Source organism: Zestomonas carbonaria (assembly GCF_904061905.1).
GTDB lineage: Bacteria > Pseudomonadota > Gammaproteobacteria > Pseudomonadales > Pseudomonadaceae > Aquipseudomonas > Aquipseudomonas carbonaria.
Map to the genome: position 1 here is coordinate 1 of NZ_CAJFCI010000079.1, position 55,878 is coordinate 55,878.

Annotated in this window: 52 protein-coding genes (1 of these 52 only partly in view); 41 read left to right on the top strand and 11 right to left on the bottom strand. The window is 66.6% G+C overall.

All coding sequences use genetic code 11. The annotated features are described in order from the left end of the window. Positions 1-149 precede the first annotated feature (149 nt). The 9 genes from flgG to lpdA all read left to right on the top strand — a co-directional run bounded on the left by flgG (position 150) and on the right by lpdA (position 9,126). Positions 150-935 carry a flagellar basal-body rod protein FlgG gene (gene flgG / locus PSEWESI4_RS20670; RefSeq protein ID WP_187673112.1) on the top strand — a complete coding sequence of 262 codons (786 nt, stop codon included), beginning with the start codon at positions 150-152 and terminating at the stop codon, positions 933-935. Between the two features lie 5 nt (positions 936-940). After that, positions 941-1,603 carry a flagellar basal body L-ring protein FlgH gene (gene flgH, locus PSEWESI4_RS20675; RefSeq protein WP_187673113.1) on the top strand — a complete coding sequence of 221 codons (663 nt, stop codon included), beginning with the start codon at positions 941-943 and terminating at the stop codon, positions 1,601-1,603. A gap of 11 nt (positions 1,604-1,614) precedes the next feature. Then, positions 1,615-2,718, top strand: coding sequence for a flagellar basal body P-ring protein FlgI (locus PSEWESI4_RS20680; RefSeq protein WP_187673114.1), 1,104 nt, complete (start codon positions 1,615-1,617; stop codon positions 2,716-2,718). Positions 2,719-2,720: 2 nt separating this feature from the next. Further along, complete coding sequence (locus PSEWESI4_RS20685; RefSeq protein WP_187673115.1) at positions 2,721-3,716, top strand: transglycosylase SLT domain-containing protein; 996 nt, start codon at positions 2,721-2,723, stop codon at positions 3,714-3,716. Continuing rightward, positions 3,713-5,080: a flagellar hook-associated protein FlgK gene (gene flgK, locus PSEWESI4_RS20690; protein ID WP_187673116.1), complete on the top strand. Its 1,368-nt coding sequence runs from the start codon at positions 3,713-3,715 to the stop codon at positions 5,078-5,080. Before PSEWESI4_RS20685 ends, flgK begins: the two co-directional genes overlap by 4 nt. A 40-nt stretch (positions 5,081-5,120) precedes the next feature. Then, the gene (gene flgL / locus PSEWESI4_RS20695; protein ID WP_187673117.1) at positions 5,121-6,035 is read left to right on the top strand and encodes a flagellar hook-associated protein FlgL; all 915 of its coding nucleotides are present in this window, start codon (positions 5,121-5,123) and stop codon (positions 6,033-6,035) included. A 12-nt stretch (positions 6,036-6,047) separates the two neighbouring features. Further along, a complete protein-coding gene (locus PSEWESI4_RS20700) occupies positions 6,048-7,085 on the top strand; it encodes a hypothetical protein (RefSeq protein ID WP_187673118.1) in 1,038 nt (345 codons plus the stop codon). A 91-nt stretch (positions 7,086-7,176) separates the two neighbouring features. Further along, the gene (locus PSEWESI4_RS20705) at positions 7,177-7,521 is read left to right on the top strand and encodes a tryptophan synthase subunit beta (RefSeq protein ID WP_187673119.1); all 345 of its coding nucleotides are present in this window, start codon (positions 7,177-7,179) and stop codon (positions 7,519-7,521) included. A 204-nt stretch (positions 7,522-7,725) separates the two neighbouring features. Then, positions 7,726-9,126: a dihydrolipoyl dehydrogenase gene (gene lpdA, locus PSEWESI4_RS20710; RefSeq protein ID WP_187673120.1), complete on the top strand. Its 1,401-nt coding sequence runs from the start codon at positions 7,726-7,728 to the stop codon at positions 9,124-9,126. 57 nt (positions 9,127-9,183) lie between these two features. Here the strand turns inward: lpdA and PSEWESI4_RS20715 are convergent, their stop codons facing one another. After that, complete coding sequence (locus tag PSEWESI4_RS20715; protein WP_187673121.1) at positions 9,184-9,378, bottom strand: hypothetical protein; 195 nt, start codon at positions 9,376-9,378, stop codon at positions 9,184-9,186. A 48-nt stretch (positions 9,379-9,426) separates the two neighbouring features. Then, positions 9,427-10,329 carry a LysR family transcriptional regulator gene (locus PSEWESI4_RS20720; protein WP_187673122.1) on the bottom strand — a complete coding sequence of 301 codons (903 nt, stop codon included), beginning with the start codon at positions 10,327-10,329 and terminating at the stop codon, positions 9,427-9,429. Between the two features lie 102 nt (positions 10,330-10,431). Between PSEWESI4_RS20720 and PSEWESI4_RS20725 the strand changes: the two genes are divergently transcribed. The 4 genes from PSEWESI4_RS20725 to PSEWESI4_RS20740 are packed head-to-tail and all read left to right on the top strand — an operon-like array spanning position 10,432 to position 13,258. Next, the gene (locus PSEWESI4_RS20725; protein WP_187673123.1) at positions 10,432-11,130 is read left to right on the top strand and encodes an MOSC domain-containing protein; all 699 of its coding nucleotides are present in this window, start codon (positions 10,432-10,434) and stop codon (positions 11,128-11,130) included. Then, positions 11,127-11,366, top strand: coding sequence for a hypothetical protein (locus PSEWESI4_RS20730; protein ID WP_187673124.1), 240 nt, complete (start codon positions 11,127-11,129; stop codon positions 11,364-11,366). Before PSEWESI4_RS20725 ends, PSEWESI4_RS20730 begins: the two co-directional genes overlap by 4 nt. Then, positions 11,359-12,552, top strand: coding sequence for an aminotransferase class III-fold pyridoxal phosphate-dependent enzyme (locus tag PSEWESI4_RS20735; RefSeq protein ID WP_187673125.1), 1,194 nt, complete (start codon positions 11,359-11,361; stop codon positions 12,550-12,552). Before PSEWESI4_RS20730 ends, PSEWESI4_RS20735 begins: the two co-directional genes overlap by 8 nt. A gap of 1 nt (position 12,553) precedes the next feature. Further along, positions 12,554-13,258, top strand: coding sequence for a type 1 glutamine amidotransferase (locus tag PSEWESI4_RS20740; RefSeq protein ID WP_187673126.1), 705 nt, complete (start codon positions 12,554-12,556; stop codon positions 13,256-13,258). An 80-nt stretch (positions 13,259-13,338) separates the two neighbouring features. Here PSEWESI4_RS20740 and PSEWESI4_RS20745 read toward each other — a convergent pair whose 3' ends face one another. Next, a complete protein-coding gene (locus PSEWESI4_RS20745; protein WP_187673127.1) occupies positions 13,339-13,899 on the bottom strand; it encodes a hypothetical protein in 561 nt (186 codons plus the stop codon). Further along, entirely contained in the window at positions 13,896-15,878 is a 1,983-nt protein-coding gene (locus PSEWESI4_RS20750; RefSeq protein WP_187673128.1) for an alkyl/aryl-sulfatase, read from the bottom strand. The genes PSEWESI4_RS20745 and PSEWESI4_RS20750 overlap by 4 nt, the downstream gene beginning before the upstream one ends. Positions 15,879-16,293: 415 nt before the next feature. Between PSEWESI4_RS20750 and pcaQ the strand changes: the two genes are divergently transcribed. From pcaQ to PSEWESI4_RS20820, 14 genes are all read left to right on the top strand, one after another. Continuing rightward, positions 16,294-17,220 (top strand): pca operon transcription factor PcaQ, encoded by a 927-nt coding sequence (gene pcaQ / locus PSEWESI4_RS20755; RefSeq protein ID WP_187673129.1) that lies wholly within the window; start codon positions 16,294-16,296, stop codon positions 17,218-17,220. A gap of 422 nt (positions 17,221-17,642) precedes the next feature. Beyond that, the gene (gene pcaH / locus PSEWESI4_RS20760) at positions 17,643-18,362 is read left to right on the top strand and encodes a protocatechuate 3,4-dioxygenase subunit beta (protein ID WP_187673130.1); all 720 of its coding nucleotides are present in this window, start codon (positions 17,643-17,645) and stop codon (positions 18,360-18,362) included. Positions 18,363-18,373: 11 nt separating this feature from the next. After that, positions 18,374-18,979, top strand: coding sequence for a protocatechuate 3,4-dioxygenase subunit alpha (gene pcaG, locus PSEWESI4_RS20765; protein ID WP_187673131.1), 606 nt, complete (start codon positions 18,374-18,376; stop codon positions 18,977-18,979). Beyond that, the gene (zapE, locus tag PSEWESI4_RS20770) at positions 18,969-20,060 is read left to right on the top strand and encodes a cell division protein ZapE (RefSeq protein ID WP_187673132.1); all 1,092 of its coding nucleotides are present in this window, start codon (positions 18,969-18,971) and stop codon (positions 20,058-20,060) included. Before pcaG ends, zapE begins: the two co-directional genes overlap by 11 nt. A gap of 14 nt (positions 20,061-20,074) precedes the next feature. Continuing rightward, positions 20,075-21,004 (top strand): AEC family transporter, encoded by a 930-nt coding sequence (locus PSEWESI4_RS20775; RefSeq protein ID WP_187673133.1) that lies wholly within the window; start codon positions 20,075-20,077, stop codon positions 21,002-21,004. Positions 21,005-21,499: 495 nt separating this feature from the next. Continuing rightward, a complete protein-coding gene (locus PSEWESI4_RS20780; RefSeq protein ID WP_187673134.1) occupies positions 21,500-22,342 on the top strand; it encodes an IclR family transcriptional regulator in 843 nt (280 codons plus the stop codon). Positions 22,343-22,603: 261 nt separating this feature from the next. After that, positions 22,604-23,563: an AraC family transcriptional regulator gene (locus tag PSEWESI4_RS20785; protein WP_187673135.1), complete on the top strand. Its 960-nt coding sequence runs from the start codon at positions 22,604-22,606 to the stop codon at positions 23,561-23,563. Between the two features lie 538 nt (positions 23,564-24,101). Continuing rightward, positions 24,102-25,460: a benzoate 1,2-dioxygenase large subunit gene (gene benA / locus PSEWESI4_RS20790; protein WP_187673136.1), complete on the top strand. Its 1,359-nt coding sequence runs from the start codon at positions 24,102-24,104 to the stop codon at positions 25,458-25,460. After that, a complete protein-coding gene (gene benB / locus PSEWESI4_RS20795; protein ID WP_187673137.1) occupies positions 25,457-25,945 on the top strand; it encodes a benzoate 1,2-dioxygenase small subunit in 489 nt (162 codons plus the stop codon). Before benA ends, benB begins: the two co-directional genes overlap by 4 nt. Positions 25,946-26,020: 75 nt before the next feature. Next, positions 26,021-27,034 carry a benzoate 1,2-dioxygenase electron transfer component BenC gene (benC, locus tag PSEWESI4_RS20800; RefSeq protein ID WP_187673138.1) on the top strand — a complete coding sequence of 338 codons (1,014 nt, stop codon included), beginning with the start codon at positions 26,021-26,023 and terminating at the stop codon, positions 27,032-27,034. Between the two features lie 214 nt (positions 27,035-27,248). Next, entirely contained in the window at positions 27,249-28,025 is a 777-nt protein-coding gene (locus tag PSEWESI4_RS20805) for a 1,6-dihydroxycyclohexa-2,4-diene-1-carboxylate dehydrogenase (RefSeq protein ID WP_187673139.1), read from the top strand. 71 nt (positions 28,026-28,096) lie between these two features. Next, entirely contained in the window at positions 28,097-29,434 is a 1,338-nt protein-coding gene (locus PSEWESI4_RS20810) for an MFS transporter (RefSeq protein ID WP_187673140.1), read from the top strand. A gap of 106 nt (positions 29,435-29,540) precedes the next feature. Beyond that, on the top strand, positions 29,541-30,758 hold the full coding sequence (locus tag PSEWESI4_RS20815; protein WP_187673141.1) for a benzoate/H(+) symporter BenE family transporter: 1,218 nt from the start codon (positions 29,541-29,543) through the stop codon (positions 30,756-30,758). Positions 30,759-30,975: 217 nt separating this feature from the next. Then, on the top strand, positions 30,976-32,214 hold the full coding sequence (locus PSEWESI4_RS20820) for an OprD family porin (RefSeq protein ID WP_187673179.1): 1,239 nt from the start codon (positions 30,976-30,978) through the stop codon (positions 32,212-32,214). A gap of 245 nt (positions 32,215-32,459) precedes the next feature. Here the strand turns inward: PSEWESI4_RS20820 and PSEWESI4_RS20825 are convergent, their stop codons facing one another. Then, the gene (locus tag PSEWESI4_RS20825; RefSeq protein ID WP_187673142.1) at positions 32,460-33,332 is read right to left on the bottom strand and encodes a LysR family transcriptional regulator; all 873 of its coding nucleotides are present in this window, start codon (positions 33,330-33,332) and stop codon (positions 32,460-32,462) included. Between the two features lie 156 nt (positions 33,333-33,488). On the opposite strand from PSEWESI4_RS20825, the gene PSEWESI4_RS20830 reads away from it, so the two are divergent. The 6 genes from PSEWESI4_RS20830 (at position 33,489) to PSEWESI4_RS20855 (ending at position 40,103) form a co-directional block, all read left to right on the top strand. After that, positions 33,489-34,610 carry a muconate cycloisomerase family protein gene (locus tag PSEWESI4_RS20830; RefSeq protein WP_187673143.1) on the top strand — a complete coding sequence of 374 codons (1,122 nt, stop codon included), beginning with the start codon at positions 33,489-33,491 and terminating at the stop codon, positions 34,608-34,610. 16 nt (positions 34,611-34,626) lie between these two features. Continuing rightward, positions 34,627-34,917, top strand: coding sequence for a muconolactone Delta-isomerase (gene catC / locus PSEWESI4_RS20835; protein WP_187673144.1), 291 nt, complete (start codon positions 34,627-34,629; stop codon positions 34,915-34,917). A 35-nt stretch (positions 34,918-34,952) separates the two neighbouring features. Then, positions 34,953-35,897: a catechol 1,2-dioxygenase gene (gene catA, locus PSEWESI4_RS20840; RefSeq protein ID WP_187673145.1), complete on the top strand. Its 945-nt coding sequence runs from the start codon at positions 34,953-34,955 to the stop codon at positions 35,895-35,897. A 341-nt stretch (positions 35,898-36,238) separates the two neighbouring features. Further along, positions 36,239-37,240, top strand: a complete 1,002-nt coding sequence (locus PSEWESI4_RS20845; protein WP_187673146.1) for an MBL fold metallo-hydrolase — start codon at positions 36,239-36,241, stop codon at positions 37,238-37,240. Between the two features lie 122 nt (positions 37,241-37,362). Next, entirely contained in the window at positions 37,363-38,628 is a 1,266-nt protein-coding gene (locus PSEWESI4_RS20850) for an OprD family porin (RefSeq protein WP_187673147.1), read from the top strand. A 134-nt stretch (positions 38,629-38,762) separates the two neighbouring features. Continuing rightward, complete coding sequence (locus tag PSEWESI4_RS20855; protein WP_187673148.1) at positions 38,763-40,103, top strand: MFS transporter; 1,341 nt, start codon at positions 38,763-38,765, stop codon at positions 40,101-40,103. 585 nt (positions 40,104-40,688) lie between these two features. On the opposite strand, the gene antC is transcribed toward PSEWESI4_RS20855, so the two are convergent. From antC to antA, 3 genes are read right to left on the bottom strand one after another with little or no spacing between them, the layout of a single operon-like run. Further along, entirely contained in the window at positions 40,689-41,714 is a 1,026-nt protein-coding gene (antC, locus tag PSEWESI4_RS20860) for an anthranilate 1,2-dioxygenase electron transfer component AntC (protein ID WP_187673149.1), read from the bottom strand. A 19-nt stretch (positions 41,715-41,733) separates the two neighbouring features. Then, a complete protein-coding gene (gene antB / locus PSEWESI4_RS20865; protein ID WP_187673150.1) occupies positions 41,734-42,225 on the bottom strand; it encodes an anthranilate 1,2-dioxygenase small subunit in 492 nt (163 codons plus the stop codon). Beyond that, entirely contained in the window at positions 42,222-43,616 is a 1,395-nt protein-coding gene (antA, locus tag PSEWESI4_RS20870) for an anthranilate 1,2-dioxygenase large subunit (protein ID WP_187673151.1), read from the bottom strand. Before antA ends, antB begins: the two co-directional genes overlap by 4 nt. 368 nt (positions 43,617-43,984) lie before the next feature. Here antA and PSEWESI4_RS20875 point away from each other — a divergent pair, with 368 nt between their 5' ends. Beyond that, a complete protein-coding gene (locus PSEWESI4_RS20875; protein WP_187673152.1) occupies positions 43,985-44,995 on the top strand; it encodes an AraC family transcriptional regulator in 1,011 nt (336 codons plus the stop codon). A gap of 149 nt (positions 44,996-45,144) precedes the next feature. On the opposite strand, the gene PSEWESI4_RS20880 is transcribed toward PSEWESI4_RS20875, so the two are convergent. After that, positions 45,145-45,411 carry a DUF2790 domain-containing protein gene (locus PSEWESI4_RS20880; protein WP_187673153.1) on the bottom strand — a complete coding sequence of 89 codons (267 nt, stop codon included), beginning with the start codon at positions 45,409-45,411 and terminating at the stop codon, positions 45,145-45,147. A 349-nt stretch (positions 45,412-45,760) separates the two neighbouring features. Between PSEWESI4_RS20880 and PSEWESI4_RS20885 the strand changes: the two genes are divergently transcribed. The 6 genes from PSEWESI4_RS20885 to pcaC all read left to right on the top strand — a co-directional run bounded on the left by PSEWESI4_RS20885 (position 45,761) and on the right by pcaC (position 51,493). Continuing rightward, positions 45,761-46,609 (top strand): CoA transferase subunit A, encoded by an 849-nt coding sequence (locus PSEWESI4_RS20885; RefSeq protein ID WP_187673154.1) that lies wholly within the window; start codon positions 45,761-45,763, stop codon positions 46,607-46,609. Next, positions 46,609-47,391, top strand: a complete 783-nt coding sequence (locus PSEWESI4_RS20890; RefSeq protein WP_187673155.1) for a CoA-transferase subunit beta — start codon at positions 46,609-46,611, stop codon at positions 47,389-47,391. Before PSEWESI4_RS20885 ends, PSEWESI4_RS20890 begins: the two co-directional genes overlap by 1 nt. Next, positions 47,388-48,593 (top strand): 3-oxoadipyl-CoA thiolase, encoded by a 1,206-nt coding sequence (pcaF, locus tag PSEWESI4_RS20895; RefSeq protein WP_187673156.1) that lies wholly within the window; start codon positions 47,388-47,390, stop codon positions 48,591-48,593. Before PSEWESI4_RS20890 ends, pcaF begins: the two co-directional genes overlap by 4 nt. A gap of 253 nt (positions 48,594-48,846) precedes the next feature. After that, positions 48,847-50,208, top strand: coding sequence for a 3-carboxy-cis,cis-muconate cycloisomerase (locus tag PSEWESI4_RS20900; RefSeq protein WP_187673157.1), 1,362 nt, complete (start codon positions 48,847-48,849; stop codon positions 50,206-50,208). Positions 50,209-50,217: 9 nt separating this feature from the next. Then, the gene (gene pcaD, locus PSEWESI4_RS20905) at positions 50,218-51,006 is read left to right on the top strand and encodes a 3-oxoadipate enol-lactonase (RefSeq protein ID WP_187673158.1); all 789 of its coding nucleotides are present in this window, start codon (positions 50,218-50,220) and stop codon (positions 51,004-51,006) included. Positions 51,007-51,091: 85 nt separating this feature from the next. Then, positions 51,092-51,493 (top strand): 4-carboxymuconolactone decarboxylase, encoded by a 402-nt coding sequence (pcaC, locus tag PSEWESI4_RS20910; protein WP_187673159.1) that lies wholly within the window; start codon positions 51,092-51,094, stop codon positions 51,491-51,493. A gap of 88 nt (positions 51,494-51,581) precedes the next feature. Here the strand turns inward: pcaC and PSEWESI4_RS20915 are convergent, their stop codons facing one another. Further along, positions 51,582-53,294 (bottom strand): FAD-dependent oxidoreductase, encoded by a 1,713-nt coding sequence (locus PSEWESI4_RS20915; RefSeq protein WP_187673160.1) that lies wholly within the window; start codon positions 53,292-53,294, stop codon positions 51,582-51,584. A 531-nt stretch (positions 53,295-53,825) separates the two neighbouring features. Then, a complete protein-coding gene (locus PSEWESI4_RS20920; RefSeq protein ID WP_187673161.1) occupies positions 53,826-55,097 on the bottom strand; it encodes an OprD family porin in 1,272 nt (423 codons plus the stop codon). 272 nt (positions 55,098-55,369) lie between these two features. Between PSEWESI4_RS20920 and PSEWESI4_RS20925 the strand changes: the two genes are divergently transcribed. After that, positions 55,370-55,878, top strand: partial view of an IclR family transcriptional regulator gene (locus tag PSEWESI4_RS20925; protein ID WP_187673162.1) — the 5' portion only. It continues 268 nt past the right edge of the window; only the first 509 of its 777 coding nucleotides appear in the window; it begins with the start codon at positions 55,370-55,372; its stop codon lies off the right edge, out of view.

Consider the following 55,878-nt stretch of genomic DNA (forward strand, 5'->3'; position numbering starts at 1 on the left):
CACCCCGTCCCTCTCCCCCCGGGAGAGGGGCAGGGGTGAGGGAGCAGGGTTTCGACTATCGCCGAAGCCTGGCAGAGCGCCGCTCTCCCACCAGCACATGACAGACAACAACCCGGCCCGAAGGGGCCGGCAGAAAAAGGGGAATCTCCATGAGTTCCGCACTCTGGGTCAGCAAGACCGGGCTGGCCGCGCAGGACGCCGCGATGACCGCGGTGGCCAACAACCTGGCCAACGTCAACACCACCGGCTTCAAGAGCGACCGGGTGGTGTTCGAGGACCTGTTCTATTCCATCGAGCTGCAACCTGGCGCCCAGGCCGACCAGGTCAACACCGTGCCGTCCGGCATCCAGCTCGGCAGCGGCGTGCGCGTGGCCGGCACGCAGAAGGTGTTCACCGAAGGCAGCATGCAGACCACCGGCCAGCCGATGGACCTGGCGATCATCGGGCGCGGCTTCTTCCAGGTCGAATCGCCGGACGGCCAGACCTTCTACACCGAGAGCGGCCAGTTGCAGCTCAACGCCGAGGGCATGGTGGTCAACGCCCAGGGCCTGCCGCTGCTGCCCAACATCCAGGTACCGGAAGGCAGCAGCCGTTTCACCGTGGGCAGCGACGGCACCGTCACCGTGGTCCAGGCTGGGGATACCGCGCCCACCGAGTTGGGCCAGATCACCCTGGTCAACTTCGCCAACCCCGCCGGTCTCGAGGCGCTGGGCGGCAACCTGTACCGGGAAACCGTGGCCAGCGGCGAGCCGGTCGAGGGCGCGCCGGGCGAGGACGGCCTGGGCACCCTCAAGCAGGGCGTGCTGGAAGGCTCCAACGTGCAGGTGGTGGAGGCGATGGTCAACATGATCGCCATCCAGCGCGCCTACGAGGCCAACGCCAAGGTGCTGGACGCCGCTTCGGGCATGCAGCAGTTCCTCAACCAGACCGTCTGACCGCCATGAAAGCCCTTGCCACTCTCTGCGGCCTGCTCCTGCTCGGCGGCTGCGCCAGCTTCAACGAGATGCTGCCGGACGAGGACTCCAGCGCCTACCAGCCGCTGGAGCTGGACTACAGCCTGCCGCCGACCACCTCCGGCGGCCTGTTCCGCAGCGGCTACGGCGGTTCGCTGGTGCAGGACAAGCGCGCGGTGCGGGTCGGCGACATCCTCACCATCGTCCTGCAGGAGTCGACCCAGTCGAGCAAGAGCGCCGGCACCAGCTTCGGCAAGTCGTCGTCGATCGGCGTCGGCATCCCACGGGTGCTCGGCAAGGACTACGACGACCTGGAAACCTCCGCCTCCGCCGAGCGCGACTTCAGCGGCTCGGCGAAGAGCTCGCAGCAGAACACCCTGCGCGGCTCCATCGCGGTGACCGTGCACAAGGTGCTGCCCAACGGCACCCTGCTGGTCAAGGGCGAGAAGTCCCTGCGCCTGAACCAGGGCGACGAGTTCATCCGCTTGACCGGCCTGGTGCGCGTGGACGACATCAACCGCAACAACCAGGTGTCCTCGCAGAACGTCGCCAACGCGCGGATTTCCTACGCCGGGCGCGGCGCGCTCAACGACAGCAACTCGGCCGGCTGGCTGACGCGCTTCTTCACCCATCCGATCTTCCCGCTGTGAGACAGGCTGCCATGCGCCCGACGCTGAAGTTCGTTGTCCTGCTGGCCGGCCTGTGCTGGCCGTTGATTTCCCGCGCGGTCCCGCTGATGGACCTGGTCGACGTCGAGGGCGTGCGCGGCAACCAGTTGATCGGCTATGGCCTGGTGGTCGGCCTGGACGGCACCGGCGACAAGAACCAGGTGAAGTTCACCAGCCAGTCGGTGACCAACATGATCAAGCAGTTCGGCGTCAACCTGCCGCCGAACGTCGATCCCAAGCTGAAGAACGTCGCCGCGGTGACCGTCACCGCCAGCGTGCCGCCAAACTACGGGCCGGGGCAGACGGTGGACGTCACCGTGTCCTCGCTGGGCGACGCCAAGAGCCTGCGCGGCGGCCTGCTGCTGATGACGCCGTTGCAGGGCGTGGACGGCGAGATCTACGCCATCGCCCAGGGCAACCTGGTGGTCGGCGGCGTCAACGCGCAAGGGCAGAGCGGATCCAGCGTCGCCATCAACAGCGCCAATAGCGGGCTGATCGCCAATGGCGCGACCATCGAGCGGGAAATCCCCAGCGATTTCAGCGAGCGCGAGGAAGTGATCCTCAACGTCCGCCAGCCGAGCTTCCAGACCGTCAGCCGGGTGGTCGACGCGGTCAACGCGCGCTTCGGCTCCGGCACCGCCACGGCGCTCAACGCCACCAAGGTGTCGCTGCGCGCGCCGCGGACCAGCACCCAGCGCATGAGCTTCATGGCGATGCTCGAAGCGGTCGAGGTGGAGGAGGGGCGCACCCGGCCGAAGGTGGTGTTCAACAGCCGCACCGGCACCGTGGTCATTGGCCAGGGCGTGCGGGTCAGGGCCGCCGCGGTGGCCCACGGCAGCCTCACCGTGACCATCAGCGAGAACCCCCAGGTCAGCCAGCCGAACGCCTTCGGCCGTGGCCAGACGGTGGTCACCCCGCAGTCCGACGTGGACATCAGCCAGGAGAAGCGGCCGATGTTCAAGTGGCCGGAAGGCACCAGCCTGGACAGCATCATCAGCACCGTGAACAGCCTCGGCGCCACCCCGGACGATGTGATGAGCATCCTCCAGGCCCTGGAGCAGGCCGGCGCCCTGAATGCCGAACTGATCGTGATCTGAGCATGAGCATCGTATCCCTGACCCAACACCTGAACGCCCGCCGCGAGGCGGACGCCGGCGTCGTCCAGCGCCCGCAACTGGAAGTGGCCGCCGAGCAGTTCGAGGCGCTGTTCCTGCAACAGATCCTCAAGCAGATGCGCAAGGCCAGCGACGCGCTCGGCGCCGGCAACTCGCTGCGCGGCCGCGACTCGGAGACCATGCGCGACTTCTACGACGAAGTGCTGGCCGAAAGCCTGGCCAGCCGCAAGCAGACCGGCATCGCCGACCTGCTGGTCAAGCAGCTCGGCGGCGGCGGGGCGCAACCCGAGGACCTGGAGCGGGCCGGCGCCCTGGCGCGCCAGGCGGAGCTGCCCCGGCGCCCTTCGATGAGCGTGCTGGGCCCGCTGGCCGGCGCCTGGCAACGTGGCGTGGATAGCCTCGGCGAGGTCTGGCAGGCCGGCACCGCGCAGTTCCAGGCGCTGGTCGACCGGGTCATCCAGCAGGAGTCCAGCGGCCGCGCCGACGCCGTGTCGTCCAAGGGCGCGCGCGGCCTGATGCAGTTGATGCCGGACACCGCGCGGGAGATGGCCGCCGAGCTCGGCCTGGCCTACGACGAGGCGCGCCTGACCAGCGACGCCGCCTACAACAAGCGCCTCGGCAGCGCCTACCTGGGCAAGATGCTGGAGCGCTACGACCAGCACCCGGCCCTCGCCCTGGCCGCCTACAACGCCGGCCCGGCGCGGGTCGACGAGTGGCTGCAACGCAACGGCGACCCGCGTTCCGGTGAGATCGGCGTGGGCGACTGGATCGAGCGGATTCCCTTCCGGGAGACCCGCGACTACACCCGGCGCATCCTGGGCGGCCTGTCGCAGGCGGACACATCGCGATTTAAGTCGGCGGACGATCCGGTCGCCTTGCAGGAAAGAACACCCATGGCCGCGCTTGGCGGCATCCATCAATCCCGTTCGGCGGCCTTCGCCCAGCCGATCCGGATTGAGCGCAAGGAGTCTGACTCGTGAGCATCCTCGGCCAGATCGGCTACAGCGGCGTGCGGGCCGCCCAGGTGGCGCTGTCCACCACCGGGCAGAACATCGCCAACGTCAACACCCCGGGCTTCAGCCGGCTGAGCACGCAGACCGTCTCGCTGGCCGGCACCGGCGCGCTGAGCGCCGGCGGCGGGGTGCAGGTGACCAGCATCCGCCGGCTGTCCAACGAGTTCCAGAACCAGCAGTTGTGGCGCGCCACCACCGAGCAGAACTATTACTCCAGCGCCCAGCAGTACCTCACCGCGCTGGAGGGGCTGATGTCCGGCGACGGGTCGAGCATCAGCGTCGGCCTCGACCGTTTCTTCGCCGCGCTCAGCGAAGCCAGCGCCACGCCGGGCTCGGCCGCGCTGCGCCAGCAGATCGTCAGCGAGGCGCGCAACCTCAGCCAGCGCTTCAACGGCCTGAACAGCAACATCAAGGCGCAGATCGACGCCCTGCACGAGCAACGCAGCGCCATGGTCGCGGAGATCAACGGCCTGTCCGCCAACATCGCCGAACTGAACCGCAAGATCACCGAGACCGAATCGGTGGCCGGCGACAGCACCGCGCTGCGCGACCATCGCGAGAGCCTGGTGCAGCAGCTCAGCCAGTACGCCTCGCTACGTATCAACGAAGTGCCGGACGGCTCGCTCAGCGTCGCCCTGGCCAACGGCCAGCCGCTGGTGGCCGGCCCGTCCGCCGGTCAGTTGAAGGTCGGCGTCGACGGCAACGGCGAGCAGATTCTCTCGCTGACCTTCGCCGGCACCAGCTTCCCGCTCCGCCAGGACGGCTTCGGCGGCGCGCTCGGCGGGCTCTACGTCAGCGAGCACGGTTCCCTGCGCCCGGCCCAGGAAGCCCTGCACGAGATGGCCGGGCAACTGGCGCAGATGATCAACGACACCCTGGCCACCGGCTTCGACCTCGAAGGCAACCCCGGCCAGGCACTGTTCAGCTACGACCCGACCAGCACCACGGGGATGCTCGAGGTCAACGACCTGCGTCCCGAGGAGCTGGCGTTTTCCTCGGTGGCCGGCGAGACGGGCAACAACGAAGTGCTGCTGGTGCTGCTCGGCCTGAAGAGCCAGACGGTCACCATCGGCGGCAGCGCGGTGACCCTGAACGACGCCTACGCCGGCCTGCTCGGCCAGGTGGCCAGCAGCAGCCGTCAGAACCAGGCCGACCTGAAGACCGCCATCGCTGTCACCGAGCAGGCCCAGGCCCAGCGCGACAGCGTCAGCGCGGTGAGCCTGGACGAGGAGGCGGTCAACCTGATGACCTACCAGCAGGCCTACCAGGCCAACATGAAGGTCATCAGCACCGCCAACCAGATGTTCGACGAGATGCTTGCCGCTTTCTGAGCGGGGCAGGGCCTTCCAGCGGAATAACGGGACTATCGCCATGCGGATCACCAACGCGCAGATCACCGCCACCATGCACAACTCGATGAACCGCAACTCGGCGGAGCTGGGCAAGCTGATGCAGCAGATGGCGACCGGGCAGCGCATGATGCTGCCCTCCGACGATCCCATCGCCAGCGTGCGCGTGCTGCGGGTGCAGCGCGAAGAAGCCAGCCTGGCGCAGTATCGCAGCAACATCGCCAACGTCTCCGGCAGCCTGTCCACCCAGGAGGCCAACCTGCAATCGATGTCCGACTCGATGCTCAGCGTGCGCGACCTGCTGCTGTGGGCGGCCAACGGCTCCAACACCAGCGAAGACCTGGCGGCCATGGCCGGCGAGCTGGAGAACATCGAGAAGACCATCGTCAGCTTCGCCAACGTGCGCGACGAGGAAGGCCGCTACCTGTTCTCCGGCACCCTCAGCGACACCCCGGCGCTGACCTTCGACGCCGGCACCGGCAGCTACCAGGTCACCGGCAACGCCAAGCACCGCCAGGCGGCGGTGGCCAACGGCGTGCTGATCGACGAGAACGTCACCGCGCTGGAAGTCTTCGGCGCCGGCGCGGACATGCTCAACGAACTGCACGCCCTGGTGGCGACCCTCAAGGACCCGGCGCTGGACGCCAGCGACCCGGCGGTGCGCCAGCGGATCGTCGATACCCTGGACAGCCTGGACGCCACCCACGGTGGCCTGCTCGGCGCGATCACCGAACTCGGCGGGCGGCAGAACACCCTGACCCTGCTGACCGACAGCAACGACGAGGTGTCGCTGGTCAACCAGAAGATCGAGGGCGAGCTGTCGCAGCTCGACTACGCCGGCGCGAGCATCGACCTGAACAACTACAAGTTGTCCCTCCAGGCGACCCAGAAGACCTACCTGACGATCAACGACCTGTCGCTGTTCAGCCTGTTGTAAGGAGTCGCGGCGATGAAGATCGACACGCAGTTTCCGGCCGTCACCGCCATCGAGCCCCAGGAGCGCCGGCAGACCCGCAACGACACCCAGGTGGCGCGGGCGCGTCGGCCCCAGCCTCCGGCCGGCGAGGCAGCGCAGCCGGCGCGGGGCTCCGGCAAGGGCGCCAGCTTCAACATCCAGCTCAACCAGCAGCTCAGCTCCATGCAGTCGGCGGACAGCTACCTGGGTGAGCTGGCCAGCCGGCTCGGCCAGCTCAAGCTCAGCCTCGGCCGCGAACTGGGCAATCTCCAGGGCGTCGATCGCAAGGGCCTGACGCAGCAGATCAGGCAGGTCAACGAATGGCTCGCCCAGCGTGCCGAGCGTTCCGGCAACTCGCTGGACGCCACCCTCAAGCTGCGCCTGCACGAACCGGTGCGCGCGCGTTTCAGCCTGGAAGGCCTGGATTCGATCGCCGACATCCAACGCGCCGGCAAGGAAACCCTGCTGTTCAGCGGCGGCCGCAAGCTGGCCGAACCGCTCGCGGTGGTGCTCGACGAGGGGCTCAGCGAACAGCAGATCCTCCGCCGCTTCAACGCCAGCCTGGGCCAGGCTGGCATTCGCGTCGAACTGGAGCAGGGCGGCGCGCTGAAGTTCTCCGCGCGGGAAAGCGACTGGCGGCAGCTCAAGGGCCAACTGGCGGTGCAGGGCGAGGGCAGGCTGTTCGTCCAGGACCAGGCGACCCGCCTCAAGAGCCGGGAGGACGAGTTGCTCGACCTCTCCGGCGAACTGGCGCTGGACAGCCAGCGCGAACTGCGCCGCCTGCTCGACAACGTGCTCAACGCCCTCGACAAGATCGCCGCGCTGCGCGAACAGCTCGGCCATCGCCAGGAGGAAATCCGCGAGTTCCTGGCACGCCAGGCCGGCCAGGACGAGCAGCAGTGGGCGATGGAGTACGCCAGCTCGGTGTTCGATCTGATCCGCCAGAGCGGCTCCAGTTATGCGGCGGTCACCCAGGCGGTGGTCGCCCAGGCCAACATCAATCGCTTTACCGTGGTGAGCCTGCTTTCTTGACGAAACCTCGCCGCATGCCTTAAAGCTGCGCGGCAACGAGGTCATGCGGCCGTTCCGGAGGGGAGCGGGCCGTCGATTGAAGGCGAAGTGAATGGTTTATGTACAGCGCGATGGGCAAGGTAGGTTGTTGAGGGTGGAAAACGAACCTTTCGACGGCATGAACGACACGCTCGCTTTCCAGAGCGAAGAGCTCAAGGCGTGGCTCGATGCCAAGCTGGAGGTCAGGAGCCGGCTCGACCAGCTCCGCCAGTCCGACCTGGAAATGGTCCGCGTGCTGGAAGACGTGGTGCACATCCTGGTCGAGCGCGGTGTCATCAGCTTCACCGACCTGCCGGAGGCCGCGCGGATCAAGCTGGACGAGCGTGCGGTGGCGCGTGCCGAGCTGGAAGGCCTGGCGGACAGCCTGACCGATACCCTGCTCGAACCGCAGGGCTGATTCCCTCCGACGACGGCGCGCGCCGCCTGGCGGGCGCCGCGCGGAGGCGATACGGCGCATCAGCGGGCCGGTGATCATCCGGTCTTTTGCAGGCTGGATTGTATTTTGATCGTCATGTAACGTGGTTCCCGACTCGCGCATGGAGCGGCGCCATCCGTCTTCTATGCTGAATCCTTCCCTTTCCCCCGCAGACAGGAATCGAGCATGAGCACTTACGACGTAGTGGTGATCGGCGGTGGCCCCGGCGGCTACAACGCGGCGATCAAGGCCGGGCAACTGGGGCTCAAGGTGGCCTGCGTGGAGGGGCGCGAGACGCTGGGCGGCACCTGCCTGAACGTCGGCTGCATGCCGTCCAAGGCGTTGCTGCACGCTTCCGAACTGTACGAGGCGGCTACTGGCGGCGAGTTCGCCACGCTGGGCATCGAGGTCAAGCCGAGGCTCGACCTGGCGCAGATGATGAAGCAGAAGGCCGACAGCGTGGCGGGCCTGACCAAGGGCATCGAGTTCCTGTTCCGCAAGCACAAGGCCGAATGGATCAAGGGCTGGGGCCGTATCGACGGGCCGGGCAGGGTGGTGGTCACCGCCGCCGACGGCAGCCAGCAGGTGCTGGAGGCCAAGGACATCGTCATCGCCACCGGCTCGGAGCCGACGCCGTTGCCGGGCGTGGAGATCGACAACAGGCGCATCCTCGACTCCACCGGCGCGCTGTCGCTGGAGGAAGTGCCGAAGCACCTGGTGGTGATCGGCGCCGGCGTGATCGGCCTGGAACTGGGCTCGGTGTGGCGCCGGCTGGGCGCCGAGGTGACGGTGGTGGAGTTCCTCGACCGCATCTGTCCCGGCCTCGACGGCGAAACCGCCAAGACCCTGCAACGCTCGCTGGGCAAGCAGGGCATGAAATTCAAGCTGGGCGCCAAGGTGACCGGCGCCGTGGCGTCCGCCAAGGGCGTGACGCTGAGCCTCGAACCGGTGGCCGGCGGCGCGGCCGAAACGCTGGAGGCCGACTACGTGCTGGTCGCCATCGGCCGGCGCCCCTATACCCAGGGCCTGGGGCTGGAGACGGTCGGCCTGCGGACCGACAAGCGCGGCATGCTCGACAACCAGAAACACCAGAGCGGGGTGCCGGGCGTGTGGGTGATCGGCGACGTGACCTCCGGGCCGATGCTCGCCCACAAGGCCGAGGACGAAGCCATCGCCTGCATCGAGCGGATCGCCGGCAAGGCGGCCGAGGTCAACTACGGGCTGATCCCCAGCGTGATCTACACCAGGCCCGAGGTGGCCAGCGTCGGCAAGAGCGAGGAACAGCTCAAGGAGGAGGGGCGTGCCTACAAGGTCGGCAAGTTCCCGTTCACCGCCAACAGCCGGGCGAAGATCAACCACGAGACCGAAGGCTTCGTGAAGGTGATCGCCGACGAACGCACGGACGAAGTGCTGGGCGTGCACCTGATCGGCCCCAGCGTCAGCGAGATGATCGGTGAATACTGCGTGGCCATGGAATTCTCCGCCTCGGCCGAAGACATCGCCCTGACCTGCCACCCCCACCCGACCCGCTCCGAGGCATTGCGCCAGGCGGCGATGGATGTGCATGGCGAGGCGATGCAGATGTGAAAGCATCGCGGCCATGGGCCGCTCCTACGGTTTTACCGATATGCCGGACGTAAAGCCCTACGAGCTCAAGCGCTCCAGTTCGCGGCGGACCATGTTGGCGAAGGCCGGTGGGGTCATGGCGTAGAGTTCGGCGGCCACCCAGTCCAGCCAGCGGCCTTGCAGGCGCTCGCGTTCGGCGAGCAGGCGCTGGGCCTCGGCGGTGGCGCGGGCCTGGTGCTGACGGTGGAATTCGGCGCGGCTGCTGTCGTTCATGATGGCTTCCTCGAGGCTTCAGGGGATAGGCGCGGCGTATCGATGCTCCTACGAAGACGCACCGGGCGGGCCCGAAACCGCTCCTTCGAGCATGGACTGCAACAACTCCAGCGTCGGCTGCTGGCGCTGCGCATCGCGGAACACCAGGCCGACACGCAGCGGCACGCGCGGCTCGCTCAGCGGCTTCCACAACAGCCCCTGGTTGGCATGCAACTGCCGCGCGCGACCGGGCAGCACGGTGGCCAGGCGGGTGTGCGGCAGGCTGTCGAGAATGCCGGCCATGTGGTTCAGCTCGGCCTGGACCTGCGGGCGGCGGCCGAGCAGGCTGAGCTGTTCCTGCCAGATCTGGCGGATGCGGAATTCCTCGCCGAGCAGCAGCATCGGCAACTCGGCGGCTTGGGCCAGCGAGACCTTCCGGAAATCCTTGAGCGGGTGGTCCTCGGGGATCACCAACTGCAACTCGTCCTCGTACAACTGCAGGCTGTGCAGCCCCGGCTGGCGCGGCGGCAGAAAACCGATGCCGATGTCCAGGTTGCCGGTCAGCAGGCGCCGCTCGATATCCAGGCCGGACAGCTCGTAGATCTGCACCACCAGGTGCGGCTGGGCCTCGCGCAGGCGTTCCAGCAGCAGCGGAACCAGGCTGGCGTTGACCGTCTGCAACACGCCGATGGCCAGGCTGCGCGGCGACTGGCCACGGAAGTTGCGCAGCGCCTCGCGGGCGCGCTCCAGGCCGTCCAGCAGCGGCAGCGCGTGGTTGTACAGGGTATGCGCGGCGAGGGTCGGCAGCAGGCGCTTGCCGGTGCGCTGGAACAGGCTGACATCCAGGCTCTGCTCCAACTGGCGGATCTGCTGGGAGAGCGCCGGCTGCGACAGGCTCAGGCGTTCGGCGGCGCGGCCGACGTGACCCTCCTCGTAGAGCGCGACGAAATAGCGGAGCTGACGAAAATCCATAAGCCTGTCTTATCAATGAACCTGAAAAATCGAAATGGCCCCACGGCCGGTATGTCCCTAGTCTAGCCGCCATTGAACCTTATTTCAGCGCTGGAGCGGCGTATGTCACGGGTGGATGTGCAAGGGGTATTCATAGGTAAAGCCGAAGATATCGGCGGAGGGCTGAGCAGCGCCATCGACAAGCGACGGGTCGAGCGGCGCATGTGGCTGTGGGAGCAGGGGCTGGGCGGCGACGAGCACGGCGACCCGCGTTTCCACGGCGGCCCCGAGCGCGCCCTGCACCATTACCCGGCCGAGCATTACCGCTACTGGCGCAAGCACTACCGGCAATGGGCCTGGAAGGCGCCGGCGTTCGGCGAGAACATTTCCACCTACGGCCTGACCGAGGACCAGGTGTGCATCGGCGACATCTTCCGCTGGGGCCAGGCCTTCCTGCAGGTCAGCCAGCCGCGCTCGCCGTGTTACCGGCTGAACCGGCGCTGGGGGATTCCCGAGCTCTCGCAGTACGTGCAGGACAGCGGCCGCTGCGGCTGGTTCTACCGCGTGCTGCGTCCCGGCTATGTCAGCGCCGACGACCCGCTGGAACTGATCCAGCGCAGCTATCCGGCGCTGAGCGTCGCCCAGACGATCCAGCATTTCTTCCACTTCCCGCTGGAGCGCCCGGGTCTGCAGGCGCTGAAGGACTGCGAAGCCTTGTCCGCCCGCTGGCGGGACGCCGCCGCGCAACGCCTGGCCAGCAACCAGGTGGAGGACTGGAGCAAGCGCCTGCTCGGCCTGCCGCTGGAGGGGATGCGCGCATGAGCGACTATCAGATAACCCTGCATCGCGACGAGATACTGCTCGCCAACCTGACCGTCAGCCCGGCGCGCTACGTCGAGATGGTCGCCCTGTTGCGCGAGCGCTTCCCGCAGTCCGAGGGGTTCAGCCTGCACATCCAGCGCCGCCGCGAGCTGCGCCGGGTCCTCGAACAGAGCCCGGAAGGCCTTCGCCTGCTCGGCATCGTCTACAGCCACGAGGAAGTGCCTGGACATGCGTGATCCGCTTGCCAGCCTGCGCCTGATGCGCACCGTCGAACGCCCGCCGCAGGTGTTCGTGCGCGGCCAGGGCTCCTGGCTGTGGGACGCCGAAGGCCGCGCCTACCTCGATTTCAGCCAGGGCTGGGCGGTCAACAGCCTCGGCCACAGCCCCAGCGTGCTGGTCGAGGCGCTCAAGCGCCAGGCCGACTACCTGATCAACCCCGGCCCGGCCTTCTACAATCGCGGCATGCTCAAGCTCGCCTCGCGGCTGTGCCAGGTGACCGGCAGCGACCAGGTGTACTTCCTCAACAGCGGCGCCGAGGCCAACGAAGGCGCTATCAAGCTGGCGCGCAAGTGGGGCCGGCTGCATCGCGGCGGCGCCTTCCACATCGTCACCGCGACCAACAGTTTCCACGGCCGCACCCTGGCGGCCATGTCGGCTTCCGGCAAGCCGGCTTTCGAGGACATGTTCGAACCCAAGGTGCCGGGTTTCAGCAAGGTGCCCTACAACGACCTCGAAGCGCTGGAGGCTGCGGTCGACGAGCGGACCGTGGCGGTGATGCTGGAGCCGGTGCAGGGCGAGGCCGGGGTGATTCCGGCGACCCTCGACTACCTGCAGGGCGTCGGGCGGCTGTGTCGGGAACGCGGCGTGCTGCTGATCCTCGACGAAGTGCAGACCGGTGTCGGCCGCTGCGGCGCGCTGCTCGCCGAGGAGCTGTACGGCGTGCGCGCCGATATCGTCACCCTGGGCAAGGGCCTCGGCGGTGGCGTGCCGCTGTCGGCGCTGCTGGCGCGCGGCAACGCCTGTTGCTTCGAAGCGGGCGAGCAGGGCGGCACCTATCACGGCAACGCGCTGATGACCGCCGCCGGCCTCGCGGTGCTGAATACCGTGCTGGAGCCGGGCTTCCTGGAGGCGGTGCGCGATGCCGCCAACTATCTGCGCGACGGGCTGGCGCGGGTTTCCCGCCGGCATGGACATGGTCCGCTGCGCGGCCACGGCCTGTTGATCGGCCTGCCGCTGATCGGCCAGTCGGCGCCGAAGGTGGCCGAGGCGGCGCTCGGCGAGGGGCTGCTGATCAACGCGCCGCAGGCCCATTGCCTGCGATTCTCGCCGGCGCTGACGGTCAGCCGCTCGAACATCGATGAAATGCTCAAGCGCCTGAACCGCGCGTTCTCTCTCAGCAAGACCAGGGGCGTGGAGGCCTGACATGCGCGTATCGATCCTTCAGCACGTGCCATTCGAAGGCTTCGGCCGCATCGGCGAATGGCTCGACCATCACGCCGCGTCGGTGCGCCTGCATTATCTGTACGCCGGCGCCCAGCCGCCGGCGGTGGACGACTTCGACCTGCTGATCGTCCTCGGCGGGCCGATGAGCGTGCACGATGAGGCCGAGCATCCCTGGCTCGTCGCCGAGAAGGCGCTGATCCGTGCGGCGCTGGACGCCGGCCGGCGGGTGCTGGGTATCTGCCTGGGCGCCCAGTTGCTGGCCCAGGCGCTGGGCGCCGAGGTACGCCAGGGTGTCGCCGAGATCGGCTGGTGGCCGCTGGAAAAGCACCTGCGCGCGGCCGAATCGCCGCTCGGACGGATGCTGCCGCAGCGGCTGATGGCCATGCACTGGCACGGCGAGACCTTCGACCTGCCGGCCGGCGCGATTCCGCTCTACGGCTCGGCGGCCTGCGCCAACCAGGGCTTTGTCTGGCAGGAGCGCGCCATCGGCCTGCAATGCCACTTGGAAAGCACCCCGGAAAGTATCCAGGCGCTGCTCGACGCCTGCCCGCAGGACCTCGAACGCAAGGGCGCGGTGGAGGACGCCGCCGCCATCCGCGCCGGCTTTCCGCATTGCAGCGCCATGGCGCCGACCCTGCTACGCCTGCTCAACTACCTGACCGGCCCGCATGCCGCGCTGACCTGATCCTGCTGCGTCTTTGAGGTTTTTCTCAGCCCGCCCGGTGACCACCGTCTTCCACCGGGCGGTTTTCTTTTGTCGAGAAGCTACAAGAGCGTTCGGCCGTGCCCGCTGACCGCGGCGAAGGCGTCGCGCCAATGCTGGACTACCGGTTCGCGAAGCGCCTCGCTCCCTTCGATCCGCAGCACGCCGGCGTCCATGGCCCGGTCGACGTCCAGGTTGCCGGCCTCCAGCGCCAGCAGGACGCCTTCGCCGATGATCACGACGCTTGCGTCCGCCTCCGGTCTGGGCACGTGCACCGTGATCTGCCATTCGGCGTCCTTGTCGGTCTCGAAGCGTGCCCACAGTCCCGGCTCGACCAGCAGCAGGGTGAAGCCGGAGGCGTTCTCCGCGGGCGGGAGCCGGTTGCGCAGCTTGTCGAGCATGCCCAGGGCCCGGCGCATGCCGAAGCCGCCGGGCAAGGGGAGGGGACGGCGTATCAGCCTGGCCTCGTAGGCATCCTGGATGGCGAACGAAACCGACAGGGATGCCGGGTGCGCCGCCACCAGGTCGACGGCCAGACCGTCGTAGCCGCAGGCCAGGGCGTTCTGGCTGGCACTGCCGAGCAGCAGTGCCAGCGTTCCCGCCAGGAGGGGAGAAGCCCTCATGGCGTGACGACGTTGAACCAGAACTCGTAGGTGTCGAGCAGGCCCATGAACTCGCTGAAGGCTTCCTTGTTGCCCTCGATCTTCAGCTTGCCATCGGCGATCTGCTGTTCGAGGGTGGCGTTGCCCATCTGCACGTCGTCCATCGCCACCTTGGTCAGGGTCAGGCTGGCATCCGCCTTGTCCGCCGGTTTGCTGGAGTAGTTGAGCACGCCGTTCTCCACGTACAGCGCGTACCGCTTGCCGAGGTCGGTGAAGTCCATGTTGAGGGTCAGCTTCTTGCCCGCCGCCTTCGGTCCGTTGAGGCGCACGGCGAGGTAGTCGAAGAGCATTTCCGGGGTCATGGCGCGGATGGTGTCCGGGCTGGCGGACTTGATGCCGCCCGCTGTCGGCACGCCGTTGCGCAGCTCGTAGGCGCCTTGCAGGTACACCGAACGCCACGGGCCGGATTCGGCCTGGTAGCCGAGCTGCTCGTAGGTGTCGGCCAGCAGCTCCTTGGCCGCGGCATTGTCCGGGTTGGCGAACACCACGTGCTTGAGCGCCTCGGCCACCCAGCGGTACTCGCCCTTGCCGAAGTCGGCCTTGGCGCGATCCAGCACGGCGCCTTCACCGCCCATGTACTCGACGTATTTCTTCGCGGCGGGTTCCGGCGGCAGGTTGTCCAGGCTGGACGGGTTGCCGTCGTACCAGCCCATGTAGCGCTGGTAGATGGCCCGCGAGTTGTGGCGCAGGGTGCCGTAGTAGCCACGGTTGGGCCAGAACCGGTCGAGCTCCGGCGGCAACTCGATCATCTCGGAGATTTCCTCGCCGGTGTAGCCCTGGTTCATCAGGCGCACCGACTGGTCGTGCATGTACTTGTACATGTCACGGTGTTTCTTCCAGTAGTCGATGACCCTGTCGTGTCCCCACAGCGGCCAGTGGTGGCTCTGGAACTTCACCTCGACGTTGTCGCCGTACTGCTCGATGGTTTCGTTGAGGAAGTGCGCCCACTTCAGCGCGTCGCGCACCTGGGCGCCGCGCAGGGTGAGGATGTTGTGCATGGTGTTGGTGCTGTTCTCGGCCATCCACATGGCCTTGAACTGCGGGAACCAGGTGTTCATTTCCGCTGGCGCCTCGGTGCCAGGAGTCATCTGGAACACCATCTTCACCCCGTCGACGGTGACTTCCTCGCCGGTCTTGCTGATGAAGTCGCTGGGTTCGATCAGGGTCGCGGTACCCACCGAGTTGGTCTGGCCGAGGCCGGCGTTGACGCCGCCCTGCGGGCTGCGCGGCAGCAGGGCGCCGTACATGTAGATGGCGCGGCGGCTCATGGCGTTGCCGGCGATCACGTTCTCGCTCACCGCGTGTTCGGTGAACTCCTTGGGCGCGATGACCTTGACCTTGCCGGCCTTGACGTCGGCCTCGTCGACGATGCCGCGTATGCCGCCGTAGTGGTCGATGTGCGAGTGGCTGTAGACCACCGCGACGATGGGTTTCTTGCCCAGGTGTTCGCTCACCAGCTCGTAGGCGGCCTTGGCCGGTTCGGTGGAGACCAGCGGGTCGAAGACGATCCAGCCGCTGTCGCCTTCGATGAAGCTGATGTTGGACAGGTCGTAGCCACGCACCTGGTAGATGCGGTCGGTGACCTTGAACAGGCCGTACTGCATGTTCAGTTGCGCGTTGCGCCACAGGCTGGGGTTGACCGTGTCCGGTGCCGGCTGGTCCGCGGCGATGTATTGCTTGTAGCTCTCCATGTCCCAAACCACATTGCCGTTGGCGCCTTTGATGGTCAGGGTCTCGGGCTTGGCGATGAAGCCGCGCTGGGCATCCTCGAAGTCCGCCTTGTCGCTGAACGGCAAGCTCTTGAGTACCGCCGCGTTGGCGGCCCTGGTCGCCTCGGTGGCTGGCTTGGGGGCGGTGGCCGAGGCGGCCTGGACGATGCCAGCCGACAGCAGCGCGCCGGCTAGGCCAAACGAAGCGAGTAGTTGCAGGTGGTTACGCATGATCTTTCCTTCCGTTGCACGTCGGGCCCGTTGCGCCTGGAGGCTCGGTCGCCGTTTTCGTACTGCGCGCGGAAGAAGACGAAACCGCGACTCGCCTCGGGGACGGTGGCCGACAAGCGACGGGCGAACTCAGTATGGATGGAGAGGTCTTCCCAGTTGCTGCCATTTGATGCCAGGTATCCGGTATGAAATGACAGTGGTTCGTTACCCGTCGCGCCATCTCGGGCTTGGGCGATCCATTCCGGCTGTTTCACCGATCCGGAGGAAACACGAAACGCTGCGCATATCCCCGGGCAAACGGTGCGCACGGTGCCCCCTACGGTTCATGGATGGTGATATCGCGGCGTTAACTGATGCTTTTGGTTATGGATGATGCTGTGCGACAGTGTCGCATCGTCCACCCAGGCGCCCAGCCATGAACATCGACAACCGCATCAAATTCCGCCATCTGGTGTGTTTCCTGGAGGTCGCGCGCCAGCGCAGTTTCGCCAAGGCCGCCGACCAGGTGGCGGTCAGCCAGCCGGCGATTTCCAAGACCATCGGCGAACTGGAGGAACTGCTCGGCGCGCGGCTGTTCGAGCGCAGCAAGGCGGGTGTCAGCCTGACCCCGGCCGGCGACACTTTCCTGCGCTACGCCGGACCCTGCGTGAAGGCGCTGCGCGACGGGGTCAACACCCTCCGCGACCACGACCCGCAGGGCGGGCTGCTGCGGATCGGCGCGCTGTCCACGGTGGAAAGCCTGCTGCTGCCGGAAGCGGTGCTGCGCCTGCAACGGGAGCACGCGGCGATGACCGTCAGCGTGGTCACCGGCTCCAGCGCGCACCTGCTGGCGCAGCTCAAGGTCGGCGAGCTGGACCTGGTGGTCGGGCGCATGACCGACAGCCCGGAAATCCACGGCCTGGCCTTCGAACACCTGTACAGCGAGGCGATGACCCTGGTGGTGCGCCCCGGCCATCCGCTGCTGCAAGGCGAGCTTTCCGACCTGAGCCGGCTGGCCGACTACCCGCTGGTGCTGCCGCTGGCCGGCACCACCATCCGCAAGTACGCGGACAGCTTCTTCGTGCAATGGGGCATCCCGCTCACCGCACAACGCCTGGAGACCCTGTCGCCGGCGCTGAGCCGCCGCTACGTGGCGAGCAGCGAGGCGATCTGGGTGGCGCCACGCGACGCGGTGCGCCTGGACATCCGCGCCAGCGAGCTGGTGGAGTTGAAGCTGGGCATCCAGGAGCCCGGCGGTTCGGTGGGCATCTGCACCAACGTCGCGCTGCCGTTGCCGCTGGCCGGGCAGTGGTTCTGCTCGGTGCTGCGCGAGGTAGCGGAGGAGTTTGCGGGAGGGGATTAGCGGGGACGTCTTGTGGCCCGGGTGGAATCCGGGACTGCGGGTTTCCCCGGATTGCATCCGGGCTACGGTTTGGGCCTTGAAGTTGGGTTCAGGTTCCGCCCCTCACCCCAGCCCTCTCCCGGAGGGAGAGGGGGTAGGCGAGGTCAGCCTCAGGCTCCGTACATGACCGCCACTCCGGCCAGTCCCCTCTCCATCCGGGAGAGGGTGAGGGGCGGACTCAACCATTCACCCTCATCCCAACACCACCCACCAGCCACGCTCCTAGGTAACATCCCGAGCCCCACCCAACCTCTAAACATAACCAAACAGTTAACCAAACAACCCGCCTTTTCAATTCCCCCAAGCCGGTTCCTGGCCGAGACTGCACGTCATCGACACCCTGCCGGGTCGAGACCTATAAATCCAAGAAACAGGAGCCTGACATGCACGACGCCGAGAACCGTCGCTTCGTCATCCGTGACCGAAACTGGCACCCCAAGGCCTTCACCCCCGACTACAAGACTTCCGTCGCCCGTTCGCCGCGCCAGGCCCTGGTGAGCATTCCGCAGTCCGTCTCGGAAACCAGTGGCCCGGATTTCTCGCACCTGAAGTTCGGCGAGCACGACAACGACCTGCTGCTCAACTTCAACAACGGCGGCCTGCCGATCGGCGAGCGGATCATCGTCTCCGGGCGGATCATGGACCAGTACGGCAAGCCGATCCCGCACACCCTGGTGGAGATGTGGCAGGCCAACGCCGGCGGCCGCTACCGCCACAAGAACGACCGCTACCTGGCACCGCTCGACCCCAATTTCGGCGGCGTCGGCCGGGCGCTGACCGATAGCGAAGGGCGCTACGTCTTCCGCACCATCAAGCCCGGCCCGTACCCGTGGCGCAACGGTCCCAACGACTGGCGTCCGGCGCACATCCACTTCTCCATCAGCGGTCCGTCGATCTCGACCCGGCTGATCACCCAACTGTACTTCGAGGGCGACCCGCTGATCCCGATGTGCCCGATCGTCAAGTCGATCGCCAACCCGGATGCCGTGCAGACGCTGATCGCCAGGCTCGACATGAACCTGGGCAACCCGATGGATTGCCTGGCGTACCGCTTCGACATCGTCCTGCGCGGCCAGCGCCAGACCCATTTCGAGAACAAGTGAGGAGCCCCGACATGCCTATCGAACTGCTGCCGGAAACCCCTTCGCAGACCGCCGGCCCCTACGTGCACATCGGCCTGGCCCTGGCCGCCGCCGGCAACCCGACCCGCCCGCAGGAAATCTGGAACGAGATGGCCAGGCCCGAGGCGCCCGGCGAGCACATCGTGCTGATCGGCAACGTCTACGATGGCAACGGCCACCTGGTGCGCGACTCCTTCCTGGAGTTCTGGCAGGCCAACCACGAGGGTGTCTACGACGAAGCCTTCGACCTGGAGAAGCCGTTCAACGGCTTCGGCCGCACCGCGACCACCTTCGATGCCGGCGAGTGGACCCTGCATACGGTCAAGCCGGGCGTGGTGAGCAACGCCGCCGGGGCGTCGATGGCGCCGCACATCAACGTGTCGCTGTTCGCCCGGGGGATCAACATCCACCTGCAGACGCGCATCTACTTCGAGGACGAGGCCGAAGCCAACGCCAAGGACCCGGTGCTCAACCTGATCGAGCAGCCGCAGCGCCGCGAGACGCTGGTGGCCAGGCGCTGCGAGGTGGACGGCAAGACCGCCTACCGCTTCGACATCCGTATCCAGGGCGAAGGAGAAACGGTGTTCTTTGACTTCTAGGGAACCCGACTGGGACTCGCTAGCCGAACCACCCGGCGCGCGGGTCCGCCGACATTTCGCCAGCGCGCTCGAAGTCCGGGGCTACCGGGCCGACGATGCGCAGCAGGCAGCCATCGACACCCTGGCCGGCTGGCTCGATACCTGGCTGGCCGGGCGTCGTGGCTGGCTGCGCCGGCCCGTGGCCGGGATCTACCTGTGGGGTGGCGTCGGGCGCGGCAAGAGCTTCGTGATGGACGCCTTCTTCGCCGCCGCACCGGTGCAGGCCAAGCGCCGCGTGCATTTCCATGCCTTCCTGCAAGAACTCCAGGCGCGCATGAACGCGCACGCCGGCCAGGCCGACCCGCTGGCGCTGGTCGCCCGCGAGGTCGCGCGGGAGACGCGGCTGCTGTGCTTCGACGAATTCCATGTCCACGACATCGGCGACGCCATGCTCCTCGGCCGCCTGCTCAAGGTGCTGGTGGAGGAGGGCGTGGGCCTGGTCTGCACCTCCAACTATCCGCCGGAAGGGTTGTGCCCGAACCCGCTGTACCGCGAGCGCTTCCGGCCGGCCATCGCGCTGATCGAAAAGCGTTTCCGCGTCATCGAGCTGGATGGCGGCGAGGATTACCGGCAGCACGCCGGCGAACTCGAAACCTGGGGCGGCTACGCCTGGCCACTGGGCGAGGGGGCGGAACGCTGGCTCGCCGGCGAGCTGGAACTGGAGCTGGACGGGGCGGCAATCCGCGCGCGGGTCCGCGAGGTCAATCACCATCCGCTGGCGATACTGGCCGAGGAGGGCGAGCGCATCGTCCTCGACTTCGCCGAGCTGTGCCGCAAGCCGCATTCCAGCGCCGACTTCCTGTGGCTATGCCGCCATTACCGCCGCATCGCACTGAGCGGCGTGCCCTGCCTGGACGGCGAGGGCATCGAGGTGCAACAACGCTTCCTCAATTTCGTCGATATCGCCTACGACAGCGGCGTGCGGCTCCACCTGGCCTGCGAGGCGGCGCTCGACGCGCTGTGCCGGGCCGATTCGCACGTCGACTTCGCCCGGACCCGCAGCCGCCTGCGCCAGTTGCGGCCGGTGCCACTGACGGCCTGAACGGATTCCCTCGCATGTTGCAGATCCTCGGTATCACCTCGCCGATCTTCGTATTGATCGCCATCGGTTTCCTTTGCGTGCGCTTCGCCGTGGTCAGCCGCGAGCAGATCGCCGGCATGGGCAAGTTCGTCATCACCCTGGCGCTGCCGGCGCTGGTGATCAAGGCGCTGACCGAACGCCCGCTGCACGAGGTGTTCGACCGCAACTACCTGCTGGCCTATGGCATCGGCTCGCTGGCGGTGTTCTGGCTGGGCTTCGCCTTTTCCCGCTGGGTGCGCCGGGATGGCCTCAGCGGCAGCGCGTTGAGCGGGCTGGGCATGTCGATGTCGAACAGCGGCTTCATCGGCTACCCCATCGTCGCCATGGTCCTCGGCCCGACCGCGGCGGTCGGCCTGGCGCTGGGCATGATGGTGGAGAACCTGCTGGTGCTGCCGATGGCGCTGGCCCTGGCGGAGGCCGGAGACCAGCGCGGAGTGGGCATCGGCCGGGCTCTGGCGGAGACCTTCAGGCGCCTGCTGCGCAACCCGATCATCATTTCCATCAGTATCGGCCTGGTGCTGTCGCTGCTGGAAATCCCCCTGCCGTCGGTGCCGCGCAAGGCCATCGAGATGCTGGCGATGGCCTCCGCGCCGGTGGCGCTGTTCGTCATCGGCGGCAACCTCTACGGCCTGAAGATCGGCGGAATGTTCGCCGATGTGGCGCAACTCGGCGTCGGCAAGTTGCTGCTGCACCCACTGGCGGTGCTGCTGTGCCTGCTGGTGTTCCCGGTGCAGGACCCGGCCCTGCGCGTCGCCGCCGTACTGTTCGCCTGTGCGCCGATGATGAGCATCTACCCGATCATCGGCCAGCGCTACGGCCTGGAAGGCCGCTGCGCCGCCGCCCTGGTGGCGAGCACGGTGCTGTCGTTCCTGACCATCAGCGCCTTCATCGCCGTGTTGCATTAGTGGGGGCATCAATTCCGCTCCCTCACCCCAGCCCTCTCCCAAGGGGAGAGGGGGCAGACTGGTGTGGCGGGAGAGCACGAAGCGTCGCGGCAAGACATGGCCTGGTTGGGCACCGTACCTATCGGCAACCCGGATTGACCCCCTCTCCCTCCGGGAGAGGGCTGGGGTGAGGGGTGGAGTAGGGAACGGGTACGCGCTACGAGATGATCATCACGCGGTGCGCACGGCGCACCCTACGGGTATGTGGCCGTGGGATGGGCATGTCGATCAGGGAGGCGCCATGCCCACCGGCAACCCGGATCGACTCCCTCTCCCTCCGGGAGAGGGCTGGGGTGAGGGGTGGAGTAGGGAACGGGTACGCGCTTCGAGATGATCATCATGCGACGCCCCCAATGAGCCAGGCTCCTGCCGCGTGGATGACTTCAGGTGAATTGCGATTATCGAACTTCGGTTCGATAATCGGTCGTGATCAGTCTCCACAGGAACACAACAACAATGAGCGAAGAACAGCGCCCCAATCCCGTGCCCCTGGCCCCGCCGATCATCGCATCGCCGGCCAAGCGCATCGAAGCCTTCACCGGCGACCCCAATTTCATGACCTCTCTGGCTCGCGGCCTGGCGGTGATCCATGCCTTCCAGGAGCGCAAGCGCCACCTGACCATCGCGCAGATCAGCCATCGCACCGAGATTCCCCGCGCCGCCGTGCGCCGTTGCCTGCATACCCTGATGAAGCTGGGCTACGTGACCACCGACGGGCGCACCTACTCGCTGCTGCCCAAGGTGCTGACCCTCGGCCACGCCTACCTGTCGTCGACGCCGCTGGCCGTCACCGCGCAGCCGATCCTCGACCGCCTCAGCGAGCAGCTTCACGAAGCCTGTTCGATCGCCACCCTGGAAGGCGACGAGATCCTCTATCTCGCCCGCTCGGCCACGCCGCAGCGGCTGATCTCGGTGGACCTCAGCGTCGGCAGCCGACTGCCGGCCTACTGCACTTCCATGGGCCGCATCCTCCTTGCCGGGCTCGACGACTCGGCGTTCGAGGACTACCTCGCCCACGCCGACCTGCAGGTGAAGACCAGCCGCACCCTGCACACTCCGGAGGCGTTGCGCGCCAGCATCGAGGAAATCCGCCGCCAGGGCTGGGTGATCATCGACCAGGAACTGGAGATCGGCCTGCGCTCGCTGGCCGTGCCGGTGCGCGACTCCGCCGGCCAGGTGCTCGCCGCGCTGAACGTCGGCACCCATGTCGGGCGGGTCAGCCGCCAAGAGCTGGAAAGCCGCTTCCTGCCGGCATTGCTGGAGGCCAGCCGGGACCTGAGCAGCCGCCTGTTCGCCTGACATGTAGCCCGGATAAAATCCGGGCTACATGGCAAACCGTTCGATTAGCGAACGCTGAATCGAACGCCGAATTGATCTTTCCCCGTTCCTCTCCGTAGTGTGCCGGCATCCGCCCGTTCGGGACTGTGTAACCGTTTATCTCCCTTGCACATATCCGGGCAGTAAGTCACATAACATTACCGTCAGCCATGATGAGCCGCGCCGCATGCCTTCCGGCAGGACGAGCGCCGCAGAAAATAACGACAAGAGTGTGCCTTGCTTATGGAAAGTCGCCTGCTGAGCGAACGCAGTAGCGTCTTCGAACGTGCCGACCCCTATGCGGTGTCCGACTATGTGAACCAGCATGTCGGTTCCCATTGCATCCGCTTGCCCACTTCCGGCCATCCCCAGGCCAGCCTCAACCATCGCCAGTTCGCCAGCCTCGACCTATGCCGCATCAGCTACGGCGGCAGCGTCCGGGTCACCTCGCCGGCGCTGGAAACCATCTACCACCTGCAGATCCTCCTCGGCGGCCATTGCCTGTGGCGCGGCCACAAGCAGGAGCATTACTTCGCCCCGGGCGAGCTGCTGCTGATCAACCCCGACGACCCGGTCGACCTGACCTACTCGGACGATTGCGAGAAGTTCATCCTCAAGCTGCCAGCCACGCTTCTGGAGTCCATCTGCGACGAGCAGCGCTGGCTGCGCCCGAGCCAGGGCGTGCGCTTCCTGGAGAACCGCTACCGGCTGGAGGATCTGGAGGGCTTCGTCAACCTGCTGGCGATGGTCTGCCAGGAGGCCGAGGCCAGCGAACTGCAGTTGCCGCGCGTGCAGGAGCACTTCGCGCAGATCGTCGGCAGCAAGCTGCTGACCCTGATGAAGACCAACGTCAGCCGCGAAAGCCTGAGCTCGCAGACGGCCAGCTTCGAGCGCATCCTCGACTACATCGACAACAACCTGAAGCAGGACATCTGCACCGAGGTCCTGGCCCAGCAGGCGCGCATGAGCCTGCGTTCGTTCTACGCGCTGTTCGAGCGCCACGTCGGCACCACGCCGAAGAACTACATCCGCCAGAAGAAGCTGGAGCGCATCCGCGCCTGCCTGAGCGACCCGAGCTGCAACGTGCGCAGCGTCACCGAACTGGCCCTGGACTACGGCTTCCTGCACCTCGGCCGCTTCTCGGAAAGCTACCGCCTGCAATTCGGCGAGCTGCCTTCCGATACCCTCAAGCGGCGTGGGTGAGGCATTCCCGCGAACGCATCGCGGCCATGGGCCGCTCCTACGGTTATGCCGAACGTAAAGCCCTCGTAGGGTGGATGTCGCTTTTTACATCCACCGGCCGGAGTACCGTCCACCCCGTCGTTTCCGTTCATTGGGCCCCCGCGTTCGCGAGGACGACGGCGCGGTGGTGCCCCCGTCATTCCCGCGAATGCGGGACGGTGCTTGCACCGAACGTCCTCTATCCCTGAACGCACGTAGGAATGACGGGGATGTCTGGCCCATGCCCGCGAACGCATCGCGGCCATGGGCCGCTCCTACGGTTATGCCGGACGTAAAGCCCTCGTAGGGTGGATGTCGCTTTTTACATCCACCGGCCGGAGTACCGTCCACCCCGTCATTTCCGTTCATTGGGCCCCCGCGTTCGCGAGGGCGACAGCACGGCACCCCCACCATCCCCCTTTGCAAAAAACGGATAGCGATCTGCACAAAGCGGATATTGCCCCTTGCCCCGCGACCCTAACCTGAGCCGGCCTGAACAATAACAACGGAGGCCCCGGCCATGTCCCTGGGAATCGACTACCTGAATGCCTTGCTCGAGGAAGATAAGGAAAAGGGCGTCTACCGCTGCAAACGGGAGATGTTCACCGATCCTCGCCTGTTCGAACTGGAGATGGAGCACATCTTCGAGGGCAACTGGATCTACCTTGCCCACGAAAGCCAGATCCCCAACAAGAACGACTTCCTGACCACCGTCATGGGGCGCCAGCCGATCTTCATCGCGCGCAACAAGGACGGTGAGCTGAACGCCTTCCTGAACGCCTGCAGCCATCGCGGCGCCATGCTCTGCCGGCACAAGACCGGCAACCGCTCGTCCTATACCTGCCCGTTCCACGGCTGGACCTTCAACAACAGCGGCAAGCTGCTCAAGGTCAAGGACCCGGCGGACGCCGGCTATCCGGCGAGCTTCAACTGCGAGGGCTCCCACGACCTGACCAAGGTAGCCCGTTTCGAGTCCTACCGTGGCTTCCTGTTCGGCAGCCTGAATCCCGACGTCAAGCCGCTGGTCGAGCACCTTGGCGAGTCGGCGAAGATCATCGACATGATCGTCGACCAGTCGCCGGAAGGCCTGGAGGTGCTGCGCGGCTCGTCCTCCTACATCTACGAGGGCAACTGGAAGCTGACCGCCGAGAACGGCGCCGACGGCTACCACGTCAGTTCCGTGCACTGGAACTACGCCGCCACCCAGAACCAGCGCAAGCAGCGCGAGGCCGGCGAAGAGATCAAGACCATGAGCGCCGGTAGCTGGGCCAAGAACGGCGGCGGCTTCTACTCCTTCGAGCATGGCCACCTGCTGCTCTGGACCCGCTGGGCCAACCCCGAGGACCGCCCGGCCTACGAGCGTCGCGACGAACTGGTCCGCGAGTTCGGCCAGGCCCGCGCCGACTGGATGATCCAGAACTCGCGCAACCTCTGCCTGTACCCGAACGTCTACCTGATGGACCAGTTCAGCTCGCAGATCCGCATCGCCCGGCCGATCTCCGTCGACAAGACCGAGATCACCATCTACTGCATCGCGCCCAAGGGCGAGAGCGCCGAGGCCCGCGCCAAGCGCATCCGCCAGTACGAGGACTTCTTCAACGTCAGCGGCATGGCCACCCCGGACGACCTGGAGGAGTTCCGCTCCTGCCAGACCGGCTATGGCGCCGGCCGTGGCTGGAACGACATGTCGCGCGGTGCCGCCCACTGGGTGGAAGGCGCCGACGAGGCGGCCAGGGAAATCGACCTGCACCCGAATCTTTCCGGCGTGCGCACCGAAGATGAGGGGCTGTTCGTCCTGCAACACAAGTACTGGCAGGAAACCATGCTCAAGGCCGCATCCGCCGAACAGCGACTGATCCCCGTGGAGGCCGTGCAATGAGCATCACCTACGACGCCGTGCGCGACTTCCTCTACCGCGAAGCGCGCTACCTGGACGATTGCCAGTGGGACGAGTGGCTGGAGCTGTACGCCGCTGACGCCAGCTTCTGGATGCCGTCCTGGGACGACAACGATGAGCTGACCGAAGACCCGCAGACCGAAATCTCGCTGATCTGGTACGGCAACCGTGGCGGCCTGGAAGACCGGGTGTTCCGCATCAAGACCGAGCGCTCCAGCGCGACGATCCCGGACACCCGCACCTCGCACAACATCAGCAACATCGAAATCCTCGAAGTCGCCGATGGCCAGTGCAAGGTGCGCTTCAACTGGCACACGCTGAGCTTCCGCTACAAGACCGTCGACAGCTACTTCGGCACCAGCTTCTACACCCTCGATGTGCGCGGCGAGCAGCCGCTGATCAAGGCCAAGAAGGTCGTGCTGAAGAACGACTACGTCCGCCAGGTCATCGATATCTACCACATCTGAAGAACACGGCATGAAGCCGCCGCGCCTGGCCATGCCGCGTCCGCGAGGCTTCAGCCGTGTTTCGAGGTGCACACCATGACTCACAAGATCGCACTCAATTTCGAAGACGGCGTCACCCGCTTCATCGACGCCGCCGCCGGCGAAACCGTGGCCGACGCGGCCTATCGCCAGGGCATCAACATCCCGCTGGACTGCCGCGACGGCGCCTGCGGCACCTGCAAGTGCTTCGCCGAGGCCGGCCGCTACGACCTCGGCCAGGACTACATCGAGGACGCGCTGAGCGAAGAGGAGGCGGCCCAGGGCTATGTGCTGACCTGCCAGATGCGCGCCGAGAGCGACTGCGTGGTGCGCGTGCCGGCCTCGTCGGACGTCTGCAAGACCCAGCAGGCCAGCTTCGAGGCGGCCATCAGCGACGTGCGCAAGCTGTCCGAGAGCACCATCGCGCTGTCGATCAAGGGCGAATCGCTGTCGAAACTGGCGTTCCTGCCGGGGCAGTACGTCAACCTCAAGGTGCCGGGCAGCGAGCAGACCCGTGCCTATTCGTTCAGCTCGCTGCAGAAGGATGGCGAGGTCAGCTTCCTGATCCGCAATGTGCCGGGCGGCCTGATGAGCAACTTCCTCACCGGCTTGGCCAAGGCCGGCGACAGCATGAGTTTGGCCGGCCCGCTGGGCAGCTTCTACCTGCGCGAGATCAAGCGTCCGTTGCTGCTGCTCGCCGGCGGCACCGGCCTGGCGCCATTCACCGCGATGCTGGAGAAGATCGCCGGGGAGAGCAGCGAGTATCCGCTGCACCTGATCTACGGCGTGACCAACGATTTCGACCTGGTCGAGCTGGACCGCCTGGAAGACTTCGCCGCGCGCATCCCCAACTTCACCTACAGCGCCTGCGTGGCCAACCCGGAAAGCAGCTACCCGCAGAAGGGCTACGTCACCCAGCACATCGAGCCGAAACACCTCAACGACGGCGACGTCGATGTCTACCTGTGCGGCCCGCCGCCGATGGTCGAGGCGGTCAGCCAGTACATCCGCGAGCAGGGTATCCAGCCGGCGAACTTCTACTACGAGAAGTTCGCGGCGAGCGCGGCGTGATTTCTCCACTCCGCCCCTCACCCTAACCCTCCCAGGGGGAGAGGGGACTGGACGGCGCTGCCGGCGAGCAAGGTGTTGCGGGCGCGCGCTGCAACTCCCTCTCCCTCCGGAGCGGGGCGCATAGCCAGGGCTGGGGTGAGGGGCGGAATCATGCGCCACTCGAAACTTCCCTTGGGGCCGTGTGCATGGCCGGCCCATTTTTTTCGAGGCTGAGATGAGCAAGAGATTCGACAACAAGGTCGCCCTGGTCACCGGTGCCGCACAAGGCATCGGTCGCCGCGTCGCCGAGCGCCTGCTCGCCGAGGGCGCGCAGGTGGTGGCGGTGGATCGCTCCGAGCTGGTCCACGAGTTGCTCGATGCGCCGGAGCAGGTCGGCAAGGTCCTGACCGTCACCGCCGACCTGGAACGATACGCCGAATGCGAGCGTGTCATGGCCGCTGCCGTGCGGGGCTTCGGTCGCCTGGACATCCTGATCAACAACGTCGGCGGCACCATCTGGGCCAAGCCGTTCGAGCACTACCGCGAACACGAGATCGAGGCCGAAGTGCGCCGCTCGCTGTTCCCCACCCTGTGGTGCTGCCACGCCGCACTGCCGCACATGCTGGGGCAGGGCGGCGGGGCGATCGTCAACGTGTCCTCCATCGCCACCCGTAGCCTGAACCGCGTGCCCTACGGCGCGGCCAAGGGCGGCGTCAACGCGCTGACCGCCTGCCTGGCGTTCGAGAACGCCGAGCGCGGCATCCGCGTCAACGCCACCGCGCCGGGCGGCACCGAGGCGCCGCCACGGCGTATCCCGCGCAACACCGCCGAGCAGAGCGAACAGGAGAAGGCCTGGTACCAGCAGATCGTCGACCAGACCGTCGAGAGCAGCCTGATGAAGCGCTACGGAACCATCGACGAACAGGTCGGCGCGATCCTTTTCCTGGCTTCCGACGAAGCCTCCTACATCACCGGCGTGACCCTGCCGGTAGGCGGTGGCGACTTGGGTTGACGTATCACCTGTAGGAACGAGGCAAACCGCGCGAGCGGGTCCTGAGACAACAAAAACAAGAGACAGATGCCATGCGAAAAATCGACATACACGAGATCATCGACAACGCGCGCTTCAACCGCTTCCACTGGATGGTGATGCTCTGGTGCGCGCTCCTGCTCATCTTCGACGGCTACGACCTGTTCATCTACGGCGTGGTGTTGCCGGTGATCATGAAGGAGTGGGGCCTGACGCCGCTGCAGGCTGGCGCGCTGGGCAGCTATGCGCTGTTCGGCATGATGTTCGGCGCCCTGGCGTTCGGCAGCCTGGCCGACAAGATAGGCCGCAAGAAGGGCATCGCCATCTGCTTCGCGCTGTTCAGCGGCGCCACCATCCTCAACGGCTTCGCCAGCAATCCGACCGAGTTCGGCATCTTCCGCTTCCTCGCCGGCCTCGGCTGCGGCGGCCTGATGCCCAACGCCGTGGCGCTGATGAACGAATACGCGCCGAAGAGGCTGCGCAGCACCCTGGTCGCCATCATGTTCAGCGGCTATTCGCTGGGCGGCATGCTTTCGGCCGGCGTCGGCATCTACATGCTGCCGCGCTTCGGCTGGGAGTCGATGTTCTTCGCCGCCGCCATCCCGCTGCTGCTGTTGCCGGTGATCCTCTACTACCTGCCGGAATCGATCGGCTTCCTGGTGCGCCAGGGCCGCAGCGAGCAGGCGCGCGCGCTGCTCAAGCGCCTCGATCCGAACAGCGACGTCCGCGCGGACGACGTGCTGGAAGCCGTCGACGCCAAGGGCAACAGCGTTTCTGTGCTGGAGCTGTTCCGCGAGGGACGCGGCGTGCGCACCCTGGCGATCTGGGTGGCGTTCTTCTGCTGCCTGCTGATGGTCTACGCGCTCAGTTCGTGGCTACCGAAACTGATGGCCAACGCCGGCTACAGCCTGGGATCGAGCCTGTCGTTCCTGCTGGCGCTGAACTTCGGCGGCATGTTCGGCGCGATCCTCGGCGGCTGGCTCGGCGACCGCTTCAACCTGACCAAGGTGATGATCGTCTTCTTCGTCGCGGCCGCCGTGTCGATCAGCCTGCTCGGCGTGAACAGCCCGATGCCGGTGCTCTACCTGCTGATCTTCATCGCCGGCGCCACCACCATCGGCACGCAGATCCTCCTCTACGCCGGTGCCGCGCAACTGTACGGCCTGTCGATCCGCTCCACCGGCCTCGGCTGGGCTTCGGGCATCGGTCGCAACGGCGCCATCGTCGGCCCGCTGCTGGGCGGCGCGCTGATGGGCATCAACCTGCCGTTGCAACTCAACTTCATGGCCTTCGCCATTCCCGGCGCCATCGCCGCGCTGGCGATGACGGTGTTCGTCATCAACGGCAAGCGTCACAGCGTCCCGACGGCGCCGCTGGCGGCCCAGGCCTGACCGGCGCCCCTCGGGAGCGCTGGTTCCCGAGGGGCATCGCCGCATTCACGACAAGAGCGATCCGGGCCCGCGTGTCACGGATGGCCGAAGCATCTTGCGAGGTACCATGAAAGCCTTGTTGCGTGACTTCTCCCTTTCCGCCGTGGTCGCGGGGATGATCGCCACGGTGATTTCCTATGCCGGGCCGCTGGTGATCATCTTCCAGGCGGCGGACAGCGCGAAGCTGTCCCACGAGCTGCTGTCCTCCTGGGTCTGGGCGATTTCCATCGGCAGCGCAGTGCTCGGCATCGTGCTCAGCCTGCGCTACCGGGTGCCGGTGGTGATCGCCTGGTCGATCCCGGGTTCGGCGCTGCTGGTCTCCATGCTGCCGGAGATCGGCCTGAACCAGGCGATCGGCGCCTACCTGGTGGCCAGCCTGATCCTGCTGGTGATCGGCGTCAGCGGTGCCTTCGACCGCATCATCGCGCGGCTGCCGGGCTCCATCGCCGCCGGCATGCAGGCGGGCATCCTGTTCAGCTTCGGCGCCCAGTTGTTCCTCTCGCTGCCGGCCCAGCCGCTACTGGTGATGGCGATGTTCGCCGTCTATGTGGCCATGCGTCGCCTGATGCCGCGCTATGCGGTGATGGCGGTGCTGCTGGTCGGCCTGCTGATCACCGTGCTCAGCGGCGGTTTCCGCAGCGAGGCGCTGGTGTTCGGCCTGGCCACGCCGCAGTGGATCGCCCCCGAGTTCAGCCTGGGTGCGACCCTCAACCTGGCGCTGCCGCTGGTGCTGGTAGCGCTCACCGGGCAGTTCATGCCGGGCATGGCGGTGCTGCGCAACGCCGGCTACCAGACGCCAGCCAGCCCCATCGTCAGCGCCAGCGCGGTGGGCAGCGCGCTACTGGCGCCGTTCGGCTGCCACGGCCTGAACCTGGCGGCGGTCACCGCCAGCCTGTGCACCAGTCGCGAGGCCCACGAGGACCCGAAGCGGCGTTACGTCGCGGCATTGTCCGGCAGCGCCCTGTACCTGGTGTTCGGCATCGGCGGCGCGACCCTGGTGTCGCTGTTCGCCGCGTTCCCGGCCGAGCTGATCGCCGCCCTGGCGGGCCTGGCGCTGTTCGGCGCCATCAGCGAGGCGCTGACCCGCAGCGCGTCGCTGCCGGCCGAGCGCGATGCCGGTCTGTTCACCTTCCTGGTCACCGCTTCCGGGGTGTCCTTCCTCGGGCTGTCGGCGGCGTTCTGGGGGCTGGTCTTCGGCCTGCTCGCGCATGTCCTGCTGCGGGCGCGGATGCCGCAGCCGACAGGGCAGGAATGGGGCTCGGCGAAGGAGGGCGCCGGCAAGTAACCGCTACTCCCTCTCCCATTCATGGGGGAGGACCGGGGAGAGGGTAGAGCAGGCAACTCCGTGCTGTCGGCTTCCCGCGCCCCTGACCCCTCTCCCGAAAGCGGGAGGGGGAGTTGCACCCCGACGCGTGTGTCGCGGCAACGCCAGGCGTTCGCCGTCGGGGAAGTTTTGTCCCTATAAAAACAAGAGCGACGACATGAAAAAGATTTCCTGCGTGATGCTTCCCGCCGGCCTGGCCGCCGGCATCGTCCAACTCCCGGCGGTTGCCGCCGAAGGCTTCATCGAGGGCTCCAGCGCCACCTTGCAGGCGCGCAACTACTACTTCAGCCGCGACTTCTCCGACATCGTCGGGCCCAACCGGCAGTCGAAGGCCGAGGAGTGGGCCCAGGGCTTCATCCTCACCTTCAAGTCCGGCTACACGCCCGGCCCGGTCGGCTTCGGCGTGGACGCCATCGGCCTGCTCGGCCTCAAGCTCGACAGCAGCCCGGACCGCGTCAACACCGGCCTGCTGCCGGTCAAGGACGACGGTCGCGCCGCCGACGAATACAGCCGCCTGGGCGCGACCCTCAAGGCCAGGCTATCGAACACCGAGCTGAAGATCGGCGAACTGCAACCCAACCTGCCGGTGCTGACCTTCAGCGACATACGCCTGCTGCCGCCCAGCTACCAGGGCGTCGGGATCACTTCCGCCGAGATCGCCGGGTTGACCCTGCAAGGCGGCCACCTGACCTCCACCAGCCTGCGCAACGAGGCCGGCGACGAGAAGATGCTGGCCATGCTCGGCCACCTGCCGCAACGCCAGGCCGACAGCGACGCCTTCAACTACGCCGGCGGCGACTACGCGTTCAACGGCAACCGCACCACGCTCAGCGCCTGGTACGGCCAGCTCGAGGACATCTACGAGCAGGGCTTCCTCGGCCTCAAGCACAGCCAGCCGGTGGGCGACTGGGTGCTCGGCGCCAACCTCGGCTACTACACCGCCAAGGAAGACGGTGACGCCTTGATCGGCGACATCGACAACCGCGCGTTCTTCTCGCTGTTGTCGGCCAGGCATGGCGGGCATACCTTCTACGTCGGCTACCAGGGCATCTACGGCGACGACGCCTTCCCACGCGTGTTCGCCAACGTCTCGCCGCTGGGCAACGAAGTGCCGACCTTCGAATTCGCCTCGGCCGACGAACGCTCCTGGCAGGTGCGCTACGACTACGACTTCGCCGCCGTCGGCATTCCCGGCCTGACCACCACGCTGCGCTACATCACCGGCGACAACGTCGACACCGGCCTCGGCTACGAAGGCAAGGACCGCGAGCGCGACCTGGACATCGGCTACGTGGTGCAGAGCGGTTCGCTGAAAGGGCTGGGCGTCAAGGTGCGCAACGTCGTCGCGCGCTCCAACTACCGCAGCGACATCGACGAGAACCGGCTGATCTTCAGCTACACTTGGAACCTGTTCTGAGCGATGGATGGAGTGGAACGATATCCAGCGGGGGGGATCCATTCCGCCCCTCACCCCCGGCCCCTCTCCCGAAGGGAGAGGGGAGTACTCGAGCCTACCCCGAACTCCGTGCTTTCCCGCCGCACGATTCCTGCCCCCTCTCCCTCTGGGGTGAGGGACCGAAGTTTCGGAGCAAACGGGAATCTCGACCCACGGGCCGATGGCACGGCACGTAGCTGTAAGAGCGAGCCGAATATCGCTCCGCCCTATGCCCGCGCCTGTTCGATCAACGCCAGGCAACGCTGCACCAGCGCGCTGACGTCGCCGGTGCGGCGGCTGAGGATGATCGGCGACACCGCCTCGGGCTCCAGAAGCCGCGCGTAGCCGATGTCCGAGCGGTGCTGCTGCTGTACCGAGGCCGGCACCAGGGCTACGCCGAGTCCGGCGGCGACCAGGCCGATGGCGGTCTGCAATTCGTTGGCCCATTGCGCCACGCGGATGCTCAGGCCGTGGTTGGCGAACAGCGCCAGGACGTGGTCGGCGTAGCTCGGACGCGGGTTGGCCGGGTAGAGCACGAAGGGTTCCCGCGACAACCGTTCCAGGTCGACCGGGCCGGCCAGCAGCGGATGGCCGGCGGGCAGGGCGGCGACCAGCGGGTCCTCGCTGAGCACCTGCTGGTGGATCGCCGGATCGTCGATGCGGATGCGCCCGAAGCCGATGTCGATGCGCCCGCTCTTCAGCGCCTCGACCTGCTGCAAGGTGGTCATTTCCTGGAGGCCCAGCTCCAGCTCGCCGTCGCGGCGCAACTGGCGGATCAGTTCCGGCAGCACGTCGTACAGGGTCGACGGCGCGAAGCCGATACCCAGCCATTTGCGCTGGCCCTGGCCGATGCGCCGGGTGTTCTCGCAGATGTTGTCCAACTGTTCGAGCAGGGTGCCGCTCTGCTCGTAGAAGAACCGCCCGGCCTCGGTCAGCCGCAGCGGCCGGCCACGTTCGAGCAGCGCCACGCCGAGCAGGTCTTCGAGCTGCTGGATCTGCCGGCTGAGCGGTGGCTGGGCGATGTGCAGCCGTTCGGCGGCGCGGGTGAAGTTGAGGGTTTCCGCGACCTCCCGGAAGTAGCGCAGATGTCTCAGCTCCATGATACCTCCAGGGTATTGAACGAGATGACAGTGATATTGGACTGCAACCGCTGTGCGGAGCAATCCTTGGCCGGAACGAACAAGACCTGGCAGGTATCAGCCCGCGACAGACGGGATAGCACTGCCGCAACAGCCTTAGCGTGAACGGAACCTGAAATGAGCCAAGCCCTGATCGAAAGCCTCGAGGCGATCATCGTCGACCTGCCGACCATCCGCCCGCACAAGCTGGCGATGCACACCATGCAGAACCAGACCCTGGTGATCGTCCGCATCCGCTGTTCCGACGGCATCGAGGGCATCGGCGAAGCCACCACCATCGGTGGGCTGGCCTACGGCAACGAGAGCCCGGAAAGCATCAAGACCAACCTCGACGCGCACTTCGCGCCGCTGCTGGTCGGCCAGGACGCGAGCAACGTCAACGCGGCGATGATCCGCCTGGACAAGGCCATCAAGGGCAACACCTTCGCCCGTTCCGGCGTGGAGAGCGCGCTGCTCGACGCCCAGGGCAAGCGCCTCGGCCTGCCGGTCAGCGAATTGCTCGGCGGCCGCGTGCGCGACAGTCTGGAAGTGGCCTGGACCCTGGCCAGCGGCGACACCGCGCGGGACATCGCCGAGGCCGAGCAGATGCTCGACCTGCGCCGCCACCGCATCTTCAAGCTGAAGATCGGCGCCAACCCGCTGGAACACGACCTCCGGCACGTGGTGGCGATCAAGAAGGCCCTGGGCGACCGCGCCAGCGTGCGCGTCGACGTCAACCAGTACTGGGACGAGTCCCAGGCCATCCGTGGCTGCCAGGTGCTGGGCGAGAACGGCATCGACCTGATCGAACAGCCCATCTCGCGCATCAACCGTTCCGGCCAGGTGCGCCTGAACCAGCGCAGCCCGGCGCCGATCATGGCCGATGAATCCATCGAGAGCGTCGAGGACGCCTTCAGCCTGGCGGCCGACGGTGCGGCGAGCATCTTCGCCCTGAAGATCGCCAAGAACGGCGGCCCGCGCGCTGTGCTGCGCACCGCGCAGATCGCCGAGGCGGCCGGCATCGCCCTGTACGGCGGCACCATGCTGGAGGGCAGCGTCGGTACCCTGGCCTCGGCGCACGCCTTCGTCACCCTCAAGCAACTGACCTGGCACACCGAACTGTTCGGCCCGCTGCTGCTGACCGAGGAAATCGTCACCAAGCCGCTGGTCTACCGCGACTTCCAGTTGCACGTGCCGCGTACCCCCGGCCTCGGCCTGACCCTGGACGAAGAGCGCCTGGCGCGCTTCGCCCGTCGATAATAAGAGGAGACCCACCATGCTGTTCCACGTGAAGATGACCGTGAAACTGCCGGTCGACATGGACCCGCAGCAGGCCGCCAGGCTCAAGGCCGACGAGAAGGAGCTGGCCCAGCGCCTGCAGCGCGAGGGCAAGTGGCGCCACCTGTGGCGCATCGCCGGCCACTACGCCAACTACAGCGTGTTCGACCTGGCCAGCGTCGAGGAACTGCACGATACCCTGATGCAACTGCCGCTGTTCCCCTACATGGATATCGAGATCGACGGGCTCTGCCGCCACCCGTCCTCCATCCACTCCGACGACCGTTGATACACCCCCTAAGAACAAAATCGAGGTGAACCATCATGACCGTGAAGATTTCCCAGACTGCCGAAATCCAGAAGTTCTTCGAGGAAGCCGCCGGCTTCGGTAACGACCAGGGCAGCCCGCGCCTGAAGCAGATCATGCTGCGTGTCCTGCAGGACTCCGCGAAGATCATCGAAGACCTGGAAATCACCGACGACGAATTCTGGACGGCGGTGGACTACCTCAACCGCCTGGGCGGCCGCGGCGAAGCCGGGCTGCTGGTGGCCGGCCTGGGCCTGGAGCACTTCCTCGACCTGCTGCAGGACGCCAAGGACGAGCAGGTCGGCCGCACCGGCGGCACCCCGCGCACCATCGAGGGCCCGCTGTACGTGGCCGGCGCGCCGCTGGCCGAAGGCGAAGTGCGCATGGACGACGGCAGCGAGGATGGCGTCGCCACCGTGATGTTCCTCGAAGGCCGCGTGCTGGACCTCGACGGCAAGCCGATCGCCGGCGCCACCGTCGACCTGTGGCACGCCAACACCAAGGGGCTGTATTCCTACTTCGACCAGAGCCAGAGCGAATACAACCTGCGCCGCCGCATCGTCACCGACGCCGAAGGCCGCTACCGCGCGCGCAGCATCGTGCCGTCCGGCTACGGCTGCGATCCGCAGGGCCCGACCCAGGAATGCCTCGACCAGCTCGGCCGCCACGGCCAGCGTCCGGCGCACATCCACTTCTTCATCTCGGCACCGGGCTACCGTCACCTGACCACGCAGATCAACCTGTCCGGCGACCAGTACCTGTGGGACGACTTCGCCTACGCGACCCGCGACGGACTGGTCGGCGAAGTGAGCTTCGTCGAGGATGCCGCCGCGGCCGACAAGCGCGGCGTGAGCGGTCGCTTCGCCGAGCTGGAGTTCGACTTCCAGCTCCAGCCGGCCGGCAGTGCCGAGGACGAGCAGCGCAGCCACCGTCCACGTGCCCTGCAGGTGCAAGGCGCCTGATCCAGGCTGCTGGCCGGGCTCGCAACGCGCCCGGCCAGCAGGACATCGCGGCATATCGAAAGGCCGACCGGCAGGTCGGCCTTTTTGCGTTTCCGTGCCTCGTTCTGGCACGTTCCACCAGCCTTTTCGAACATCCCTGGAAGCCGCTTGGCACGTGCCTTTGGTCAGTTTTCGCCGGTACGCCGAGGAGACAAGATTTACGGAGTGTTTTCGCCAACTAAGCGGATAGACCGGAGTGCGTGCCCATTCCTTTAATAGGGTGCTGGCTGCAAGACCGGGATTCGGGAGGGAGCTCTCCCGAGGCAATCATTCCAATTAGAAAAAGAGTGGGAAAACAGATGATGCGAAAACGATTTCTGGGGATATTCCTCTCGACCGGCCTGATGCTTGCGCAGGCAGGCTTCCTGCAGGCCGCTGAACAGGACTCGATGAAGGTCACGCTGTTGGGCACCGGAACGCCCATCCTCAATGTCAACCGCTTCGGGATGAGCACCCTGGTCGAGGCCGGTAAACACAAGCTGCTGTTCGATACCGGCCGTGGGGCGTCGATTCGCCTGCACCAGTTGCAGGTTCCCCTGCGCGATATCGACGCGGTGTTCATCACCCATCTCCACTCCGACCACATCACCGGGCTGCCGGACCTGTATGCGAGCGCGCCGCTGCCCACCGACGATGGCCGCAGTACCCGCGCCCTGGCGCTGATCGGCCCCAAGGGCATCGATAACGTCGCCCGGGGCATCGAGTTGATGTTCACCGAGAACAACCACATCCGCCTGACCGGCAAGGAAACGAACCCCGATGCCACCCGGATCGCCGACCGTACCCTTCCGGACGAGGGCGGGGTCGTCTACGACAAGGATGGCGTGAAGGTCACGGCCTTCCTCATCGACCATGGCCACGTCAAACCGGCGTACGGCTACCGGATCGACTACGCGGGACGTTCGGTCGTCCTGTCCGGGGACACCACCTATGCGCCGAACCTGGTCACCCAGGCCAAGGGCGTCGACCTGCTGGTCCATTGCATCTCGGTGGGTAGCCGGCAGTTGGAGAAGGCCCATCCGGCATACGTGAACCACTTCTACGAGTACCTGGCCAACCCGGAGAAGGTGTCGCAGATCCTCTCGGAAACCCGCCCGCGCGACACGGTGTTCTCGCATATCTCGCTGTACAGCAAAGGGGATATCGGCCGGGCCTCGGAAGAGGAAATCACCTCGCGGGTACGCAGCGGCTACGACGGTCCTTTCGTCATCGGCCAGGACCTGATGAGCTTCACCCTGACCGCGCAGGGTGTCGTCAGGGAGCCCTACGACGCCCGGACGCGCCAGCAGGAACCGGTGAAGTGACCTGACCCGCCGCCCGTTCCCGGGCGGCCTCGATCCGAACTTTCCCTATCCGCTCCGCCTCCGGTCCGAAGACCGGCGGCGGGAGTGTGGGCGGCGTTCGACAAGAAGAAGGGAAAACGACAATGAGGCATCACCCGAAAACCTCCCGAGTCCTGCTGTCCGCCGGCGCCGCGCTGGGCCTGCCGGCAGCCCAGGCCGCCGACGCTGGTTTCATCGAGGGCGCCAGCGCCACCTTGCAGGCGCGCACCTATTACTTCAGCCGCGACTTCTCCGACATCGTCGGCCCCAACCGGCAGTCGAAGATGGAGGAGTGGGCCCAGGGCTTCATCCTCAACGTCAGGTCCGGCTACACGCCGGGGCCGGTCGGCTTCGGCGTGGACGCCATCGGCCTGCTCGGCCTCAAGCTCGACAGCAGCCCGGGCCGCGCCAATACCGGCCTGTTGCCGATGCAGGACGACGGCGAGGCGGCCGACGACTACAGCCGCCTGGGTGTCGCCCTGAAGGCCAGGTTCTCGCAGACCGAATTGAAGGTCGGCGAGTTGCAGCCCAACCTGCCTGTGCTGGCCTTCAGCGACAACCGACTGCTGCCGCCGAGCTACCAGGGCGCCAGCCTGACCTCCAGCGAGATCGCCGGGCTGACCTTGCAGGGCGGCCACTTGAAATCCACCAGCATCCGCAACGAGGCCGGCGACGACAGGATGCAGGCCATGCTCGGCGCCGTGCCGCTGCGCCAGGCCAGCAGCGATGCCTTCAACTACGCCGGCGCCGACTACGCCTTCAACGACAAGCGCACTTCCGTCGGTCTCTGGTACGGCCAACTGGAAGACATCTACGCGCAGCGCTTCGGCGGCCTGAAGCACAGCGAGCCGCTGGGCGACTGGGTGCTCGGCGCCAACCTCGGCTACTACGACGCCAACGAGGACGGCCAGCGCCTGATCGGCGACGTCGACAACCGCGCCTTCTTCGCGCTGCTGTCGGCCCGGCATGGCGGCCACACCTTCTACGTCGGCTACCAGGGCATGTATGGCGACCACGGCTTCCCGAGGGTATTCCCCAACGTCAGCCCGCTGGGCAACGAAGTGCCGACCTTCCAGTTCGCCTCGGCCGACGAGCGCTCCTGGCAGGTGCGCTACGACTACGACTTCGCCGCCCTCGGCATCCCCGGCCTGACCACCACGCTGCGCTACCTGCGCGGCGACAACGTCGACACCGGCAAGGGCTTCGAAGGCAAGGACTGGGAGCGTGACCTGGACATCGCCTACGTGGTGCAGAGCGGCCCGCTCGCCGGGCTCGGCGTACGCGTGCGCAACGCGGTGGCGCGCTCCAACTACGTCTCCGACATCGATGAGAACCGACTGATCCTCAGCTACACCTGGGCGCTGTTCTGAGCCGGGCGCGGGCTTCCCGCCGGCTCTGCGGCGGGATGTCTCGCGCCAGGTGAAGACGGCTTGCGTGACGTCAGCCGGCTGCCCCTCGAGGTCGGCAAAGGTTGGCGCCCAACAACAGCAACAAGGGAATCGCCATGAACAGCAAGACACTGCACGTCAACGACATCATCGACAGCAGCCCGCTTTCCGCCCTGCAGATCAGGGTATTGCTGCTGTGTTTCCTGGTGGTGGTGCTCGATGGTTTCGACACCGCCGCCATCGGCTACATCGCCCCGGAACTGATCAGGGAGTGGGGCATCGAACGCAGCCAGTTGGCCCCGGCCTTCGCCGCCGGGCTGTTCGGCATGCTGGTGGGCAGCGTCGGCTTCGGCCCGGTGGCCGACCGCCACGGCCGCAAGCTGGTGCTGCTCATCAGCCTGCTGATCGTCGCCCTGGGCACCCTGGCCTGCGCGCTGGCGCCGAACATCGAGGTGCTCACGGCGCTGCGCTTCTTCACCGGCCTCGGCCTGGGCGGCGTGCTGCCCAACGCCATCACCCTGAGCTCGGAATACTCGCCGAAGCGCCGGCGCATGCTGCTGGTGACCCTGAGCTACTCTGGCTTCACCCTGGGCCTGGCCCTCGGTGGCTGGGTCGCCGCTCTGCTGCTGCCGCTGGTGGGTTGGAAGGGGCTGTTGCTGTGCGGCGGTATCGCGCCCCTGGTGCTGTTGCCGATCCTCTGCCTGGTGTTGCCGGAATCCATCTGCTTCATGGCCGACAAGCCCGCCCATGCCCGGCGCCTGCGCGACATCCTGGGACGCATCAGCGGCCGCCGGGATCTGGAGGGTGTCGTCCTGACCGGCGACGTGCCGCAGCAAGCCCTGCGCTCGCCGGCCTCGACGCTGTTCAGCGAGGGCAGGGCGCTGCGTACCCTGATGCTCTGGCTGACCTTCTTCTGCTGCCTGTTCGTCTTCTACCTGCTGACCAGTTGGCTGCCGACCATCCTGCGCGACAGCGGCTACGCCCTGGGCCAGACCGCGCGGATCGCCGCGATGCTGCCGTTCGGCGGAGTGGTCGGTGGCATCGCCATGGCCATGCTGATGGACCGTGTCGGCGCCAGCCGGGTGCTCCCGCCGCTGTGCCTGTGCGCCGCCGTGGCCCTGGCGCTGACCGGCACCCAACTGGACAACGGCATGGCGCTGCTGCTGATGGTCTTCGCCGTGGGCTTCACCCTGACCGGTGCGCTGAACAACCTGAGCATCCTGGCCGCCACCTTCTACCCGACCCACGCCCGCGCCACCGGCGTGGCCTGGGCCCTGAGCGCCGGACGCGCCGGCTCGATCATCGGCTCGATGCTGGGCGCCGTGCTGTTCGCGGCGGCGGGGGGATTGCAGGTGTTCTTCCTGTGGATCGCGGTGCCGGTGCTGGTGGCCAGCCTGGCGCTGTTCGCCATGTCGATACGCCGACCCGCCGCGAGCCAGTTGCAGCCCCAGGAGTGAATCGACCCTCGATGTGAAAGCGGCTGGGCGAGGCAAAGGCGGATGACGCAGGGCGTTATCCGCCTTTTTTAGTTGTAGAGCAGGGCTTCGCATAGGGTGTTCTGCAGGGAGGAATAGGTAATGGGTGTCGGGAGACATGGGTGACACCCGGGGCATATCTTGCAGGGGGACACATCGCCCCTCACCCCAGCCCTCTCCCGAAGGGAGAGGGAGTCAAACTGAGTTGCCGGTGGGTACAGTGCACAACCCCCACGCCGAAACAGCTCTCTCTCCCAGAGGGAGAGGGAGTCAAATCGAGTTGCCGGTGAGCTCGGTGCACAATTCCCACGCCGAAACAGCCCTCTCTCTCAGGGGAGAGAGGCACCCCGAGCTGCCGGTGAGCATGGTGCACAATCCCAACGCCGAACAACGCCCTCTCCCTCCGGGAGAGGGTTGGGGTGAGGGGCCGGACTGCGGAACAGGTACGCGCTTCGAGATGATCTTCACTAGCTGGCACCCAACGGATATGCCAGAGGCACGAGAAACCCGCAAACACAAAAAAGCCCGCTCCGTAAGGGGCGGGCCTGGTCCCGAGGGAAGCGGACCTCAGCTATTGCTCTCGGTGAACTTCTCGAAATACAGGTGGGCGTGGTCGAGTGCCTGTTCCTGTAGCCAGACCCTCACCGATTCGACCATCGGCGGTGGGCCGCACAGGTACATGTCGAAAGGCGCCTCGCGCAGCGCGGCGGCGTCGAAGTGCTCGGTCACGTAGCCGCGCTTGCCGTCCCAGCCACTGGTGTCGTCGCTGATCACCGGGGTGAAGCGGAAGCCGGGGATGCGTTCGGCATAGCCGGCGATGCGTTCCAGCTCGCAGAGGTCGGTCGCCTGGCGCACGCCGTAGTAGAGGTGCACCGGCTGGCCGCAGCCGCCGTTGTCGGCGATCTCGTCGAGCATGCCGAGGAAGGCCGACAGGCCGGTCCCGCCGGCCACCAGCACCAGCGTTTTCTCGACATGGCGCAGGTAGAAGGCGCCCAGCGGAGCCTCGAAGCGGATCTCGTCGCCGACCTTGCAGCGCTCGCGGATGTAGTTGCTCATCACCCCGTCCGGCAGCAGGCGGATGAGGAACTGCAACTTGTTCTGCGGGTTGGGCCGGTTGGCGAACGAGTAGGAGCGCCGGGCATCGGTGCCGGGCACTTGCAGGCGGGCGTACTGGCCTGGCAGGAAGTCCAGTTGCTGGCCGTCGATGCCGGCGTCCAGGTGGAGGATCGCGGTGGTCGGCGAGACCTGCTCGACGTGGCTGACCACGCCGCGTTCCTGCACCGGCTCGGCGGCGCTGCACAGGGACGAGTCGAAGTCGAAGTAGAACGACGCGTCGGACTGCACGCGAGTCTGGCAGGTGAGGATCTTGCGCTGCTCCAGGTCCTGGGCGGACAGGGCTTCCTCGTCCACGTAGTCCATCGCGTAGCGGCCGGATTCGCAGCGGCCCATGCAGGTGCCGCAGACGCCTTCGCGGCAGTCCAGGGGGATCTTGATGCCGTTGCGCAGCGCGGCGTCGAGCAGGATTTCGTTGCCCTGCACGGGGAAGAACAGCGTCTTGCCATCGGCAAAACTGAAGGCGACCTTGTGGTTCATGGTGCGTACGTCCGGGCGGTTACAGGTGATAGAAATCCAGCACCGAGTTGATGGTGTCGTTGAGCAGCAGAACGTGCTTGCGGGTAATCTTCCAGCTCTCGCCCTCGGCCCGCAGGTGGTAGGTGGCGTGGCCGAAGAACTGCTCGGCGCTGCCCAGGCGGTGGTAGAGGGTGTGCCAGTTGGCCCGCACCTCCAGTTCGCCGCCCGCCCGCTCGGCGATGCGCACGTTGTCGATCTGGTGCAGGGTGCGCGGCATCGGGATGGTCGAGGCGGCCTTGCCGGTGCGGATGCGGAACACGCGGTCTTCCAGTCCCGAGCGGTTGGCATAGTAGATCAGCGACATGCCGCGCTTGGGGTCGGTGGTGTAGGTGTGCTCGGAGTCCCACTGCGGCAGGTGGAATTCGCAATTCTCGTCGAACAGGTCGAGGTAGGCGTCCCAGTCCTGGGCGTCGCACAGCTCGGCCTTGCGGTAGAGGAACTGTTCGATGCGGTATTGCAGTTGCGGATTCATGCCTGCACCTCCTGCGGTTTCAGGGCCTTGCGCTCCAGGCCTTCGAGCAGGAAGCGCTGCCAGTTGGCGTGCTGGTTCACGTACAGGCCTTCATGGGTGATCTCGATGCCGGTCATCACCGGGGCGATGCCGAGGGTCTGGCTGTTCGGCGTGGCGCCGGTGACCCAGCGCTGGTAGCCGCGCGAAATGTCGCTCCAGCGCTCCAGGCGGCCCTGGAAGCCACGCTGCTGTTCGCGGAATTCCACCAGGTCGTCCGGGGTGCCCATGCCGGAGACGTTGAAGAAGTCCTCGAACTGGCGGATGCGGTTCTCGCGGTCCTGGTCCGACTCGCCCTTGACACCGATGCACTGGCTGACGATCTCGGTCTTGTTCCAGGCCACCGGGCGCACGATGCGCAGTTGCGAGCTGATCTGGTCCATGAAGAACAGGCTGGGGTAGATGTTCAGGTTGCGCAGGCGATGCATCATCCACTCGGCCTTCGCCTGGCCGTGCTCGTCCACCAGGCGCGGCATGACGCTGGCGTAGCCGGGGCGCACGCTCGGGTTGGGCATGTCGCTGAACAGCACGCTGTGGCCGTTGTGGAAGGAGAACCAGCCGTCGTCGGTCTGCGCGTCGCCGGCGCCGAGCTTGCTGTAGTCCAGGGTGCCGCTGGCGGCGCCTTTCTCGGCGTTGACCTGCTGGCGGTGCTGCACGGTGGCCACGTAGTTGTAGTGCACGGTGCTGACGTGATAGCCGTCCAGGCCGTTCTCGTTCTGCAGCTTCCAGTTGCCGTCGTAGCTGTAGGTGGACTTGCCGGGCAGCACTTCCAGTTCGCCGGTGGGCGACTGGGCGACCATCATGTCGAAGAACACCCTGGCGTCGCCGAGGAACTCCTCCAGGCTGTCGGTCGCGCTGACGTCCAGGCTGATGAAGACGAAGCCCTTGTAGCTCTCGATGCGCGCCTTCTTCAGGCCACGGGTGGCCTTGTCGAAACCTTCCGGGTACTCGCCCGGCGCCTTGACCTTCACCAGGCGGCCGTCGCTCTTGTAGCACCAGGCGTGGAACGGGCAGGTGAAGGTGGACTGGTTGCCCTTGCCAACGCGGGTCAGGGTGGCGCCACGGTGCTGGCAGGCGTTGACCAGGGCGTGCAACTGGCCGTTGCCGTCGCGGGTGATGATCATCGGCTGGCGGCCGGCGCGCATGGTCATGAAGTCGTTCGGGTTGGGGATCTCGCTCTCATGGCAGGCATAGATCCACTGTTTCTCGAAGATCAGCTCCATCTCCAGGTCGAAGAGTTCCGGCTCGGTGAACATGTCCCGGGCGATGCGGTACACACCTTCCTGCGGACGGAAGTCCAGGCAACCGCTGACGTACTCTTTCCACTGATCGAGGCTTTTCGTTGTTCTGTTCATGAGCTTGTACCTTCCACATCGGGGCGAATCGGTAGGCTCATTTAATGGAGCGGCGCGTATCGTGGTCTATCCGCTTAGTTGGCGAAGGCAGTCCGTAAATTTGCCGGATGCATCCGCTGTTGGAGAGGTAACAGGGCTGTGTAGAAAGCGCCCAGTGGCGAGGCACGGCCGCACGCTTTCGGGGCCGCGCGCCCTCGGCGGATGGCCGGGGGAGGGCGGGGAGAAGACCCGTTTATCCGGAAAATCTACGAAGGCTATCCAGATAGTTCGGGATTGAAGGCATCATTCCCGGCCCGGTATGGATCTTGCCCCATCACTTGCAAAGCGCCACCAGAGCGCCCCGAACGAGCCTTGCCGAGTGCCGCCCGATGAAGACGAAATCGATCGTTCCCTTTCGCGATATCCACGCCGATCACTCCGATCTGCGCGGGGCCTGCTCCTGGATGTCCAACATCTGTGGGCCCCACCAGCTCGACGCCGGCCGGCCGAGCCTCATCCAGTTCCGCCATAGCGGCAACGTCCTCAAGTCGATGTCCACCGTGCTGGGCTGCATCGAGTACGGCACCGACGTGACCGTCGGGGTGGTCGATACCGACAGCTTCAATAGCTACAGCCTCAGCCTCCCGCTATGCGGCGAGCAGGAGTTGCGCGTGGCCGGGACGCGGCTGCGTTCCGACCGCGACCGTGGTGTGATCGTCTCGCCCAACGAGGTCCAGTCGCTGGACATCGCCGGCGACTGCCGCAAGTTGCAGGTGGTGATCAGCCGCGAGGCGATGCGCAGGACGCTCGAGGACATGCTGCAGCGCGCGGTGGACAAGCCCTTGCGCTTCGTGCCCGAGATGGACGCGGTGAACGGCGCCGCCGCGTCCTGGTGGCGCACGGTGCGGCATTTCATCGATGAAATGGAGCGCAGCGAACTGTACGGCGAGCTGTTCTTCAGCCGTGACCTGGAGCGGACCCTGATCAAGGGGCTGATCCTCGCCCAGCCGAACAACTATTCCGAGGAGTTGCGCCAGAGCCTCGGGGTCAAGCTGCCCCATTACCTGGTGCGGGCCAAGGAATACATCCACGCCAACGCCCGCGAAGCACTGTGCCTGGAAGACATCGAGCAGGCCGCCGGGGTGTCGCGCTTCAAGCTGTTCGACGGTTTCAGGAAGTACTTCGTCATGTCGCCCATGGCCTACCTGAAGAGCTACCGCCTGGCGGCGGTTCGCCAGGAAATTCTCGAGGACCGCGCGGCCCGCAACATCTCCGAGATCGCCATGGGCTGGGGCTTCACCCATCTCGGCCGCTTCGCCAGCGAGTATCGCAAGTTGTTCGACGAAACGCCGAGTGCGACCTTGCAGCGCCTCGAAGCGCGCCGCAACCGGGCGTCCTGATCGGCCTCCTGGGAAAGAAGCCTTCGTGGGAGCGGCCTCGGCGCTCCCGTTCCTGCCGCGGATCGCGATCCGACCCGGGCCTGCCCACCCATCCGGCGCCTGGAAACGGGGGACATTGCTGGCTATCCGAGCGCCAGCGGGAATGGCGCTCAGCCGCCCAGGCAGTTGCCCATCGCGCGGTAGTCGAGCCGCTGGGTGTCGCCGTGGCTGTCGACGTAGATCATGGTCGCGGGGACCACATCGCAGGTATCCGGCTTCGGCGTCACGGAGATGACTTTCTGGATATCCAGTTCCATTCCGTACTCGTACTGGGTGACCGGAAGTTCACTGGCGGGGTCGCTGGATTCGCCGCTCGCCGCCATGGCGGCGGACGAAGCGAGCAGTGCGATGGATAGGCAGGCCAGTTTGTTGATCATTTTCCCGTTCCTCTTTGGTGATATCTGGAGTGGAATTTTATTCCCCCATATTCAGCAATAAAGAGGTGCTTGGGTTATTCACCATTGCTTGGTTCGTAATAATCCGGGCTGGACATACGGTCACTGATCGTGTCCTTTTTCCCCAGCCTTCAGTAAAGGTCGTTCGCGGCGTTACTGCACGTTCCACGGCACCTGCTCCGGGACCTGCCGGTAACGAGTCATTACTGATCGCCTATTAATGTTCGATAAACGCACGGATAGTCGATTATCGGATTGTTTGCCCTGTTCCCGCTCATTAAGGTTGGTCCAACGGCGCCCGCGCGCCCCGGACAACAACACGAGAACCACCATGGCTGAACTCCTGACTCTCCGCGAAGCCGTCGAACGCTTCATCCACGACGGCGACACCGTCGCCCTCGAGGGCTTCACCCATCTGATTCCCACCGCGGCCTCCCACGAGCTGATCCGCCAGGGCAAGAAAGACCTGACCCTGGTGCGCATGACTCCCGACCTGGTCTACGACCTGCTGATCGGCGCCGGCTGCGCGAAGAAGCTGATCTTCTCCTGGGGCGGCAACCCCGGCGTCGGTTCGCTGCACCGACTGCGCGACGCGGTGGAGAAGGAGTGGCCGCACGGCCTGGAAATCGAAGAGCACAGCCACGCCGACCTGGCCAACGCCTACGTGGCCGGCGCCTCCGGCCTGCCGTTCGCAGTGCTGCGCGCCTACGCCGGCTCGGACCTGCCGAAGGTCAACCCGCTGATCAAGTCCGTCGAATGCCCGTTCACCGGCGAGAAGCTTGCCGCCGTGCCTTCGGTGCGCCCGGACGTCACCGTGATCCACGCGCAGAAGGCCGACCGCAAGGGCAACGTGCTGCTGTGGGGCATCCTCGGCGTGCAGAAGGAAGCCGCGCTGGCGGCCAAGCGCTGCATCGTCACCGTCGAGGAAATCGTCGACGACCTGAACGCGCCGATGAACGCCTGCGTACTGCCGACCTGGGCCCTGTCCGCCGTCTGCCACGTGCCCGGTGGCGCCCATCCGTCCTACGCCCACGGCTACTACGAGCGCGACAACCGCTTCTACCAGGCCTGGGACCCGATCGCCCGCGACCGCGAGACCTTCACCGCCTGGATCGATGAATACATCCGTGGCACCGCCGACTTCGCCGCATTCCAGAAAAAAATCGCGGAGGCCAGATAATGAGCGCCTACTCCACCAATGAAATGATGACCGTGGCCGCCGCCCGCCGCCTGAACAACGGCGCGGTCTGCTTCGTCGGCATCGGCCTGCCGTCCAAGGCCGCCAACCTGGCGCGCCTGACCTCGTCCCCGGACGTGGTGCTGATCTACGAATCGGGCCCCATCGGCGCCAAGCCCAGCGTGCTGCCGCTGTCCATCGGCGACGGCGAACTGGCCGAGACCGCCGACACCGTGGTGCCCACCGGCGAGATCTTCCGCTACTGGCTGCAGGGCGGGCGCATCGACGTCGGCTTCCTCGGCGCCGCCCAGGTCGACAAGTTCGGCAACATCAACACCACCGTGATCGGCGACTACCACAAGCCGAAAGTGCGCCTGCCCGGCGCCGGCGGCGCGCCGGAGATCGCCGGTTCCGCCAAGGAAGTGCTGATCATCCTCAAGCAGTCGCACCGCACCTTCGTCGACAAGCTGGCCTTCATCACCTCGGTCGGCCACGGCGAGGGCGGCGACCACCGCCAGCAGCTCGGTCTGCCCGGCAAGGGCCCGGTGGCGATCATTACCGACCTGTGCATCATGGAGCCGGAAGCCGGCACCCACGAATTCGTCGTCACTTCGCTGCATCCGGGCGTGACCCGCGAGCAGGTGATCGAGAACACCGGCTGGGCGATCCGCTTCGCCGACCAGGTGGCCGAGACCGTGGCGCCGACCGAGGTCGAACTTTCCGCCCTGCGCGCCCTGGAAGAGCGCACCGCCGCCGCCCACGGCCAGAAAGGGGGTGACGAATGAGCCGCGATGTCTATATCTGCGATGCCGTGCGCACACCCATCGGCCGCTTCGGCGGCGGCCTGGCGCCGGTGCGCGCCGACGACCTGGCGGCCGTGCCGATCAAGGCGCTGATCGAGCGCAACCCGCAAGTCCAGTGGGATGCCCTGGACGAGGTGTTCTACGGCTGCGCCAACCAGGCCGGCGAAGACAACCGCAACGTCGCACGCATGGCCCTGCTGCTCGCCGGCCTGCCGGAAACGGTGCCCGGCGTGACCCTCAACCGTTTGTGCGCCTCCGGCCTGGACGCGGTAGGCACCGCCTTCCGCGCCATCGCCAGTGGCGAGATGGAGCTGGCCATCGCCGGCGGCGTGGAATCGATGTCCCGCGCGCCCTTCGTCATGGGCAAGGCCGACAGCGCTTACTCGCGCAACATGAAGATCGAGGACACCACCATCGGCTGGCGCTTCGTCAACCCGCTGATGAAGGCCCAGTACGGCGTGGACGCCATGCCGGAGACCGCCGACAACGTGGCCGACGACTACAACATCAGCCGCGCCGACCAGGACGCTTTCTCCCTGCGCAGCCAGCAGCGTGCGGCCGCCGCCCAGGAAGCCGGCTTCTTCGCCGAGGAGATCGTCCCGGTGACGATCAAGGGCAGGAAGGGCGACACCGTGGTCGAGCGCGACGAACACCTGCGCCCGGACACCACCGCCGAAGCCCTGGCCAAGCTCAAGCCGGTCAACGGTGAAGGCAAGACCGTCACCGCCGGCAACGCCTCGGGCGTCAACGACGGCGCGGTGGCGCTGATCCTGGCCTCCGCCGAGGCGGTGAAGAAGCACGGCCTCAAGCCGCGCGCCAAGGTGCTCGGCATGGCCAGCGCCGGCGTTGCCCCGAGGGTCATGGGCATCGGCCCGATCCCGGCGGTGCGCAAGCTGCTGGAGCGGCTGAACCTGTCGGTGACCGACTTCGACGTCATCGAGCTCAACGAAGCCTTCGCCGCCCAGGGCCTGGCGGTGACCCGCGACCTCGGCCTTGCCGACGACGACGCCCGGGTCAATCCCAACGGCGGCGCCATCGCCCTCGGCCACCCGCTGGGCGCCAGCGGCGCGCGCCTGGTGCTGACCGCCGTCCACCACCTGGAAAAGACCGGCGGCAAGCTCGGCCTGGCGACCATGTGCGTGGGCGTGGGGCAGGGGCTGGCGCTGGCGGTGGAGCGGGTCTGAGTGCCTGGCCGTGCTCGCGGGGAACGACGTGGTCCATGCCACCGTCATTCCCGCGAACGCGGGAATCCAATGAAGCCTGAGCTCTACCCGACCCTCGCACAGGGATGACCCGCCGCAGGGATCATCTCCCTCTCCCTCCGGAGCGGGGCGCGCAGCCAGGGTTGGGGTGAGGGCGGCCTGTCCGGGTCGATACCGCTCCCGTTTCCACACGTCATACTGTCCCAACCATTCCTGTCATCTTCCGGAGCCTTGCTTGAACACGCCAAGCAACCAACTCTTCGACATCTACTTCACCCAACCGGCCATGCGCGCGATCTTCTCCGACGCCGGCCGTGTGCAGGGCATGCTCGATTTCGAGGCCGCGCTGGCCCGCGCCGAGGCGCGCGTCGGGCTGATCCCGGCGTCCGCCGTGGCACCCATCGAGGCCGCCTGTAGCGCCGAACGCTACGACTTCGCCGCGCTCGCGCTGGCCATCGCCACGGCCGGCAATTCGGCGATCCCGCTGGTCAAGGCGCTGGGCAGGCAGGTCGCCGCGCAGAGCGCCGAAGCCGAGCGTTACGTCCATCTCGGCGCTACCAGCCAGGACGCCATGGACAGCGGCCTGGTGCTGCAACTGCGCGCCGCCGTCGAACTGCTGGAAAGCGACCTGGCGACCCTGGCCGGGCAACTGGCCGACCAGGCCGAGCGCCATGCCGACGTGCCGCTGGCCGGGCGTACCTGGCTGCAACACGCCACCCCGGTGACCCTGGGCATGAAGATCGCCGGCTGGTTGGGCGCCATCACCCGTCACCGGCAACGGCTTGCCGAACTCAAGCCGCGCCTGCTGATCCTGCAGTTCGGCGGCGCCTCCGGCAGCCTTGCCGCGCTCGGCGAACAGGCCTGGCCGGTGGCCGAGGCACTGGCCGGCGAACTCGGGCTGAACCTGCCGGAGCAGCCCTGGCATACCCAGCGCGACCGCCTGGTGGAGTTCGCCAGCCTGCTGGGGATGATCGCCGGCAGCCTCGGCAAGCTTGGTCGCGACCTCAGCCTGCTGATGCAGACCGAGGCAGGCGAGGTCTTCGAACCCGCCGCGCCGGGCAAGGGCGGCTCCTCGACCATGCCGCACAAGCGCAATCCGGTCGGCGCCGCCGTGCTGATCGGCGCCGCGACCCGCGCGCCGGGACTGGTGGCGACCATGCTCGCCGCCATGCCGCAGGAGCACGAGCGCAGCCTGGGACTCTGGCACGCCGAATGGGAAACCCTGCCGGAGCTCTGCTGCCTGGTGTCCGGTGCCTTGCAACAGGCACTGCTGCTGGTGCCGGGGCTGGAGGTGGACGCCGAGCGGATGCGCGCCAACCTCGACCTGACCCGTGGCCTAGTGCTCGCCGAGGCGGTGAGCATCGCCCTGGCCCAGCGCATCGGCCGCGACGCCGCCCACCATCTGGTCGAGCAGTGCTGCAAGCAGGCGGTGAAGGAGGGCGTTCACCTGCGCGCCGTGCTCGGCGCCAATGCCGAGGCCGCCGCCGAACTGTCCGCCGTCGAGCTCGATCGCCTGCTCGACCCCGCCCATTACCTGGGCCAGGCGCGCCGCTGGGTCGCGCGCGCGCTGGCCGAACATCACGCACTTTCGCGTTAGGAGATTCGCATGCCTGCCGTAAAACTCGCCGATGGCGAACTGAACTACCGGGTCGATGGCCGGGAAGACGCGCCGGTACTGGTGCTGTCCAACTCCCTGGGCACCGACCTGTACATGTGGGACGAGCAGATCCCGGCCTTCGCCGAGCATTTCTGCGTACTGCGCTACGACACCCGTGGCCATGGTGCTTCGTTGGTCAGCCCCGGCCCCTACAGCATCGACCAGCTCGGTCGCGACGTGCTGGCCCTGCTGGATGCCCTGGACATCGAGAAGGCGCATTTCTGCGGGCTGTCCATGGGCGGCCTGATCGGCCAGTGGCTGGGCATCCATGCCGGCGCGCGGCTGGGCAGGCTGGTGCTGTGCAACACCGCCGCGAAGATCGGCAGCCCGGAGGTCTGGAACCCGCGCATCGAAACCGTGCTGGCCGGCGGCGCCCAGGCCATGCGCGACCTGCGCGACGCGTCCATCTCGCGCTGGTTCACCGCCGGGTTCGCCGCCGCCCAGCCGGCCAAGGTCGAGCCCATCGTCGGCATGCTCGCGCAGACTTCGCCCGAAGGCTACGCGGCGAGCTGCGGGGCGGTACGTGATGCCGATTTCCGCGAACAGCTCGGCGCCATCGAGGCGCCGACCCTGATCGTCTGCGGCGACTCCGACCCGGTGACCACCACCGAGCATGGCCGCTTCATGCAGGCGCACATTCGCGGCGCCGAGCTGGCCGAGTTCCACGCCGCGCACCTGTCCAACGTCGAGGCCGGCGAACTGTTCACCCGCCGCGTGCTGGACTTCCTGACCGCCTGATCTTCCTTGTGGGAGCCAGCTTGCTGGCGATCCGCCAAGGCATCGCCAGCAAGCTGGCTCCTACAGCCGTACCTTGGAGTTGAAAATGGACGAGAAACAACGCTACGAAGCCGGCATGCAGGTGCGCCGCGCGGTGCTCGGCGATGCCCATGTCGATCGCAGCCTGGCGAAGCTCACGCCGTTCAACGAAGAATTCCAGGAAATGATCACCCGTCATGCCTGGGGCGACATCTGGACCCGTCCGGGCCTGCCTCGCCATACCCGCAGCCTGATCACCATCGCCATGCTCATCGGCATGAACCGCGAAGGCGAGCTGAAGCTGCACCTGCGCGCGGCGAAGAACAACGGCGTGACCCGCGACGAGATCAAGGAAGTGCTGATGCAGAGCGCGATCTATTGCGGCATCCCGGCGGCTAACGCCACCTTCCACCTCGCCGAGGAAGTGTGGGACGAGCTGGGCGTCGAGTCGTTGCAGCAGGAAGCCTGAGCGCTTGTAGGGTGCGCCGCGCGTATCGGAGAGACCGGCAGCGCGGGCTTCCCGGTGCGCACGGCGCACCCTACGAAAGCGGTATCGATTATTCGTATTCCGTGGCACCGGCGATATGCCGGCCGGCGACGTAGCCGAAGGTCAGCGCCGGGCCGAGGTTGATGCCGCCGGACGGATACCAGCCGCCCATCACACTGGCCATGTCGGTGCCGGCCGCGTAGAGGCCGGGGATCGGCTGGCCGTCGCCATCGAGCACGCGGGCGTGGCCGTCGGTCTTCAGGCCGGCGAAGGTGCCGAAGCAACCGGGCTGGACCTTCACCGCATAGAACGGGCCGTGCTCGATGGGCGCGACGCAGGGGTTCGGTCCCTTGTGCAGAGGGTCGCCGGCCTTGCGGTTGAACGGCATGGAGCCGCGCCCGAACGCGGGGTCTTCGCCCTTGCGCGCATGCAGGTTGAACTTGGCCACGGTATTGGCCAGCCCCACCGGATCGATACCGCAGGTGATGGCCAGTTGCTCGATGGTCCGGCCGCGCTTCAGGTAGCCGTTGCGCACGTGCGGCCATACCGGCAGCGGCGCCGGCCGGGCGAAACCGAGGCCGTAGCGGCGCTGGAAATGGTGGTCGCAGATCAGCCAGGAGCAGACCTCCTGGCCTTCCGGCACCGCCTCGATCATCGCCGAGACATAGTCGTAGTAACCATGGGCCTCGTTGACGAAGCGCTTGCCGTTGGCCAGCACGCCGATGATCCCCGGCTTGCCTCGCTCGATGATGTGCGGGAAATGGCCGAAGCTGCCGTCGCGGTAGGGCACCCTGGACACCGGCGCCCAGGCCACCGGCGACTTCAGGTCGGTAGCCACCTGTCCGCCGGCCGATTCGCCCAGGCGCAGGCCGTCGCCGGAACAGGCCAGCGGCGGCAGGGCCAGGTTGTCGTGGCCGCTCGCATCGCGTGGGAACAGTCGCTTGCGTCGCTCGAAATCGTTGGGGAAGCCGCCGGCGGCCAGCACCACCGCCTTGGCGCGAATGTTCAGCTCGCCGTGGGCTGTGCCGACCACCGCGCCGCGCACCTGGCCGTCCTCGACGATCAGCCGCTTGGCCGGCGCCGACTCCATCAGGCGCACGCCCAGGTCCTCGGCGGACCTGGCCAGCCGCGCCACCAAGGCCACGCCGTTGACCAGATGCATGGCGCGGCCGTAGCGGGCCAGGTGGTAGAGGTGGGTGAGAAAGCGCTTGGCGACATACAGGAACGCGCGCGGCGAGCGGGTCATGGCCAGGAAGGCGGCGAGGTCGGCGCCGGCCATGATCGGCATGCCCATGAACGACGTCTCGCGCATGGTCTTGCGCAGGCGTGGCAGCAGGCCGCCGACCTCGCGGGCGTCGTAGGGCGCGGCGATCACCTGATGGCCGCCGGTGGCCGCGCCAGGGGTGTCGCCGTGCATGTCGGGAATGGCGTTGCCGTCGGCGAATTGCAGGGCAGTGTGCTTCTCGAAGAAGGCCACCATGTTCGGAGCGTTCTCCAGGAAGGCGTCGACCCGCCCGGCATCGTAGTTCGCGCCCAGTTCGTTGCGCAGGTAGGTGCGTGGTTGCTCGATGTCCTCGACGATACCGGCCCGCCGCGCCAGCGGATTGCGCGGCACCCAGGCCCAGCCTCCGGACCAGGCGGTGGCGCCGCCGAACACCGGCTCCTTTTCCACCAGCATGACATTCTGGCCATGCCAGGCGGCGGTGACGGCCGCGGCCAGGCCGGCGGCGCCGGAGCCGATCACCAGCACATCGCATTCGGCCTTGTGGGATTCGACGGACATCGGGTTGTTTCCTCGGGCAGTGGTGCTATTCGTGATTTGTGGAACTTGGTTCCATATTTTATGTGTGTGTCTGGTTCGGCCCAAGGCATGGGAGCGTGAAGCGGTCGGTAACCGCACGGGAGAATGGTTTGTTTGTGGGGGGGAGGGGGGATGTCTGGGCGGTGTCATCGATTCCGCCCCTCACCCCAACCCTGGCTACGCGCCCCGCTCCGAAGGGAGAGGGGCGGAATGGTGTGACGGGAAAGCACGGAGCTCGATGGCACGCACGGACTCCCCTCTTCCTTCGGGAGAGGGGCCGGGGGTGAGGGACGGAAGTGTCGCTGCAAGACGTGGCCTGACTGGAACCAGGACTACCCGCCATTGATGCCCTCCAGTCCTTATCTATTCGATCACTACGTTCCTCAACCCCTTCTGCGAACATGCTTCCCCGTCATTCCCGCGAACGCGGGAACCCAGAAAAGACAGCCCTTCCCATATAAAGAAGCCCGCCGTATCAGGGCGGGCAAGGGGCATCGAGCGAGCGCGAAACGGTTACAGCAACGAGAACGGATAGCTGATGATCAGGCGGTTCTCGTCGAAGCTGTTGGTGTTGCCCCAGTCGCGGCGCATGGTCGAGTTGCGCCATTTGACGTTGAGGTTCTTGAGGCTGCCGCTCTGGACCGTGTAGGCCAGTTCGGATTCGCGGCCCCATTCCTTGCCGTCGTCGGTGACGCTGACGATGTGCGCGTTGTCGCCGCTGATGTAGCGGGTCATCAGGGTCAGGCCGGGGATCCCCCAGCCGACGAAGTTGTAGTCGTAGCGCAGTTGCCAGGAGCGCTCCTTGGCGTTTTCGAAGCTGGAGTTGTAGCTGTCGTTGGCCAGGGTGCCTCCGCTGGCGCCGTTGACGCGCATCCAGGCGCTGTCGCCATCGACCTTCTGCAGGCCGAGATAGAAGGTCTGGTTGCCGAGCCGGGCGGAGAACAGCCCCGACCAGGTCTTGTTGTCCAGCGCGCCGGCCTTGGCGCTGCCGTCGTCGTCGCCGAGGAAGTAGCCGAGGTTGGCGCCCAGGGTCCAGATGCCGACCGGCTGGTTGTGCACCAGGTTGAAGTAGCGCTGGTTGTAGATGTCCTCGAGCTGGGCGTACCAGGCGCCGACCAGGGTGCGGTTGTCGTTGAAGGCATATTCCGCGCCGCCGAAGTTGAAGCGGTCCGAGGTGGCGCCGGACTTGTCGCCGAACAGCGACATGTCGTCCATGCTCGCGTCGTTGCGCGGGCTGTTGGCGCGGAACTGGCCGGCGTAGAGGGTCAGGCCTGCGATTTCCTTCGAGGTGACCTGGCCGCCACGGAAGGTCTGCGGCAGCGAGCGGCCATCGTCCGAGCGCAGGATCGGCAGCACCGCCGCCCATTCGCCGACCTTCAGCTCGGTGTTGGAAATCTTCGATTTCAGCGCCACGCCGAGCCGGCCGAAATCGTCGGCGGGGCGGCCGTCGTCGTGCACCGGCAGCAACTGGGTGCCACGGGTGCCGCGACCGCCGTCGAGCTTGGCCGACCACAGGCCGAGCACGTCCACGCCGAAGCCGACGGTGCCCTGGGTGAAGCCGGAACGTGCGTCGAGGATGAAGCTCTGCGTCCATTCCTGGGCCTTGCCCTGGCCGCTCTCGTCGACGTAGTTGCGGTGGAAGTAGAAGTTGCGCAGGTTCAGGCCGGCCTTGGCGTCTTCGACGAAACCGCCATCGGCCGACGCGGGCAGGGCGATGGCGGCGATCGCCATGGCAAGGCTGGCGGACAGGAAACGAGGGGCGAACAGCGATGCGGGCTGAAGCATTTCGGTGGACCTTTTTATATTTATTCGTCGAGGGTGGTAGCCGAAGCGGGACTGCGGGCAGCGGGACCGATCGCTTCGTGGCGTGGCTCGATAGTGCGAGCTGGCGGGTGGCGCTTCAATCCGATAATCGACGTATTGTGCGAATATCGAACGGTAATTAACTGGTTAGAACATTTTATCCGAACGGCATCCAGGCTGGCAGGGGCGCCGTGTTTCCTGCCTGCCGCGATGTCTTTAGAATCCGCCGAAACTCCAACAGGGACCCACTACCCATGGCCGGTAGCCAGATCGAACGAGCCTTCAGCCTTCTGGAAAGGCTTGCCTGCGAGCCGCGCGGGCTGCCGATGCAGAGCCTCGCCGATGACCTGCGGATTCCCAAGAGCGCCACCCACCGCATGCTCGCGGAACTGATCCGCCTCGGTTACGTGCGGCAGAACCCGGAGAACAGCCGCTACCAACTGTCCACCAGGCTGGTCGCCGTGGGCTTCCGCTATCTCTCCAGCAGCGGCGCCGATGTCGTCCAGCCGATCCTCGACCGCCTGGCCGGGGAGAGCGGCGAACTGGTGCGCCTCGGGGTGATCGACGGCGACCGCCAGACCTGGATCGCCAAGTCCCAGGGCGCTCGCTCCGGGCTGCGCTACGACCCCGACATGGGCCGCGATGCGCCGCTGTTCTACACCGCTTCCGGGCATGCCTGGCTGTCCAGCATGAGCGATGCCGAGGCCCTGGCGCTGGTCGAGCGGCAAGGAATCGCCGACCCGGCGCAGTTCGGCCCCAATGC

Excerpts from the sequence above, each read along its gene's own strand:
- PSEWESI4_RS20745 (WP_187673127.1), bottom strand. The coding sequence starts at position 13,899 with ATGAGGGCTTCTCCCCTCCTGGCGGGAACGCTGGCACTGCTGCTCGGC.
- PSEWESI4_RS20740 (WP_187673126.1), top strand. The coding sequence starts at position 12,554 with ATGCGCGTATCGATCCTTCAGCACGTGCCATTCGAAGGCTTCGGCCGC.
- PSEWESI4_RS20850 (WP_187673147.1), top strand. The coding sequence starts at position 37,363 with ATGAGGCATCACCCGAAAACCTCCCGAGTCCTGCTGTCCGCCGGCGCC.
- PSEWESI4_RS20920 (WP_187673161.1), bottom strand. The coding sequence starts at position 55,097 with ATGCTTCAGCCCGCATCGCTGTTCGCCCCTCGTTTCCTGTCCGCCAGC.
- antA (WP_187673151.1), bottom strand. The coding sequence starts at position 43,616 with ATGAACAGAACAACGAAAAGCCTCGATCAGTGGAAAGAGTACGTCAGC.
- PSEWESI4_RS20830 (WP_187673143.1), top strand. The coding sequence starts at position 33,489 with ATGAGCCAAGCCCTGATCGAAAGCCTCGAGGCGATCATCGTCGACCTG.
- benB (WP_187673137.1), top strand. The coding sequence starts at position 25,457 with ATGAGCATCACCTACGACGCCGTGCGCGACTTCCTCTACCGCGAAGCG.
- PSEWESI4_RS20750 (WP_187673128.1), bottom strand. The coding sequence starts at position 15,878 with ATGCGTAACCACCTGCAACTACTCGCTTCGTTTGGCCTAGCCGGCGCG.
- PSEWESI4_RS20730 (WP_187673124.1), top strand. The coding sequence starts at position 11,127 with ATGAGCGACTATCAGATAACCCTGCATCGCGACGAGATACTGCTCGCC.
- PSEWESI4_RS20885 (WP_187673154.1), top strand. The coding sequence starts at position 45,761 with ATGGCTGAACTCCTGACTCTCCGCGAAGCCGTCGAACGCTTCATCCAC.
- PSEWESI4_RS20890 (WP_187673155.1), top strand. The coding sequence starts at position 46,609 with ATGAGCGCCTACTCCACCAATGAAATGATGACCGTGGCCGCCGCCCGC.
- PSEWESI4_RS20680 (WP_187673114.1), top strand. The coding sequence starts at position 1,615 with ATGCGCCCGACGCTGAAGTTCGTTGTCCTGCTGGCCGGCCTGTGCTGG.
- antC (WP_187673149.1), bottom strand. The coding sequence starts at position 41,714 with ATGAACCACAAGGTCGCCTTCAGTTTTGCCGATGGCAAGACGCTGTTC.
- lpdA (WP_187673120.1), top strand. The coding sequence starts at position 7,726 with ATGAGCACTTACGACGTAGTGGTGATCGGCGGTGGCCCCGGCGGCTAC.
- PSEWESI4_RS20825 (WP_187673142.1), bottom strand. The coding sequence starts at position 33,332 with ATGGAGCTGAGACATCTGCGCTACTTCCGGGAGGTCGCGGAAACCCTC.
- pcaQ (WP_187673129.1), top strand. The coding sequence starts at position 16,294 with ATGAACATCGACAACCGCATCAAATTCCGCCATCTGGTGTGTTTCCTG.
- PSEWESI4_RS20785 (WP_187673135.1), top strand. The coding sequence starts at position 22,604 with ATGGAAAGTCGCCTGCTGAGCGAACGCAGTAGCGTCTTCGAACGTGCC.
- pcaD (WP_187673158.1), top strand. The coding sequence starts at position 50,218 with ATGCCTGCCGTAAAACTCGCCGATGGCGAACTGAACTACCGGGTCGAT.
- PSEWESI4_RS20715 (WP_187673121.1), bottom strand. The coding sequence starts at position 9,378 with ATGAACGACAGCAGCCGCGCCGAATTCCACCGTCAGCACCAGGCCCGC.
- PSEWESI4_RS20700 (WP_187673118.1), top strand. The coding sequence starts at position 6,048 with ATGAAGATCGACACGCAGTTTCCGGCCGTCACCGCCATCGAGCCCCAG.
- PSEWESI4_RS20845 (WP_187673146.1), top strand. The coding sequence starts at position 36,239 with ATGCGAAAACGATTTCTGGGGATATTCCTCTCGACCGGCCTGATGCTT.
- flgG (WP_187673112.1), top strand. The coding sequence starts at position 150 with ATGAGTTCCGCACTCTGGGTCAGCAAGACCGGGCTGGCCGCGCAGGAC.
- pcaF (WP_187673156.1), top strand. The coding sequence starts at position 47,388 with ATGAGCCGCGATGTCTATATCTGCGATGCCGTGCGCACACCCATCGGC.
- pcaG (WP_187673131.1), top strand. The coding sequence starts at position 18,374 with ATGCCTATCGAACTGCTGCCGGAAACCCCTTCGCAGACCGCCGGCCCC.
- PSEWESI4_RS20915 (WP_187673160.1), bottom strand. The coding sequence starts at position 53,294 with ATGTCCGTCGAATCCCACAAGGCCGAATGCGATGTGCTGGTGATCGGC.
- PSEWESI4_RS20775 (WP_187673133.1), top strand. The coding sequence starts at position 20,075 with ATGTTGCAGATCCTCGGTATCACCTCGCCGATCTTCGTATTGATCGCC.
- benC (WP_187673138.1), top strand. The coding sequence starts at position 26,021 with ATGACTCACAAGATCGCACTCAATTTCGAAGACGGCGTCACCCGCTTC.
- antB (WP_187673150.1), bottom strand. The coding sequence starts at position 42,225 with ATGAATCCGCAACTGCAATACCGCATCGAACAGTTCCTCTACCGCAAG.
- pcaH (WP_187673130.1), top strand. The coding sequence starts at position 17,643 with ATGCACGACGCCGAGAACCGTCGCTTCGTCATCCGTGACCGAAACTGG.
- catC (WP_187673144.1), top strand. The coding sequence starts at position 34,627 with ATGCTGTTCCACGTGAAGATGACCGTGAAACTGCCGGTCGACATGGAC.
- PSEWESI4_RS20880 (WP_187673153.1), bottom strand. The coding sequence starts at position 45,411 with ATGATCAACAAACTGGCCTGCCTATCCATCGCACTGCTCGCTTCGTCC.
- pcaC (WP_187673159.1), top strand. The coding sequence starts at position 51,092 with ATGGACGAGAAACAACGCTACGAAGCCGGCATGCAGGTGCGCCGCGCG.
- PSEWESI4_RS20705 (WP_187673119.1), top strand. The coding sequence starts at position 7,177 with ATGGTTTATGTACAGCGCGATGGGCAAGGTAGGTTGTTGAGGGTGGAA.
- flgL (WP_187673117.1), top strand. The coding sequence starts at position 5,121 with ATGCGGATCACCAACGCGCAGATCACCGCCACCATGCACAACTCGATG.
- benA (WP_187673136.1), top strand. The coding sequence starts at position 24,102 with ATGTCCCTGGGAATCGACTACCTGAATGCCTTGCTCGAGGAAGATAAG.
- PSEWESI4_RS20805 (WP_187673139.1), top strand. The coding sequence starts at position 27,249 with ATGAGCAAGAGATTCGACAACAAGGTCGCCCTGGTCACCGGTGCCGCA.
- PSEWESI4_RS20725 (WP_187673123.1), top strand. The coding sequence starts at position 10,432 with ATGTCACGGGTGGATGTGCAAGGGGTATTCATAGGTAAAGCCGAAGAT.
- PSEWESI4_RS20735 (WP_187673125.1), top strand. The coding sequence starts at position 11,359 with ATGCGTGATCCGCTTGCCAGCCTGCGCCTGATGCGCACCGTCGAACGC.
- PSEWESI4_RS20685 (WP_187673115.1), top strand. The coding sequence starts at position 2,721 with ATGAGCATCGTATCCCTGACCCAACACCTGAACGCCCGCCGCGAGGCG.
- flgH (WP_187673113.1), top strand. The coding sequence starts at position 941 with ATGAAAGCCCTTGCCACTCTCTGCGGCCTGCTCCTGCTCGGCGGCTGC.
- PSEWESI4_RS20815 (WP_187673141.1), top strand. The coding sequence starts at position 29,541 with ATGAAAGCCTTGTTGCGTGACTTCTCCCTTTCCGCCGTGGTCGCGGGG.
- PSEWESI4_RS20780 (WP_187673134.1), top strand. The coding sequence starts at position 21,500 with ATGAGCGAAGAACAGCGCCCCAATCCCGTGCCCCTGGCCCCGCCGATC.
- PSEWESI4_RS20875 (WP_187673152.1), top strand. The coding sequence starts at position 43,985 with ATGAAGACGAAATCGATCGTTCCCTTTCGCGATATCCACGCCGATCAC.
- catA (WP_187673145.1), top strand. The coding sequence starts at position 34,953 with ATGACCGTGAAGATTTCCCAGACTGCCGAAATCCAGAAGTTCTTCGAG.
- PSEWESI4_RS20720 (WP_187673122.1), bottom strand. The coding sequence starts at position 10,329 with ATGGATTTTCGTCAGCTCCGCTATTTCGTCGCGCTCTACGAGGAGGGT.
- PSEWESI4_RS20855 (WP_187673148.1), top strand. The coding sequence starts at position 38,763 with ATGAACAGCAAGACACTGCACGTCAACGACATCATCGACAGCAGCCCG.
- PSEWESI4_RS20810 (WP_187673140.1), top strand. The coding sequence starts at position 28,097 with ATGCGAAAAATCGACATACACGAGATCATCGACAACGCGCGCTTCAAC.
- PSEWESI4_RS20820 (WP_187673179.1), top strand. The coding sequence starts at position 30,976 with ATGCTTCCCGCCGGCCTGGCCGCCGGCATCGTCCAACTCCCGGCGGTT.